Source organism: Streptomyces sp. NPDC088553 (genome assembly GCF_044752965.1).
Lineage (GTDB): Bacteria > Actinomycetota > Actinomycetes > Streptomycetales > Streptomycetaceae > Streptomyces.
Genome location: NZ_JBIVMG010000007.1, coordinates 1 through 55,904, shown reverse-complemented (window position 1 = coordinate 55,904; position 55,904 = coordinate 1). Strand labels below are relative to the sequence as shown.

Sequence of the window (55,904 nt, the reverse complement as noted above, 5' to 3'; positions counted from 1 at the left end):
CCCCGCACTCCACGAGTGCGGGGCCTTCGTCGTGCTCTCTCGGATCAGGCCTTCTTCGACTGGAGCGAGCCCACCATCTCGGTGAGCCGCTCGAACGACGCCGTGCCGGTCACCACCGTCGTCGCCCCGCCGTCCACCCGGACGAGCGCGTCGTACTTCGGGCCCTCCCAGCGCTGCCAGACCTGGCCGGCCACGGTCTCGGTCCTCCCGGTGTTCTTCGCCCGCTGGGTGACGTCCGGGACGAAGGTCTTCGGCGCCGCCGTCGACTGGTGGATCGCCACGTACTGGGTGTCCGGCGAGAGGAAACCGAGCTGCCAGGCGTTGGCGTTCTCGCGCTTGTACGAGACGACCGTCGCCTTCCAGCCCTCGCCGAGGCCCTCGGGGGCCAGCACCGGATACGGTGCCGCCCGCTGAGCCGTCAGGAGCTCGACCCGGTAGTCCTTCGCCTTGACCGGTTCGGCGCTCTCATCATGCGGAATGAAGAGATACATCACTCCCGCGGCGACCAAGATCACCCCGAGGGACTGGAACATCCCGCGTACCGTCTGCCTGCCTCGCATACCTGCCACGCGCACCATGGTCGCATCAAGGGTCCGTGCTCATACGTGGGCCCCTCTGCTCATTTTGTCGACGTACCGATAGAGTCACAGCACCCTCCCTTAACCGGCCGTCGCCGTACAGAAAGGTGCGTTCCGATGACCGAGCAGCAGAATCTGCCGCCCGAGCTCGTGGTCTCCCCCGAGGCTCCCGACCGCAACCTCGCCCTTGAGCTGGTCCGCGTCACCGAGGCCGCCGCCATGGCCGCCGGCCGCTGGGTCGGCCGCGGCGACAAGATCGGCGCCGACGGCGCGGCGGTCAACGCCATGCGCACCCTGATCTCCACCGTCTCGATGAACGGCGTGGTCGTCATCGGCGAGGGCGAGAAGGACGAAGCGCCCATGCTCTTCAACGGCGAGCGGGTCGGCGACGGCACCGGCGCCGAGGTCGACATCGCCGTCGACCCGATCGACGGCACCACGCTGAACGCCAAGGGCATGCCGAACGCGATCGCCGTCCTGGCCGCCGCCGACCGCGGCACCATGTTCGACCCGTCCGCGGTCTTCTACATGGACAAGCTGGTCACCGGCCCCGAGGCCGCCGACTTCGTCGACATCAACGCCCCCGTCTCGGTCAACATCCGCCGGGTCGCCAAGGCGAAGAACTCCTCCCCCGAGGACATCACGGTCGTCATCCTGGACCGCCCCCGTCACGAGGGCATCGTCAAGGAGATCCGCGAGACCGGCGCCCGCATCAAGTTCATCTCGGACGGCGACGTCGCCGGTTCGATCATGGCCGTCCGCGAGGGCACCGGCGTCGACATGCTCATGGGCGTCGGCGGCACCCCCGAGGGCATCATCTCCGCCTGCGCCATCAAGTGCCTCGGCGGTGTGATCCAGGGCAAGCTGTGGCCGAAGGACGAGGCCGAGCGCCAGAAGGCCCTCGACGCGGGCCACGACCTGGACCGGGTGCTCTCCACGAACGACCTGGTCGGCGGCGACAACGTGTTCTTCGTCGCGACCGGCATCACCGACGGCGAGCTGCTCCGAGGCGTGCGCTACCGCGCCGAGACGGCGACCACGCAGTCGCTCGTCATGCGCTCGAAGTCCGGCACGATCCGCCAGATCGACTCCACGCACCGGCTCTCCAAGCTGCGCGCGTACAGCAAGATCGACTTCGACCGCGCGAAGTAGCCGCGCCGCTCGAAGGAGCACCGACGCTTCGCCACGAAGCGGCACGAAGAGGGGCGCCCCCATGTGCGGTGGGGGCGCCCCTTCCCGTACGGAACGACGGCGGTGGCCGCGCTCCCGTCAGCCGCGAGGGCTGTGCGTCTCGGTCAGCCCGCCTGGGCGATGCGCTCGGCCGCGGCCGCCTTCCGCAGCTCCACCTCGCGCCGTCGGCGGCGGGCCAGGGCGACGCGGCGCTCCGCCGCGGTGAGCCCGCCCCACACCCCGTACGGCTCGGGCTGGAGGAGCGCGTGCTCCCGGCACTCGACCATCACGGGACAGCGGCCGCAGACCCGCTTGGCCGCCGCCTCACGCGCGAGCCGCGCGGCGGTCGGCTCCTTGGAGGGGGCGAAGAACAGTCCGGCCTCGTCCCGGCGGCACACCGCCTCCGCGTGCCAAGGACCGGCCTCGTCCTCCCGTGCAGGGGCGCGCTGAGGGGGTACGGCGGCGACCTGGAGGGGCTGATGCGGCAGTTGCAGCACGGTCTACTCCTGACGACGGCTTCGCGAGCGAGCGGCGATGCACCAGCCCTACCCGCTGTGCGGGCGCCTATGCACTGCGTGCCGCGCCGTTCCGCACTGCGGATACCCGAGGGCGAATTCCGGTCACCCCCGAGCCGCCGGTCGGAACGGCGTGTCGGAGCCGGCCGACGGACCCGACGCCGGACCGAGCCGCCGGAGCCGGCCGCCGGAGCCGCGCGCCCCGCACGTCACACCGCCCCGCGCGACGTCACGACCCTCGCACTACGTCACACCGCCTCGCGCGTCGCCGCGTCAGTGGCCGAGATGCTTGCGCATCCGGTCCTGGAGGTCGGTGATCCACTTGCCGCGCTTGGGTCTCGCCTCGACGTTCCCGAAGACCGAGTAGCCGTTGATGACGACGACCGGGGCCTGCGGGTCGACGCCCTCCAGGGTCACGACCTCGAAGTTGCCGAAGATCCCGCTGCCGTTGCCCCGCAGGCTGATGTTCTCCGGGACCCGGACCTCGACGTTGCCGAAGATCGACGTGGCGTTGATGGTGGTCAGCCGCTGCGCGAAGATCGCCTCGGTCAGGTCGATCTCGATGTTCCCGAAGAGCGCGAACGCGTTCGTCCGTCGGCTCACCCGCCACCGTCCCTTGCGGGTGGTGCTGGAAAAGATCGCGACGAGGTTGGCCGGGGGGCCGTCGGCTTCCTCCGGGCCGTACCCGTAGTCCGGAGCGGGCTCCTGGCGCGTCCGGGCGCCCGGCAGGTCGCGGACGATCGGCTCCAGCTCCCCGACGGTCTTCGCCCGGTACACCGAGTCGATCCGGTCCGAGTGCTCCTCGGCGTCGATCCGCCCCTCGGCCAGGGCGTCCCTGAGGATGTCCGCGATCCGGTCCCGGTCCGCGTCCGAGGCCCGCAACGAGCCCTGCGGGTCGGCGAAGACGGTCTCCGCGGGGGCGTGCTCGGCGGGTGCGGCCTGCCGCTGCGGCTCCGGCTGCTTTTCGGGTTCGGGCTTCTTTTCGAGGTCCACGTCGCCAGCCTAGCGAAACGCGATAGATCGCGACCAGGGGGCGGGGCCGTGGCCTGTGGACAAGGTCCCGAACCAGGGGCCGGAAACGGCGGGTTGACGCCACGCCCCGACCCGGCCGAGCCGAACCGGGCCCGGCCGCCCGACCCGCCGGAACACGCCACTCCGGCACGGTCCCGGTCCCAAGTGAGCCTTACCTCACAGGACCGCTCCCCGGCCCGCGTTCTACGCTGGAGGGCGCACTGCCAACGGAGGCGGTGCGCCGTCTTGCCGAGTGAGGAATGGCCCCCATGCCAGAGTTTGCGTACTCCGATCTGCTCCCCCTGGGAGAGGACACCACGCCCTACCGCCTGGTGACCTCCGAAGGTGTCTCCACCTTCGAGGCCGACGGCCGTACGTTCCTCAAGGTCGAGCCGGAGGCGCTGCGCACCCTCGCCGCCGAGGCGATCAAGGACATCCAGCACTTCCTGCGCCCGGCCCACCTGGCCCAGCTGCGCCGCATCATCGACGACCCCGAGGCCTCGTCGAACGACAAGTTCGTCGCGCTCGACCTCCTCAAGAACGCGAACATCGCCGCCGCCGGCGTCCTGCCCATGTGCCAGGACACGGGCACCGCGATCGTCATGGGCAAGCGCGGGCAGAACGTGCTGACCTCCGGCCGCGACGAGGAGGCCCTGTCCAAGGGCATCTACGACGCGTACACCAAGCTCAACCTGCGGTACTCGCAGATGGCCCCGGTCACCATGTGGGAGGAGAAGAACACCGGCTCGAACCTGCCCGCGCAGATCGAGCTGTACGCGACCGACGGCGGCGCGTACAAGTTCCTCTTCATGGCCAAGGGCGGTGGCTCCGCCAACAAGTCCTTCCTCTACCAGGAGACGAAGGCCGTCCTCAACGAGGCGAGCATGATGAAGTTCCTGGAGGAGAAGATCCGCTCGCTCGGCACGGCCGCCTGCCCGCCGTACCACCTGGCGATCGTCGTCGGCGGCACGTCCGCCGAGTTCGCGCTCAAGACCGCGAAGTACGCCTCCGCGCACTACCTGGACGAGCTGCCCGCCGAGGGCTCGGCCGAGACCGGCCACGGCTTCCGCGACAAGGAGCTGGAGGAGAAGGTCTTCGAGCTGACGCAGAAGATCGGCATCGGCGCGCAGTTCGGCGGCAAGTACTTCTGCCACGACGTCCGCGTCGTCCGCCTTCCCCGCCACGGCGCCTCGCTTCCCGTCGCGATCGCCGTCTCCTGCTCGGCCGACCGCCAGGCCGTCGCGAAGATCACCGCCGAGGGCGTCTTCCTGGAGCAGCTGGAGACCGACCCGGCGCGCTTCCTGCCGGAGACGACCGACGACCATCTCTCCGAGGAGAGCGACGTCGTCACCATCGACCTGAACCAGCCGATGGACGACATCCTCGCCGAGCTGACCAAGTACCCGGTCAAGACCCGCCTCTCCCTCAACGGCCCGCTGGTCGTGGCGCGCGACATCGCGCACGCCAAGATCAAGGAGCGCCTGGACGCGGGCGAGGAGATGCCGCAGTACCTGAAGGACCACCCGGTCTACTACGCGGGCCCGGCGAAGACCCCCGAGGGGTTCGCCTCCGGTTCCTTCGGCCCGACGACGGCCGGCCGGATGGACTCGTACGTGGAGCAGTTCCAGGCGGCGGGCGGCTCGAAGGTCATGCTGGCCAAGGGCAACCGCTCGCAGCAGGTCACGAACGCCTGCGGCAGCCACGGCGGCTTCTACCTCGGCTCGATCGGCGGCCCGGCGGCGCGGCTCGCGCAGGACTGCATCAAGAAGGTCGAGGTCGTCGAGTACGAGGAGCTCGGCATGGAGGCGGTCTGGAAGATCGAGGTCGAGGACTTCCCGGCGTTCATCGTGGTGGACGACAAGGGGAACGACTTCTTCCAGAACCCGGCCCCGGAGCCGACGTTCACGCACATCCCGGTGCGGGGCCCCGGTCTCGGCTGATCACCCGACACCCGGCGTCCGCTCCCCGGTCCTCCCGGAGCGGACGTCCGACGCCCGCCCCTCGGGCCTCCCCGACCCGACGCTCGACGTCCGCCCCTCGGTCCTCCCGGACCGGGGGGCTTCGTCGTTCGCTCAGAAAGTCGCTACCGACCGGTAGCCATCTCGTTGCCTACTGTCCAGTATTGGGCGCGAGCATGCCAAAGTCCCCGAGCCGGTCGACCAAGGAGCCCCCCATGCCCGTCACGCCCTTCCGCAGGCGCGCCGCCGCCGGAACCACCGCCACGCTCGCACTGACGGCCTTCCTCGTCGTCGGCCCCGCGCCCACCGCCTCCGCCTCCGACCCGGACGGCCACAGCACGTCGGCCGCCGCCCTCAAGGACGTCGACTACACGACCTGGCGCCGTGACGTGGCCGCCGTGGTCGCGCAGGCCCGCCCGTACATCGAGGAGCGTTCCAGGAACGCCGGCGACGAGAAGCAGGCGATCGTCCTCGACATCGACAACAGCTCGCTGGAGACGGACTTCCACCCCTTCTGGGAGCTGCCGACCCCGGCCATCGCCGAGGTGCGCACCCTCGTCCGCGAGGCCCACGACCGCGGGGTCGACATCTTCTTCGTCACCGCCCGCCCGGGCATCATCCACTCGCTCACGGACTGGAACCTGAAGCAGGCCGGCTACCCCGTCGACGGGCTGTACGTGCGCTCGCTCCCCGACCTGTTCGCCGAGGTCAGCGCGTACAAGACGGAGCAGCGCGCCAAGATCGAGGGCAAGGGCTACACGATCATCGCGAACATCGGCAACAACACCACCGATCTGGTCGGCGGTCACGCCGAGCGCACGTTCAAGCTCCCGGACTACGGCGGCAAGCTCTCCTGAACCACCGCGGTGGGCCCGGCCCGGGCCCCGTCCGGGCGGCTCACCCGGTGACGCCGGGCACGCCATTACGCTGACGCGCATGAGACACCCGATACGGACCCTGGCCCAGGTCACCGCCGGCCTGGCGGCGGGGCTGCTGCTCGCCGGCTGCGCCGACATCGAGCCGTTGCCCGAGGTCACACAGGGCGCACGGCCGACGGCGGCGCCCGCCACGGAGACGCCCGGGGCCGCCGCGGCGGCTCTGACCGTCGGCGGTCCGGGGACGGTCTGCGCGCTGCCCGTCTCGTTCGGGGTGGCGGAGAAGTGGACGCCGAAGGCGGTCGAGGACCCCGAGAACCCGGAGTTCGCGGCGCTCACCCGGCAGGGGCCGGCCACCGTGCGCTGCGAGGTCGACGCCAAGCCGGCCGGGCACGTGGGCTTCCTGCGGGTGTGGACGGCCGGGAAGGGGCCGGCCAGGGCGGCCCTCGAAGGGTTCGTGAAGGCCGAGCGGAACGCGTCCGAGGTGTCCTACAAGGAGAGCGGGTCCGGCGCGGGGCCCGTCACCGAGGTGACGTACACCGTCTTCAACAAGGTGATGGAGGAGTCGAAGGAGGAGCGCGCCTTCGCCGTCTCGACGCCGAAGGGGACGGTGATCGTGCACCTCGGCGGGATCGACACCGCGGAGCACCGGGCGATGATCCCGGCCTACGAGCTGGCCAGGACGACCCTCAAGGCGCTCTGAGCCCGCACCGGCACCGAGCACGGCCGTGGCCCCCGTCCGATCGCGGACGGGGGCCACGGCCCTGAGGGAACGCGCGCCGGCTACGCGAACCTCTGGTTCGCCGATCCGTCGCAGGTCTGGAGCCTGATCGGCTGCTTCGCCGCGCTCTGGGTGAGGCAGAGGCCGGTCGCGTCGACCGGCCGGATCGTGGCGCCGTCGCGGACGAACTTCTGGTTGGCGCCGCCGTGGCAGTTCCACAGGACGAGCGCCTCGCCCGCCTGGTAGCCGGGCGCGGGGACGTCCAGGCAGCGGTCCTGGGTCAGCTGGGTGTGGACGGTGCGGCGGGTGGAGTCGTACCACCAGCCCTGGTTGCGGCCGCCGTGGCAGTCCCAGCCGAGGACGGCGGTGCCGTTGGACGAGGCGGCCGCGTCGACGTCCAGGCAGTTTCCGGTCGCCTGGTTCTTCAGCGGCTTGTAGGCGTCGTCCCAGGCGAGCGGGAAGAGGGTCGGCGTGCCCGAGGAGTTCACGTCGGCGCAACCGGCCTCACGCGCATCCGAGTTGTAGATCTGGGTGAGGCAGGACGCGAAGGCGGCGTGCCCGCGCGCGTTGGGATGGAAGGACTGCCGCACGGAGTTCTCGTCCGGGGTCCCGGGCTTGGAGAGGTCGATGTAGAGACCGCGGGCCCAGGCGTCCTCCATGCAGACCTCGTGGCCGTGGAAGAGCCGCGAGTTGTCGAGGTAGACGGCGCCGGTGGAGGCGGCCGCCGCGCGCATCCCGCGCTCGAAGGCGGGGACGGCGGTGTTGCGGCCCCAGACGGTGTCGGAGTCGTAGCCGAGCCCGCCGCAGATCAGCTTCCCGGGGAAGTCGGGGTTGTCGCGGAAGTCGGGGCCGATGGGGCTGGGGTAGCCCATGACGACGAGCTTGTAGTCGCCGTCGGCGTAACCGGCGTCGCGCATCACGGTCCTGAGGTCGCGGACGGTCTGCTCGACCTTGGGGACGAGCGCGTCGACGCGGGCCTGCCAGCCGCCCGCGTACTTGGGCTCGCAGGCGCCCTGGAGCAGCAGGTAGCGGGTGACGCAGTCGGTCATGACGGGACCGAACTGCAGGTCGTCGTTGGCGCCGGCGACGAGGGTGATCATCTTGATCCGGGTGTTGCGCGCCTTGACGGCCAGGTTGTCGCTCTGGACGAGCTCGTCGGCGTACTGCTTCGAGCCGCCGATCCGGATGTTGCCGGTGTACGCGCCGGAGCAGGACACGTTGAACGTGAGGTCCGCGGGGATTCCGGTGCGGTGGATGGCGGCGTCGGGCGAGCGGTGGCACCAGTTGGTGGGACCGTTGGTCGGGGACTCGTAGGTGCCGACTCCCTCGCCGGAGATCTCGCTGTCGCCGAGCGAGATCAGGCCGGTCCTGCGCTGGGCGAGCGGGCGCTCCTCGGGGCTGCCGTAGATCTTGGTGGCCTCGGCGGCGCGGACGGCTTCGAGGGCGGGCGGGAGCGGTACGGCGGCGGTCACCGCGGTGGTGCCGGCGGCGCCCGTGCCGGCCGCTCCGGCGGGGGCGGCTGCGGTCATCGTGCCGAGCGCGGCGGCGGCCGCGGCGAGGACGGCGATGGGCCAGCGGTGTCTGTACCTGGTGCGCGTCATTGCGCCTCCTGGAAGTGGGGTTACCCACGGTTTTTACTGGCCGGTACGCCCGATGGGAATACATCGAACAAGACAAGTGCTCATCTTTTGCAGGAGGTTGAGGAACATGAACGACACAGACCAGGCCGACGGTTACCGGATCGAGCACGACTCCATGGGTGAGGTGCGGGTCCCCTCACACGCCAAGTGGCGGGCCCAGACCCAGCGGGCCGTGGAGAACTTCCCGGTCTCCGGGCAGCGCCTGGAGCGCGCCCACATCGAGGCCCTCGCCCGGATCAAGGCCGCCGCCGCCCAGGTCAACGCCGAGCTCGGCGTGATCGACCGGGACCGCGCCGAGGCCATCGCCTCGGCGGCGGCGGAGGTCGCCGAGGGGCGCTGGGACGAGCACTTCCCGGTGGACGTCTTCCAGACCGGATCCGGCACCTCGTCCAACATGAACACCAACGAGGTGATCGCCACCCTCGCCACCGAGCGGCTCCCCGAGGGCCGCGAGGTCCACCCCAACGACCATGTGAACGCCTCGCAGTCGTCCAACGACGTCTTCCCGTCCTCGATCCACATCGCGGCCACCGGCGCCGTCATCCGCGACCTGATCCCCGCCCTCGATCATCTGGCCGCTTCACTTGAGCGAAAATCGGCCGAATTCGCGTCGGTGGTGAAGTCCGGCCGCACCCACCTCATGGACGCCACCCCGGTCACCCTCGGCCAGGAGTTCGGCGGCTACGCGGCGCAGGTCAGGTACGGCGTCGAGCGGCTGCGCTCCGCCCTCCCCCGGCTCGCCGAACTCCCCCTCGGCGGTACGGCGGTGGGCACCGGCATCAACACCCCGGCCGGCTTCTCCGCGGCCGTCATCACGGAGGTCGCCCGCGCGACCGGCCTGCCGCTGACCGAGGCCCGCGACCACTTCGAGGCACAGGGTGCCCGGGACGCCCTGGTGGAGACGTCCGGGCAGCTCCGCACGATCGCGGTCTCCCTCACCAAGATCGCCAACGATCTGCGCTGGATGGCCAGCGGACCCCGCACGGGCCTCGCCGAGATCAACCTCCCCGACCTCCAGCCCGGCTCGTCGATCATGCCGGGCAAGGTGAACCCGGTGATCCCCGAGGCGGTCCTCATGGTCGCCGCACAGGTGACCGGAAACGACACCACGGTGGCGGTGGCGGGCGCGGCCGGGAACTTCGAGCTCAACGTGATGCTGCCGGTGATGGCCAAGAACCTCCTGGAGTCCGTACGGCTCCTCGCCAACGCGTCCAGGCTGCTCGCCGACCGCACGGTCGACGGCATCACCGCCAACGTCGAGCGGGCCCGCGAGTACGCCGAGTCCTCGCCGTCCGTGGTCACCCCGCTGAACAAGTACATCGGCTACGAGGAGGCCGCCAAGGTCGCGAAGAAGTCGCTGGCCGAGCGGAAGACCATCCGGGAGGTGGTGCTGGAGTCCGGGTACGTGGAGCGCGGCGACCTGACGGTCGAGCAGCTGGACGAGGCGCTGGACGTGCTGCGGATGACCCGCCCGTGAGGGACCCCTCGGCCCTCGTACGACCCGCCCGTGACAGAAGTACCCGGATGACTCATCCGTGATCCATGCCGCTGCGGTCGTGGGAGCGCGCCCCTAAGATCTGCGCATGACAGGATCGGGCGGCTCTCAGCATTGGGCGCCGGGGGAGCACATCCTCTGGCGCTACCGCGGCAACGGCACCGGAGACGTGCACATCTGCCGACCGGTGACGGTCGTCCAGGACACGCCGGACCTCCTCGCGGTCTGGATGGCGCCCGGCACGGAATGCGTCCGCCCGGTGCTCGCCGACGGCACGCCCGTGCACGAGGAGCCCCTCGCCACCCGCTACACCGCGCCGCGCACCACGGAACGCGCGCGGTGGTCCGGCAGCGGCGTCCTGATGCTGGCACGGCCCGGCGAACCGTGGTCGGTGTGGCTGTTCTGGGAGCGGGGCTGGCGCTTCCGCAGCTGGTACGTGAACCTGGAGGAGCCGCGGGTCCGCTGGTCCGGCGGCTTCGACTCCGAGGACCACTTCCTCGACATCTCCGTCTATCCCGACCGCAGCTGGCTGTGGCGGGACGAGGACGAGTTCGCGCAGGCGCAGCGGTCCGGTCTGATGGGTCCGGAACTGGCCGCGCGCGTGCGTGGCGCCGGGCAACTGGCGGTGGACCGCATCACGGCGTGGGGGGCGCCGTTCTCGGACGGCTGGGAGAACTGGCGGCCCGATCCGGCATGGCGCGTTCCGGAGCTGCCGGCCGACTGGGACCGCACTCCGGCGCACACGGCACCGTGAGACCCTTGATGCGCCCCCGGGGTTCAAACGTAGGATCGTCCTCCGCACGGCAGAGGCGGACCGAACGGCACGTCAGACCGACCGAGCAGCACGTCAACGACCGAACGCAGCGCAGGACCTGACCAGAAGTCATCCACGAGGGGGAGAGCAGTGCCGGACGTCTGCCCGGGTGTTCCGACCCCCGCTGGTGCCACCGCTCGCGGAGCCTTCACATCCACCGCACACAAGGGGTTTAGCCCCGCCGAAGGCGCGGCATCGGCGAGAAGAGCGAGTGCATCGCACCACCGGCCCGGACGGACGGAATCCCACGCGTGACGGAGCATCCCACCTCCCACGAAGGCCGGCAGCCCCTGGCTGCCCGGTCGCAGGAACGCGCGCGCCCTCGCCAGGAGGCAGCGGCCGGCCTGCCCTCCGAGGTGCCCGCACAGCCGGGCGGGCCGACGGGCCCGACGGCCGCCGCGACCCCGGCCGCGGACGCGCCCACTCCCCCGCCGCCCACGGCCCCCGGCGGCCCCGGAACCATGGCCGTCGCCGTGTCGGCGCAGCTCCAGGGCGGCGGCCGCGGCGGGGACACCGTCGCGCGGCGCGAGGGCGAGAAGCTGCGGTTCGTCGGGGCGGCGACGCGGCGCATCGCCCGCGGCATCGACCTGGACGAGATCGTGCTCGGTCTGTGCCGGGCGACCGTGCCGACCTTCTCCGACGAGATCCTGGTCTACCTCCGCGACCCGCTGCCGGTGGGCGACGAGCGGCCGGTCGCGCCGTTCGTGTTGCGGCTGCGCCGCACGGACCGGCTGCGGTTAAGCGATCTGGAGGGCGAGGAGCTCGTCCTCGTACCCGATCCGGATCCGACCCCCGCGGCCGAACTCTGCGAGGTGCGGTCCGGTGGGGCGCTGGCCGAGGTCCTGCGCGGGGTGCGGCCGGTGTTCGGCGACTCCGCCGCCGCCAAGACCGCGCTGACCGAGCTCCTCGGCCCCGAGCATCCGCTGCCCGGCGGGCTGCGGGCCGTCCTCGCGCCGCTGCGCGGCCGGCGCCGGGTGATCGGCGCCGCCGTGTTCCTGCGCAGGCCCGAGCGGGCCGGCTTCGAGCCGAACGACCTGCTCGTCGCCGCGCAGCTGGCCACGCACACGGCGCTCGGCATCGACAAGGCCGTGCTGTACGGCCGTGAGGCGTACATCGCGGACGAGCTGCAGCGGACGATGCTGCCGGACTCGCTGCCGCAGCCGACCGGCGTCAAGCTGGCCTCGCGCTATCTGCCGGCGGCCGAGACGGCCCGGGTGGGCGGCGACTGGTACGACGCGATCCCGCTGCCCGGCAGCCGGGTCGCGCTGGTCGTCGGCGATGTCATGGGCCACTCGATGACCTCGGCGGCGATCATGGGCCAGCTGCGCACGACCGCGCAGACCCTGGCCGGGCTCGACCTGCCGCCGCAGGAGGTCCTGCACCATCTGGACGAGCAGGCGCAGCGGCTCGGCGAGAACCGGATGGCGACCTGCATGTACGCGGTGTACGACCCGGTCTCGCACCGGATCACCGTGGCCAACGCCGGTCATCCGCCGCCGATACTCCTCCACCTGGGCGGCCGCGCCGAGGTGCTGCGGGTGCCCCCGGGCGCGCCGATCGGCGTCGGCGGCGTGGACTTCGAGGCGGTCGAGCTGGACGCCCCGGCCGGGGCCACGCTGCTGCTCTACACGGACGGTCTGGTCGAGTCCCGGCTGCGGGACGTGTGGACCGGCATCGAGCAGCTGCGGGAGCGCCTCGCGGCGACGGCGCAGCTGACCGGGCCGGACCATTCGCCGCCCCTGGAGGCGCTCTGCGACGACGTGCTGGACATGCTGGGTCCCGGTGACCGGGACGACGACATCGCGCTGCTCGCGGCGCGGTTCGACGGCATCGCGCCGAGCGACGTGGCGTACTGGTTCCTGGAGCCGGAGGACGCGGCTCCGGGCCGGGCTCGGCGGCTCGCCCGGCGGGCGCTCGCCCGCTGGGACCTGGAGGAGCTGACGGACTCGGTCGAGCTGCTGATCAGCGAGGTCGTGACCAACGCCGTGCGGTACGCGGAGCGGCCGGTGACGCTGCGGCTGCTGCGGACGGACGTGCTGCGCTGCGAGGTCGGCGACGACTCGCCGCAGCTGCCCCGGCAGCGGCGGGCGCGGGACACCGACGAGGGCGGGCGCGGCCTGTTCCTGGTGAACCGGCTGGCCCGGCGGTGGGGGGCGACCCGGCTCTCGGGCGGCAAGGTGGTCTGGTTCGAGCTGGCGACGCCGAGTCAGTCGTAGCCACGTCAGTCGTGGACCCGACGAGAAGGGCCGGACCCCGCGGGGGTCCGGCCCTTCGTGTCGCTATCGCGGCGTGCGCTCGTTGCCGCCCTGGCTGGGGTCCGGGTCCGGCGGCTCGATCGACGGCGGCGGTGACGGCTCATCGGTGACCGGCGGCGCGCTCGTGGGCTCCGGCGGCGTGGTGGCGGGGTCGCGCGTCGGCTCCGGCGGCGTGGTGGCCGTGGAGGTCGGCGGGGGCGTCGGGCCGGGGGACCGCGTGGTCGGCTCCTCGGTCGGCTCCTCGGTCGTCGGCTCCTCCGTCGGCTCGGTGCTGCCGGTGGGCGTCGGGTCCGGGTCGGTGCCGACCGGGCCGTCGGTCTCCAGGTCGAAGGAGGCGTCGGAGCCGCCGTCGAGGGCGCGGGTGGTGTAGTCGCCCCAGATCTGGGCGGGCGTACGGCCACCGTTGGCGCGGCCCCGGTTGATCGTGTCGGTGAGGGTCACCTGGTTGCCCTTGGCGTCCTCGCCGAAGAGGCCGACGGCGGTGACGAGTTCGGGGGTGTAGCCCACGAACCAGGCGGAACGGTTGTTCTCGGAGGTGCCGGTCTTGCCGGCGGCCTCGTAGTTTCCGGCGGCGCGGGTGCCGGAACCGTTCTGCACGACGCCCCTCATGGCCTGGGTGACGGTGTCGGCGGCCTCGCGGCTGATGACCTGCCCGCCGATCCCCTTGGCGGGGGAGAGCGTGCGGTCCTTGTGCACGGCGGCCTTCACGAGGGTCGGGGTGACCTTCTTGCCGTGGTTGTCGAGCGTGGCGTAGACGCCGGCCATGTCCATGGTGGAGGCGCCCATGGTGCCGAGGGACATGGCGGGGGTCTCGCCGAAGTCGGCGCCGTCCTTCATGCCGAGGGCGAGGGCGGTCTGCTTGGTCCTGGTGGTGCCGACGTCCACGATCATCTGCGCGTAGACGGAGTTGATGGAGCTGTTGGTGGCCTTCTGGACGGTGACGGGGCCGTAGTCGTCGTCGTCCTCGTTCTCCGGCGCGAAGGGGATGTCGCTGCCGACGACCTTGCGCTTGCTGGTGCCGTCGTAGATCGTGCCGAGGCCGATCTCCCGCCCGTCCTGGGTGACCGAGCGGTTCTCGAGCGCGGAGGCGAGGACGATCGGCTTGAAGGTGGAGGCGGGCTGGTAGTCGCGGCGGGTCGCGTTGGACGTCCAGTGCTCGGTGGCGCCGACGCCGCCGTACAGCGCGACGACCTCGCCGGTCTTCGGGTCGACGGAGGTGGCGCCCGCCTGGACGGTGGCGTCCTTCTTGTCGCCCTTGCGGTCGAGCTTGGCCTCCAGCTGCCGGTCGACGGCCTTGACGAGGTCCTTCTGCCGCTTCTCGTCGATGGAGAGGGTGATCGTCCAGCCGCCGGCCTTGATGTCCTCCTCGCTGACGCCCTGGCGCATCAGCTCCTGGTTGGCGGCCTCGACGATGTAGCCGGTCTGGCCCTCCATGCCGGGAAGGGGCTTGGGCTTCTGCGGGACGGGAAACTTCATGGCGGCACGCTCGGCCTGGGGGAGCCAGCCCTCGCCGACCATGTTGTCGAGGACGTAGTTCCACCGGTCCTCGACGAGCTTGCGGCCGGTGGTGCTCGCGGAGGTCCAGTCGTACTGGTTGGGCGCCTGGAGCAGCGAGGCGAGGTAGGCGCCCTGGGCGGTGGTGAGCTGGGTGGCGTCGACGCCGTAGTACGAGCGGGCGGCGGCCTGTATGCCGTAGGCGCTGCGGCCGTAGTAGCTGGTGTTCATGTACCCGGCGAGGATCTCGCTCTTGGTCGACTGCTGGTCGACCTTGATGGCGATGACCATTTCCTTGAGCTTGCGCGTCGCGGTCTGGTCCTGGCTCAGGTAGTAGTTCTTGACGTACTGCTGGGTGATGGTGGAACCACCCTGCTTGCCCTTGCCGGTGATGGTGGACCAGGCGGCGCGGGTGGTGCCCTTGATGTCGACGCCGTTGTCCTTGTAGAAGGTCTTGTTCTCGGCGGCGACGAACGCCTTCTGGACCTGCAGCGGGATCCTGTCGAGGCCGACGATCTCGCGGTTGATCCGGCCGGTACGGGCGAGGACCTTGCCGTCGGCGTACTTGTAGATGTTGCTCTGCATCGTCGCCTCGGCGTTGGCCGTCGGCACCGGGACCAGGAGGTAGACGACGTACAGGGCGCCCATGGCGAGCAGGCAGACCACGAAGAAGGTGCCCAGGAGCTTCTTCCAGGAGAAGAAGCGGCGCAGGCCGCGTTTCCTCACCTTGCTCTTGTCCGGTCGGCCCATGTGTCCTGTCGCTCCGCTCGTCGTGTGTCCCGGCGTGCCTCGGCCCGTGTCCCCGCGCCGGATCGGCTCAGCTAGTCAGCTAACACCGACGATGCAGACAAAGGACAACCGATCACGCCTTTTCCGGACGTGAGAATCAGCACCCATGCCCAGAGGAACCGACGCCCGGGCGGGGCCGATGGTTGCGTGAGGGAGTGCTTCCGCTTTGTGACCGACCCTCCCCCGGCCCGCGCCGGGGCGCTATACATCGCAGGTATACACCCCGTGTACAGTGACCGGCATGTCCATCGGTCACACCCTCCTGGGACTCCTGGAGTCCGGCCCGCGCCACGGTTACGACCTCAAGCGCGCCTTCGACGAGAAGTTCGGCCACGACCGGCCGCTGCACTACGGCCAGGTCTACTCGACCATGTCCCGGCTCCTGAAGAACGGCCTCGTCGTCGTCGACGGCATCGAGGCGGGCGGCGGCCCGGAGCGGAAGCGGTACGCCATCACCGAGGCGGGCATCACCGATGTCGCCCAGTGGCTCACCACCCCCGAGAAGCCCGAGCCGTACCTCCAGTCCACGCTCTACACCAAGGTCGTCCTGGCCCTGCTCACCGGCCGCGGCGCCGCCGAGCTCCTCGACACCCAGCGCGCCGAGCACCTGCGCCTGATGCGTGAGCTCACCCGCCGCAAGAAGGACGGCGACCTCGCAGACCAGCTCATCTGCGACCACGCCCTCTTCCACCTGGAAGCGGACCTGCGCTGGCTGGAACTGACCGCCGCCCGTCTCGACCGGCTCGCCGAGGAGATCCGCCGATGAGCTCGACCCCGCTCCTGACCGCCACCGGCCTCGACAAGGCCTACGGCCCGACCGCGGCGCTCGCCGGCGCCTCCTTCGCCCTCCGGGCCGGCGAGGTCGTCGCCATCATGGGACCCTCCGGCTCCGGCAAGTCGACCCTGCTGCACTGCCTGGCCGGCATCGTGCGCCCCGACGCGGGCACGATCACCTACGACGGACGCGAGCTCACCGCGCTGTCCGACACCGTGCTCAGCGCCCTGCGCCGTACCGACTTCGGATTCGTCTTCCAGTTCGGCCAGCTCGTCCCCGAGCTGACCTGCGTCGAGAACGTGGCCCTCCCGCTCCGCCTCAACGGCGAGAAGCGGAAGGCCGCCGAGGCCCGGGCCGCCGAGTGGATGGCCCGCCTGGAGGTCGACGACACCGCGCACAAGCGTCCCGGCGAGATATCCGGCGGCCAGGGCCAGCGCGTCGCCGTCGCCCGCGCGCTCGTCACCGCCCCGCGGGTGATCTTCGCCGACGAGCCGACCGGCGCGCTCGACTCCCTCAACGGCGAGCGGGTCATGCGGCTGCTCACCGACGCCTCACGGGACACCGGCGCCGCCGTCGTCCTCGTCACCCACGAGGCCCGCGTCGCCGCCTACTCGGACCGCGAGATCGTCGTACGCGACGGAGCCGTACGCGACGCGGAGTGGGTGGCATGACGCTCCGCACCTGGACCCGCGACCTGGCGCTCGGCGCCCGGTTCGCGGTCACCGGAGGCCGCTCGGGCCTCCTCCGCACCCTGCTGACCGCGACCGGGGTCGGCTTCGGCGTGGCCCTGCTGCTGCTCGCCTCCTCCCTGCCGAACATGCTCTTCGAGCGGGAGGTACGCGAGTCCGTCCGCGCCGTCGACGCCAGCGAGCTGGTCAACGCGCCCCGGGACGACTCCTTCCTCCATCTCGGCAGGACCACCGTCTACCGGGACGACGTCATCAGCGGCCTGCTTCTCACGCCGGAGGGCGACAGCCCGGCGCTCCCGCCGGGCGCGGCGGCGTTCCCCCAGCGCGGCGAGATGCTGGTCTCCCCCGCGCTCCGGGACCTGCTCGACTCCCCCGACGGCGCCCTCCTCAAGGAGCGCCTCCCCTACAAGGTCGCCGGGACGATCGGGCGGGACGGACTCATCGGCCCCGCCGACCTGCGGTACGTCGCCCACGTCGGCTTCCTCACCACCGACAACTTCGACGGGCGCGGCGTGCGCTACGGCTGGTCGGTGCCCGAGGAACCGATGAACGCGTTCCTGATCCTCCTCGTCGTCGTCGCCTGCGTCGTCCTGCTCCTGCCCGTGCTCGTCTTCATCGCCACCGCCGTCCGTTTCGGCGGCGAACAGCGCGACCGGCGTCTCGCGGCGCTCCGCCTCGTCGGCGCCGACACCGCCATGACCCGGCGGATCGCGGCCGGCGAGTCCCTCGCGGGCGCGCTGCTCGGACTCCTGGTGGGCCTCGGACTCTTCGCGGTGGCCCGGCAGTTCGCCGGGGCGTTCACCATCTGGGACGTCAACGCCTTCCCGTCCGACGTCGTGCCGATGCCCGCGCTCGCCGTGCTCGCCCTCGTCACCGTCCCGGTCTCCTCCGTCGTGGTCACCCTCTTCGCGTTGCGCGGTGTGGTGATCGAGCCGCTCGGGGTCGTCCGGGTCTCCACCCCCCGGCGCCGGCGGCTGTGGTGGCGCCTGCTGCTCCTCGCGGCCGGGGTGGCGCTGCTCGTCCCGCTCATGGGCGAGGTCCGGGTGACCGAGACGAGCATCGACACCGTGGGCGTGGCGACCGGCACCACCCTCGCCCTGATCGGTCTGACCACGCTGCTGCCGTGGCTCGTCGAGGCCGGGGTGAAGCGTCTGCACGCGGGCCCGGTGGCCTGGCAGCTCGCCGTCCGCCGGCTCCAGCTGAGCAGTGGCACGGCGGCCCGCGCGGTCAGCGGCATCGTCGTCGCGGCGACGGGCGCGATCGCGCTCCAGATGCTCTTCCAGGCGATGGAGCACGACTTCACCGAGGTCACCGGCCAGGACGTGTCCCGCGCCCAGATCGCCGTCGGCGTCGACGCCGGCACCGGCGCCGAGGCCCGCGCCATGATCGACCGCTTCGAGCGGACCAAGGGCGTCACCGGCGTCACCGGCGTCGTGGAGTCGCATGTGTGGCGTCCCGGCCCCCTGAAGGGGGGCGAGGAGTTCGCCCCGATGACCTCGCTCAGGGTCGGCGACTGCGCCTCCCTCGCGGAGTTCGCCACCCTGCCCTCCTGCACGGACGGCGACGTGTTCGTCTTCCTCGCGCACGGCGCGCAGGGCAACCCGGACGACTCCTTCGTCACCAGGGCGGCGCGGCCCGGCGCCATGGTCGCCCTGCGCGACCCGCATCCGCACCCGAGCGAGCCGAAGCGCGCCGAGGGCGGCCCGCTGCCGCAGTGGCGCATCCCCGCCACCGCCCGGGTCGTGGACTCCCGCCCGGACCCGACGGGCATGTACGAGTACGGCGTCCTCGCCACCCCGAAGGCGATCGACACCGCCCGGCTCGACGACCCCGACGCGCAGGCCATGGTCCGGCTCGACCCGGCCGTGCCGGACGCCGCCGACCTCGTACGGAACACGGCGGAGGCCATCTCCCCGACGTCCTGGGTCCGCACGCTCGCGGACACGGAGCGGGACGCCGCGTTCAGCAGCGTCCGCACCGGCATCCTCGTCGGCTCCACGCTGACGATGCTGCTGGTGGCGGCCTCGCTCCTGGTCGCGACCCTGGAGCAGCTCAGGGACCGCAAGCGGCTGCTCTCCTCGCTGGTCGCCTTCGGCACCCGGCGCTCCACCCTGAGCTTGTCGGTGCTGTGGCAGACGGCGGTGCCGATCGTCCTCGGTCTGGTCCTCGCCGTCGCGGGCGGGACCGGCCTGGGGGTCGTCCTGCTGAAGATGGGCGGGCAACAGGTCCAGGACTGGTGGGTCTTCCTGCCCGTCGTCGGGATCGGTCTCGGCCTGATCGTGGCCGTGACGCTGCTGAGCATGCCGGTCCTCTGGCGCCTGATGCGGGCGGACGGGCTGCGCACGGAGTAACCCTCCGGGCGCATGTACGAGGAGAGGGGCGGCGGCTCCTGACACCGGGGGGTGTCAGGAGCCGGCGCCCCTCACCCGTACCGGCGAATCCCGGGAGCGGACGCCCTGTCCCGTACCGGGAGGCCCGAGGCGCCGGGCACCCCTCAACCGTGCCGGCGGATGTCGGGAACCGGCGCCCACCGGCCGTACCGGGCGGGTCTCAGGGTCCCCCGTCGAGCACCCGTACCGGAAGGCCCCGCATCGCGCCCCGCAGCTCCGCCGCCAGTTCCTCGAACTCGGCGTGCCGGGCCGCGCCCGTCCGCATCGCGAGGGCGATCCGCCGGGCGGGCGCCGGTTCGGTGAAGAGCCCGGTCCACAGGGCGTTGTTCCGGGCGGTCTCGACCGTGACGGCGGTGCGCGGCAGCAGGGTCACCCCGAGACCGCCGGCCACCAGCTGCACCAGGGTGGAGAGCCCCGCCGCGGTGGTGGTGACCTCGGCGCCGTCCGTGCGCCCGGCCTCGCGGCAGATGTCGAGGGCCTGGTCGCGCAGGCAGTGCCCCTCGTCGAGGAGGAGCAGCCGCAGCTCCTTGAGGGCCTCGCGCGGAATGTCGTCCCGGCCGGCCAGCGGATGCCCCTGCGGGGTGACCAGGACGAAGTCCTCGTCGAAGAGGGGCAGTTCGGTGACCCCGGGCACCCCGAGCGGCACGGCGAGCAGCAGCAGGTCGAGCCGCCCGGCGGCGAGCCCCTCCAGGAGGGAGGAGGTCTGCTCCTCGTGGACCTGGAGGTCGAGGTCCGGGTAGCGCCGGTGGACGAGCCGCAGCACCGTGGGCAGCAGGTACGGGGCGACCGTCGGGATCACCCCGAGCCGCAGCACCCCGGTGAACGGCGCCTGGGCCGCCTCCGCCTCCTCCATCAGCTCCGCCACCGCGTCGAGGACCGCCCGGGCACGGACCGCGAGCCGCTCCCCCGCGGGCGAGAGCAGCACCTTTCTCGTCGTACGCTCAAGGAGCTGGACACCGAGTGCCTCTTCGAGAGCCGAAACCGCGCCCGAGAGCGCGGGCTGGCTCATGCCGATGGCGGCCGCCGCATCGCGGAAGTGGAGATGTTCGGCCACCGCCGCGAAGGCTCTGAGCTGGGACAGACTGGGCTGTTTCACACGTCGTGCCGGGATCACTGATAACCACCTTCGATCAACACGACCCACTCTAGCTATTTCACTGATCAATGCACTCCGTGCCATGCTGTGAGCCGTCCAACCCCCACGGAAGACCTCAAAAGGGACCCTTCCTGTTTGCAAGGAGAGCGCGTGCTCACTGTCGGTGACAAGTTCCCCGCCTACGACCTGACCGCCTGCGTGTCGCTGGAGAGCGGCAAGGAGTTCGAGCAGATCGACCACAAGGCCTACGAGGGCAAGTGGCGCGTGGTGTTCTTCTGGCCGAAGGACTTCACCTTCGTCTGCCCCACCGAGATCGCCGCGTTCGGCAAGCTGAACGACGAGTTCGCGGACCGCGACGCCCAGATCCTCGGCGTCTCCGGCGACTCCGAGTTCGTGCACCACGCCTGGCGCAAGGACCACGCCGACCTGCGTGACCTGCCCTTCCCGATGCTCGCCGACTCCAAGCACGAGCTCATGAGCGACTGCGGCGTGCGCGGCGAGGACGGCTTCGCGCAGCGTGCCGTCTTCATCGTGGACCCGAACAACGAGATCCAGTTCACCATGGTGACCGCCGGCTCCGTCGGCCGTAACCCCAAGGAGGTCCTGCGGGTCCTCGACGCCCTGCAGACCGACGAGCTGTGCCCCTGCAACTGGAACAAGGGCGAGGGCACCCTCGACGCCGCCGCGCTCCTGTCGGGCGAGTGATCTGACATGGCTCTCGACCAACTGAAGTCCGCCATACCGGACTTCGCCAAGGACCTGAAGCTGAACCTCGGTTCGGTCATCGGCAACAGCGAGCTGCCCCAGCAGCAGCTCTGGGGCACCGTCCTCGCCTGCGCGATCGCCTCGCGCTCGCCGAAGGTCCTCAAGGAGCTGGAGCCCGAGGCCCAGGCCAACCTGAAGCCCGAGGCGTACCAGGCGGCCAAGTCCGCCGCCGCGATCATGGCGATGAACAACGTCTTCTACCGGACCCGGCACCTGCTGTCGGACCCCGAGTACGGGACGATGCGCGCCGGTCTGCGGATGAACGTCATCGGCAACCCGGGCGTCGAGAAGGTCGACTTCGAGCTGTGGTCGCTGGCGGTGTCCGCGATCAACGGCTGCGGCCAGTGCCTCGACTCGCACGAGCAGGTCCTGCGCCAGGCCGGTGTCGACCGCGCCACGATCCAGGAGGCCGTCAAGATCGCCGCGGTGATCCAGGCGGTCGGCGTCACCCTCGACGCGGAAGCGGTCCTCGCCTCCGCCGAGTAAGGCGTCACGGTACGAGAAGGGCCCCGGGGCGTCGCGCCCCGGGGCCCTTTCGTCGCGTCCGGAGGGTGGTCACTCCCCGCGCGGGGTCACTTCTTGAGCGCGGCCATGAGGGCGAGCGCGTCCTGGGACATCGGGACCTCGATCCCGGAGAGGTCGATCGGGTCCTTCCTCTCGGTCGGGTTCCCGTCGGCGTCGGTGCTGTACTGCTCGTAGATGCTCATGGTGATCTCGACCTGTCCGTCGAGGACCCTCAGCTCTCCGCCCTCGCCGCCCCTGCCGTCGAAGAAGGCCGCCTCACCGACGCCCTCGACGGGCATGGCAAGGCCGTAGTACTTCGCCCGCGCGGCGAACTCGGGCCCCGGGTCGATCACCTTGTGGAGGGTGTAGCCGACACTGACGCTGTATCCGGACTCCGGCAGCCCGAACGTCAGCGAGCACGACGCCTCGTACACGGCCGGGTCGTCCATCTCGGGCCCCGAGCCGTCCACGCCCCGCTTTCCCAGGATGCCGGAGAGCGCCTTGAGCTGGGCCTTCTCGCAGAACTCCCCGACCTGCCGGTAGCCGCCGAGGTTCGGGCCCGGTTCGGTCCGCTGCCCGTACGCGTAGAGCGCCCCGCCCCACACCGCCGACGCCACCACCGCGCCGCCGAGCGCCCACAGCCAGGGGCGGCGGGGCCGGGGCGGGCGCGGGGCCTGCTCCTCCGTCAGCACCTCGGTGATCAGGTACGACGTGTCCCCGTCGAGCTCCGGTTCCGATATCACTTGGTCTCCCCCTTGGCGGCGGGCGTGCCGGGGGCCGGGGTCGGCGCGATCTCGTAGGCGGTCGCCCCGCGAGGTTCCTGCGCGCTGCGCAGCGCCTGCTCCCTGCTGTACGCGCGAAGGTATCCGACCACCGTGTTGACGACGGCGACCAGGGGGACCGCGACCACGGCGCCGCCGATGCCGGCGGTCAGGCCGCCGGCCGCGACCGCGAGGACGACGGCCAGCGGGTGGACCCGCACCGCGCGTCCGAGGATGAAGGGCTGGAGCACATGGCCCTCGATCTGCTGCACGGCGAGGACGACGACCAGCACCATGAGCGCGGTGAACGGCCCGTTGGTGACGAGGGCGACGACGACCGCGAGGGCGCCCGAGACGACCGCGCCGACCAGCGGGATGAAGGCGAAGAGGAAGATGAAGACGGCGAGCGGTACGGCCATCGGCACGTCGAGGAACCAGAGTCCGAGGCCGATGAAGACCGCGTCGATGAGGGCGACGAGCACCGTGCCCCGCACATAGGCGGTGAGGGTGCGCCAGGCGCGCGGGCCCGCGCCCGCGACGCCGGGCCGGGCCTGCGCGGGCACCAGCTTGAGCGTCCACTCCCAGACCTTCTTCCCGTCGTACAGCAGGAAGAGCGTCGAGAACATGGCGAGCAGGATGCCGGTCATCGTCTCGACGAAGACGGCGACGCCCTGCAGTCCGACGGAGGTGATCTGCTCGGCGTTGGCGCCGATGGTGTCGCTGAGGTTCTTCGCGATGTCGTTGATCTGGCGCTCGGTCACATGGAACGGGCTGTCCAGGGCCCAGCGCTTGAGCTCCTCGATGCCGTCCTTGACGCGGTCGGTCAGGTTGTCGATGTTGTCCATCACCTGCCAGACCACGAACCAGCCGACCAGACCCATCACGACGAAGCCGGAGACGGCGGTGACGGCGGTGGCGAGCCCCCGCGGCAGGCCCTTCCTGCGGAGCATGGTCACGGTGGGCTGGAGCAGGGCGGTGATGAGGAGCGCGGCGACGAACGCGAGGACGACCAGCTGGACGGAGCTGATCACCTTCATCAGCACCCAGACGGTGCCGGCGAAGACGAGCAGGCGCCAACTCGCCTCGGCGGCCACCCGCATGCCCCACGGGATCGCGGCGGCGGGATCGGGCCGGGCGGCGACGGCCGGCGCGTACGTGGGGGGCGCGGGCACGGAGAGGCCGGGCTCGCCCGCCGGGCCCGCGGCCGACTCCGGGAGGGGTGCGGCGGTGTCCGGGTCCACGTCGGGGCGGGCGGGCACGGCGACCGCGCCGGCCCCGGCCGCGACTCCGGTACCGGCTCCGCTTCCGGTTCCGTTCGTGTCCCCGGCGGCGGGGGCCGCGTCGGCCGGGCGCCGCTCCCGCGGGTCCTCGAACGACGGGTCGAGCGGTTCTCCGCGCTCCGCCTCGGCCCTGCGCTCGTCGAGGCGCTCACCCATGCGGCTCAGGCTCTCGCCCAGCCGTCCCAGCCACCCTGGCACTCTCGACATCGCTTTCCTCATCCCCCGCTCGCTCTTTCCCACCGTTTCCCCACTGCTACCCCCGGAAGTCGTGGACCTTCGAAACTACACGCAAGAAGCCCCTCACCGTAGGACGGTGAGGGGCTCCCCGAGGTTGAGCACGCCGTACTAGTACCAGCGGTGGGACAGCCAGAACGACCAGGCGCCACACGGGCTGCCGTAACGGTCGTTCATGTAGTTGAGGCCCCACTTGATCTGGGTGGCCGGGTTGGTCTGCCAGTCGGCGCCCGCGCTGGCCATCTTGCTGCCCGGGAGCGCCTGGACGAGACCGTAGGCGCCCGAACCCTGGTTGACGGCCTTGTAGTTCCAGGTGGACTCGTGGTCCACGATGTTGCTGAAGCACTGGAACTGCGAGGCCGGGACCATCTGGCGGGCGATCGCCTTGACCTCGGAGACGGAGTACGAGCCCTGCGCGGCGAAGGACGAGGCGTCGCGGACCGCGGAACGACTGGCGCGCTCCTCCGCCTCCTTGCGCTCCTTCTCGGCCTTCTCCTCGGCGGCGGCCTTGTCGGCCGCCTCCTTCTTCGCCTCGGCGTCCTTGGCGGCACGGAGACGAGCCGTCTCCTCCGCGGACTTCTTGGCGATGGAGTCGGCAGCGGCGGCCTGGACGTCGGCCTGCTCCGAGAGGGACGAGACCTGTACCTGGGCCTGTTCGCCCACGGGGATGTCCGCGAGCAGCGTGGTGTCGGCCGCGGTGGCCTCGAAGTTGTCGTCCGAGGACTGAGCGGCGTTACCCGACGCAACGCCCATGACGGCGCCGACGGTGGTGACCGCAGTGGCCGAAGCCACCGCGAATCCCCGGACCGAGATCCGGCTCACACGGTTTCCTTCCAGCACGCCCGCACAGGTGACCACGCGGGCGAAATCGTGCCCCTGGCGCTGGTCTCCGACGTACACGGTCACAGAAGACACGGGCCCGTGGTGCTGTGGGCGGCATACGGCGAACGGCTGTGGAGTTATGTGGTGCTTGTGCGCCTGAAGGTGCACGGGTGCCGTATGCGGGGCCTGACGGAAGCAAGACTCTGCCGGACGGCGACACCGCAAGGCAATTCTGCGTTGCGTGTGAAAGCTCACACCTGGGCGGGGCAGGTGTTTTCGAAGATAAGGCGGACATGGGGGCGCCGCCCGGCTAAGCTCCTGCGCTCTGCCGGGCGGCGCCAACTTCCGTACACGTACGGACGCGTACGAATCGGGTCAGATCTGACCGTCCTCCAGCATCTCCGTCACGAGCGCCGCGATCTGGGAGCGCTCGGAGCGGGTGAGGGTGACATGGGCGAAGAGCGGATGCCCCTTCAGTTTCTCGACCACGGCGACGACTCCGTCGTACCGGCCGACCCTGAGGTTGTCCCGCTGGGCGACGTCATGGGTCAGAACGACCCTCGAATTCGCCCCGATTCGGGACAGAACGGTCAACAGGACGTTCCGCTCCAGGGACTGGGCCTCGTCCACGATGACGAACGCGTCGTGGAGCGAACGGCCCCGGATGTGGGTGAGCGGCAGGACCTCCAGCATCCCGCGGCCGAGGACCTCCTCCACCACCTCGCGGCTCGCGACCGAGGACAGCGTGTCGAAGACGGCCTGAGCCCACGGGCTCATCTTCTCCGCCTCGCTGCCCGGCAGGTAGCCGAGCTCCTGGCCGCCGACCGCGTACAGCGGACGGAAGACCATCACCTTCTGGTGCTGACGGCGCTCCAGGACCGCCTCCAGGCCCGCGCAGAGCGCGAGCGCGGACTTGCCGGTGCCGGCCCGGCCACCCATGGAGATGATGCCGACGTCCGGGTCGAGGAGCAGGTCCAGCGCGATCCGCTGCTCGGCGCTGCGGCCGCGGAGCCCGAAGGCCTCCCGGTCGCCGCGGACCAGCCGTACGTTCCCCTCGGCGGTGATCCGGCCGAGCGCCTTGCCCCGCTCGGACTGGAGCACCAGGCCCGTGTGGACCGGAAGCTCGGCGGCCTCCGGCACGTACAGCGACTCCTGGTCGTAGAGCAGGTCCACCTGCTCGCCGGAGAGCGCCAGCTCGGACATCCCGGTCCAGCCGTTGGCGTCCGTGATGGCCAGTTCGGCGCGGTACTCCTCGGCGAGGAGCCCGACCGACGAGGCCTTGATGCGCAGCGGCAGGTCCTTGGAGACGACCGTGACGTCGTACCCCTCCGCCTGGAGGTTGCGCGCGACCGCGAGGATCCGTGAGTCGTTGTCCCCCAACCTGTAGCCGGCGGGCAGTACGCCGGGGTCGGAATGGTTGAGTTCGACACGCAGGGTGCCGCCCAGGTCCCCGATGGGGAGCGGGGCGTCCAGGCGCCCGTACCGGACCCGGAAGTCGTCCAGGAGGCGCAGGGCCTGCCGGGCGAAGTACCCGAGTTCGGGATGGTGCCGCTTGGCCTCGAGCTCCGTCACCACGACGATCGGGAGCACGACCTCGTGCTCCTCGAAGCGCGACATGGCGTTCGGGTCGGCCAGCAGGACGCTGGTGTCGAGAACATAGGTGCGCCGGTCGGAAAGGCGGCGCTTCGTGCTGGTCACCACGGAAGGACAGACCCCCTCGGAAGACCCCTGTGAGGTCGGGGTGCGACGGAACCGGTGTCGCTGCGGAATGGGACCGGGTTCGGGCCGCCGTGCACGGGCCGAACCACGGCCCTCCGCTTCTCCCGTACGTGTCCCGCACGGTCGTCGTGGTGCAAGGGGCCTCCCGGGTGGCGGTCTCCGTGCCGCTCACTTCACCAGGGATATGCCCTCGAACAGGCTCTGCCATGCCATGGCATATGACGACGTGTTCGTGAACACGAGGTGATCGGTTCCGATCGGGTCCCCGGGGTGATCCGGGGACCCCGGGGGACGCCGGGAATCAGGTTCCGTAGCGCCGGTGCCGGGCGGCGTAGTCGCGCAGCGCCCGCAGGAAGTCGACCTTGCGGAAGGCCGGCCAGTGCACTTCACAGAAGTAGTACTCGGAATGGGCGCTCTGCCACAGCATGAATCCGGACAGCCGCTGCTCGCCGCTGGTGCGGATCACCAGGTCCGGGTCGGGCTGACCGCGCGTGTAGAGGTGCTCCGAGATGTGCTCGACGTCGACGATCTCGGCGAGCTCCTCGAAGCTCGTGCCGCGCTCCGCGTGCTCCAGGAGCAGCGAGCGGACCGCGTCCGCGATCTCCTGCCGGCCGCCGTAGCCCACGGCCACGTTCACGAGTATCCCCGTGTTGTCGTGGGTGGCCTGCTCGGCCTCCTTGAGCACCGACTGCGTACGGGCGGGCAGCAGGTCCATCGTGCCGACGTGGTTGACGCGCCAGCGGCCGTCGGCGGCGAGCGCCCGCACGGCGTTCTCGATGATGCCGAGCAGCGGGACGAGCTGCTCCTCGGGCCGGTTCAGGTTGTCCGTGGAGAGCATCCAGAGCGTGACGACCTCGACGTCGGTCTCGGCGCACCAGCCGAGCAGCTCCTGGATCTTGTCCGCACCCGCCTTGTGGCCCTGCTCGGGCGTCCCGCCGGAGGCCTTGGCCCAGCGGCGGTTCCCGTCGAGGATGACCCCGATGTGCTTGGGCACCTGGGCATGGTCGAGGCGGCCTTCCACCCGGCGTGCGTAGAGCCCGTACACCAGGTCGCGCAGGTTCACTGTTCTTTACCTCTCCATGCAGCGGCAGGCCCGCCATGCCGCGGCGGTCCGCAAGCCGCCACACTACTGCGGACGGGCGACGGGCTCCCAGCCCGGGACTGTCACAAGTCCGTGATAAGCAGAGATACGTGACTGATTCCCCCCTGTACCGCGCCGCCGCGGACCGCTATGACTCCATGGAGTACCGCCGCTCGGGCCGCAGTGGCCTCAAGCTCCCCGCGATCTCCCTCGGCCTCTGGCACAACTTCGGCGACGACCGCGCGCTCGACACCCAGCGCGCGATCCTGCGCCGCGCCTTCGACCTCGGCGTCACCCACTTCGACCTGGCGAACAACTACGGGCCGCCGCCCGGCTCCGCCGAGCTGAACTTCGGCAAGCTCTTCGCCCAGGACTTCGCGCCCTACCGCGACGAGCTGATCATCTCCACCAAGGCCGGGTACGAGATGCACCCCGGTCCGTACGGCGAGTGGGGCTCCCGCAAGTACCTGCTGTCCTCGCTCGACGCCTCCCTGAACCGGATGGGCCTCGACTACGTCGACATCTTCTACTCGCACCGCTTCGACCCGCACACCCCGCTGGAGGAGACGATGGGGGCCCTGGCCTCCGCCGTCCAGCAGGGCAAGGCGCTGTACGTGGGTGTCTCCTCGTACAACAGCGAGCAGACCGCCGAGGCCGCGCGGATCCTGCGCGAGATGGGTGTCCGTCCGCTCATCCACCAGCCGTCGTACTCGATGATCAACCGCTGGACCGAGGAGGACGGTCTCCTCGACACGCTGGAGGCGGCCGGCATGGGCTGCATCGCCTTCGTGCCGCTGGCGCAGGGACTGCTCACCAACAAGTACCTGAAGGGCATCCCGGAGGGCTCGCGGGCCACGCAGGGCAAGTCCCTCGACCCGAACCTGCTCTCCGACGAGGTGCTGCGGCGGCTGCGCGGCCTCGCGGACATCGCGGGCCGGCGCGGGCAGTCGCTGGCCCAGCTGGCGCTGTCGTGGGTGCTCCGCGACGAGCGGATGACCTCGGCGCTGATCGGCGCGTCCAGCGTCGCCCAGCTGGAGGAGAACGTGGCGGCTCTCGCGGCCCCGCCGCTGACCGCCGACGAGCTGGTGGAGATCGACTCGTTCGCCGTGGACACCCAGGGCACGAACATCTGGGCCGGCCGGGGCTGACGCGTCCGGAGTGACCGGGGGCGTGCCCTGAGGGGATCCGGGGCAGGCTCCGACGGGATCCGGGAAAAGAAAAACGGGCCGGTCCGTGGGGGGGATACGGACCGGCCCGAGGGGGGGTTTCCACCATAACCCTTCGTTAGTCGTGTCGCGCGCCACGTACGCCGAACGAACCTCGGTGAATTCGCCGGATCCCAGTCGGGACAAGGGGTGCAGGGCCCTGTGGCGGGTTTGCGCCCCGGCGCGGCGGCGGAGTTCCGTCCCTCCGAAGAGGGACCGCCCGGGCTGGGCGCCGCGTTGACGGGGGCAGTCGCCCGGGACGGTTTTCCGGCAGGTCAGGACCCGGACGCGCGGGGATGCCGGCCGATGCCGTCACGGCGGGCGACGAGCCGGTGACCGGTGGGCACGGGGGTCACGGAAGCGCCGTGAACGCGCCGAGCAGAAGCCCCAGCAGTCCGCCCGCGAGCATGAACGGGCCGAAGGGGATCGCCGAGGAGCGGTCGGCGCGGCGCCGGAGGACGAGCCCGAGGCCGTACACCGCGCCGAGCAGGAAACCGGCGAAGGCCCCGGCGAAGAGCACGCCCCAGCCGTACCAGCCGAGGGCCGCGCCGAGCGGCAGTGCCAGCTTGACGTCGCCCAGACCGAGCTGGCCCGGGTTGATCAGATGGAGCACCAGATAGGCCCCGCCGAGCGCGAGCGCGCCGAGCAGCGCGTGGAGCCAGGACCCCGCGTCGTACGGGAGGAGCTCGGCGACGCCGAGGAGCAGCGGGACGGCGGCGGCCAGCGGCAGGGTGAGCGTGTCCGGGAGCCGGTGCACGCGCGCGTCGACACTGCCGAGGAGCACGGCGAAGGGCGCGCAGAGCAGCCAGACCGCCAGTTCGGGCCGGGGCCCGCCGGTGGCGGCGGCGAGCACGGCGCACGCGAGCGCGGTGAGCAGCGGTGCCGTGTGCGGGCTTCCGGTCGTCGCGCAGTCCTGCCGCCCCGGCCCGCCGAACCAGCCGCGCGCGGGCCCCACGAGGACATGCCCGGCGGGGCAGCGGTCCCGCCACGGCTCCTCGAAGGGCACGGAGAGCCGGTACGCGGCGCGCGGCACGAGCAGCCCGACGGCGGCGCCCCAGAGGGCGGCGAGGGTGATCGTCGTGACGTACACGGAGCCGACCCTAGGGGCGGCGGGCGGCTACGGTCTGGCACATGGGGAAATGGGCGGACGGGACGGGGACGCTGGCGACCGACGCGGTCCGGGGGGTGCCGCTGGAGGTGGCGGCCTCGTACCGCGCGCGGCGGCGGGGGCTGCTCGGGCGGGACGGGATCGCGGGGGCGATGCTCATCGTCCGGACGAACAGCGTGCACACCTTCGGGATGCGGTTCGCGATCGACGTGGCCTATCTGGACCGCTCGTTCACGGTCCGCTCCGTCGTCACGATGCGGCCGGGACGGCTCGGCATGATCCGGCCGCGCGGCCGGCACGTCCTGGAGGCGGAGGCGGGCGCGATGGCGGGCTGGGGGCTGCGGCCGGGGGTACGCGTGCGCGTGGAGACGGGTTCCGGGCCCGGGAGCCCGGACGGGGGCGGGACGGGGGACGCCGACGGGGCCGGGATCGTGGACGCCGGCGGGGACCTCACGGCGGGCCCGACCCCAGCAGGGTGACGGCCCCGTACACGGCGGAGGCGAGCGCGAGCCCGCCGAGGACCGGCACGAGGGTCCGGACGCGGAGCCGCGCGAGGGCCACGGCGGGCGGGAGCAGCAGCCCGAACGCCGGCATCATCAGCCGCGGCCGGGAGCCGAAGTACGCGGCGCCGACGAGCGAGACGAACACGACGCCGATCGTGAAGACGAGCACGGGCACCGGCTGCCGCTGCCGTACGCAGAGGGCGACCAGCCGGCCGAGCAGCGCGAGCGCCGCGCAGAGGCCGAGGGCGGCGGGCCACGGCAGGCCGGCGATGAACCGCGCGAGGGCGACACCGCCGTCGATGGAGTTGCCCCAGGCCGCCTGGACGTCGAAGTAGGCGGTCGCACTGTCCTGGCGGACACCGACGTACGCGATGTACGCGAGCCAGCCGAGCGGCGCGATCAGGACCCCGGCCACCGTCCGCGCGGGCAGCCGCCGGTCCCGTACGAGCGTGACGAGTGCGGTGATCCCGAGGGCGGCGATCAGGGCGACGGCCGTCGGCCGGGTGAGCCCGGCGGCCACGCACAGGGCGCCGGCCAGGATCCAGCGCCCGCGCAGGACCGCGTACAGCGACCAGGCGGCGAAGGCGGTGAACAGCGTCTCCGTGTACGCCATCGACTGGACGAACGCGGTCGGGTACACGCCCCAGAGGACGGCGAGCAGAACGCCGGCGCGGGTTCCGAAGGCGTGCGCGCCGCACCGGTACACGCCCCAGGCGGCGGCGAGGCCGGCGGTCCAGGAGATCAGCAGCCCGGCGGTGGCCGCGTCCAGCGGGAGGACGGCGGAGAGACCTCGCTCCAGGGCCGGGAGGAGCGGGAAGAAGGCCAGGTCGGGGTGGACGTCACCGTTCGGCAGGGTGGCCTGGTACCCGTAACCGTTCTCGGCGATCCGCACGTACCAGACGGAGTCCCAGCGGCCCTTGAGCCGGTGCAGCCCGTCCTCGCCGGTGACGGCCGAGGCGATCGCGAGGACCGCGAGGCCGATGAGGCGGGTCACGGCGTATCCGCCGACGGCGAGGACCGTGGGGTCGACGGGACGGAGGGTACTGAGGGGACGGATGCTGCGGGCGCGACGGCCGAGTGCGGGCGGGGACGGCGGGGACATGCGCCCGATTATCCCGGCGGCGCGCGTCGCTCGGCCCACCGGACTCGTGCGGCTCGACCCAGGAGCCTCATCCGGCTCGACCCAGGAGCCTCATGCGGCTCAGCCCAGCGGCCTTATGCGGACGAACTTCGCGGCCATGACGGGGCCGAGCTGCCGGACGATGGCGTGCCCCGGCTCGTGCGGGGAGGGCAGGTCGCCGAGGAAGGAGGTGACGATGACCTCGTCGACGCCGAGGACACCACGACAACTCTGCTCCTCCAGGAAGGCGAGGGTGCGGCGCCAGTCGGCCGCGCACGGGGTCTCGCCGAGGAAGGAGCGGACGGTGTCCTGGACGACGTCCCAGAAGAACACGTGCGGCTGCACACCGCCCTGATGGAAGACATGGTTCTCGTACACGTCCCGGAACTCGGGAATCCGGGTGACGAGGTCATTGACCAACTGCACACTCTGCGCACTCGGGGTCACGCCCGGAGTCTCGCTCGTCGTCGTCATCTGTCCAGAATGCTCCTGCCCGGCGGGCTTGTCCCCCCACCTTTGCGTTTTCCTGACGACGGCTTTCGACAGGTTTTCCACAGGGGGTGCGAAGTGTCCCTCTTCCGTGGATCGTTGGGCGTATGTACGAGTTGGCGATCCTCGCCAGGGGCGGGGTCCTCCTGACGGTCTGGGCGGTCGCGGCGGGCTGGCCGCCGGGCCGTCTGACAGGCCGTCTGCGCAGGGACGGCTGGCAGCGGATCTGCCGGGGCGCGTGGGCGGCCCCGGGGAAGGAGGTGGACTGGCGGGTGCGGGCGACGGCGCTCCAGCTCCTGCGCCCGGAGTGGGTGTGCAGCCACGGGACGGCGGCGCGACTGCACCGCATCGAGCGACTGGGGACGACGGAACGGATGGACCGCCTGGAGTTCACCGCCCCGGCCCCGGCCCGCTCGCCGGCCGGCTCGTCGTCCGGCTCGTCGTCCGGCGAGGGGACGCGGGTCCGCGTCCACGGCACCAGGTTCCTGACGGCCGGCGACGGGTCGATACGACGAGGCCTGCGGACGACGACCCCGGCGCGGACGGTCGGCGACCTGATACGGGCGGCCGGCAGCCGGGAGGAGGCCGTGGTCGTCGCCGACTCGGCACTCGCGCGGCGGGCGGTCGACGGGGTGCGGCGCGAGGCACTCGTCCGGTACGAGGACCTCACCGCCGAACTCGCGGCGCCCCGGCGGGGAGCGCCGCGCGCCCGGTCCTGGCTGCGGCTCGCCGAGCCGGCGTCGGGCTCACCGGCGGAGACGGTGGCGAGGCTGCGGATGGGGGACGCGGGCCTGTTCCCGGAGTGCCAGCCGGTCCTGCGGACGGCGGCGGGGCCTCCGCTGCGCCCGGACTTCCTGTTCCGCGCGCGGGGCCTGGCGGTGGAGGTCGAGGGCTTCGCCTTCCACGGCACCCGCCGGGCCCACGAGCGGGACGTCGCCCGCTTCAACGCGCTGCAGTCCTGCCCGGAGATCCGCCGGGTGCTGCGGTTCACGGCGGGCGAGGTATTCCGTCATCCGGACCGGATGACGGCCACGATCAGGGCGGCGCTGGCTCTGTGACGACAAGGGACAACGAGGCTCACGAGGAGGTCCGTCGGCTGCGACGAGATCACCACGGCAGCATGCCTCGTGCGCTCTCCACCAACGCCAGAGGGAAACAGGGGGTTTCGGTGTCGACGGCGCCCCCCGGGCCGGCCACCACGCCGCCCCCGACCTCGGACGCGTCCTCGACACCGCAGGTGACGGCGAGCGACACCGGCTCCCCCGACGGGTCGTCCACAGCCCGGACCCCGGCGTCCACGTACACGGCCTCCTACACCAAGCAGGCCATGGCCCTGGGGCTGCCGGACGGCCCAGGTCGGCGGTTTCACCGAGGAGAAGACGTCCGAGTGGAGACTCGCCGCCGAGACGGTGCTGTGCGTCGTGACCGACAAGGGCAACATCGCCCGGGCCGTGATCACCGGCTTCATCGGAGGAGAACCCGACGCGTACTCCAACCCTCCCAAGCAGCTCAGCCTTGAGGTCACCCTCCGGAAGCCGTGCACCTGAGCCGTCGGAGGGCTCAGAAGATGTCGGGCGTACGGTTCAGGACCCGGCCCGGCAGGGAGTACCAGCGGCCGCCCTGGGCCAGGTGCCGGGTGTAGACGCCCTCCAGGAGCAGGGCCAGGGAGAGGTCCACGGCGTCGACCTGACCCTCGGTCCTCACGTCGAGGGTCACCGGCCTGTTCCAGTCGTCGCGGGTGACCCGGACGACGATGCCCTGCCGCAGCAGCTCATGGACCCGCTTGTCCTGGCCCCGCCGGTAGCGGTACGCCCGGCCGGCGAGGCCGATGCGGAGGGCGCGGCCGTCGCGCGACAGACCGCTGCGGCGGCGGCTCAGGGTGCCGGTGTACTCACCGACCTGGAACCTGGCGCGCGCGGGCAGCGGCGCCCGCCCGAACCTGATGCCGCTGAAGACCCCCTGCGGCAGGCGCTCGCCGGCCACCGAGAACTGCGCGAAGCTGTCGCCGCGCCCGACGGCGTTGCCGTACCGCAACTCCACGAACCCGAGCCCGGGGATCGTGCCGCCCCAGGAGGGCGCGGGGGCGAGCCACCGGGAAGCGGCCTCGGGGTCGGTGTGGCGGAGAGTGAATCCGGCAGTGCTCATGACACGCCAGTATGCCCGCGGGCCGGTTCTCCGAGGCGTCGGCCTCAGGGCGTGACGGGTGGCGTGGTGCGGGGGAAGGAGATCTCGACGCGACGGTTCTTCTTGCGGCCCTCCTCGGAGCCGTTGTCGGCGATCGGATAGTCCTCGCTGTAACCGCGGATGTCGAAGGTCGTACCCGGGTCGAGACTCCGCGCGAGGACCTGCTGCACGGCGACGGCACGCTCCTTCGACAGCTTGAGCCCGTGCTCGTACGTCCCGAGGTTGTCGGTGAACCCGAAGACACGGACGCGGCCGGAGCCGAGCTTGTTGATCTCGGCGGCGATGGCGGCGATACGGGCGTTGGCGGCGGCCCCGAGCTTGGCGCTGTTCTTGGGGAACAGCACCTCGGCCTGCAGCGCGAACGTCACGTCCACGTTGGTGTCCTGACGACGCTCCTGACCGCCCTCGTCCTCGACGATCTGCTTGATGTCGAGCACCTTGGCGGCGGCGAGGGTGGCGCCGTCGGGGAGCATGAGCCCCGGGGAGTCGGCGTCGATGACGGGAGGCGGGGAGGCGCTGGCGGCGGACCCGGGGGGATCGTCGGCGTACGCGACGGGCATGGCGAGGGGCCCCAGGGCGACGGAGGCGACCAGGAGGGCGGCGAGGCGGCGTGAGTTCGTCGTCATGGCGTCGCCTCAGGAGAGTTTGAGGGTGGCGGGTTCGAAGGTGGGGAGCTGGAACGACACTTCGGTGGTGGTGGGGGGTGGGGCGGGGAATTGCATGAAGACGGCGGTGGACTTGGCGGGACCTAGGCTGTCGAGCCCGGTGGTGGTGAGCGGCCGCCCGTCGGTGTCTCTCAGGACGTAGTAGCGCTTCTTGCCGACGGCATCGACAAGGGTGGCGCCCCCCAACGAATTCCCATGCTTGACCACCTCTGTCTCATCACCGCTTGTCTGGGGGGGAACGATGCTGATGGCGCCAGAGGCGTTCCGCAGTCGCCCCTTGACGGTGAGGAACCCTCCTGCGTCGCGTTCCGCAGAGTTAATCTCCAACTCAAGTCCCTTTTGGCCCTTGAGTACGGCCACCACCTCTACGGGTTCCTCCGTGCTCTGCGGCTGTTGCCCTTCCTGTGTCTTCTGAGGTGCCGCAGTGGTCGCGGCCGGCTTGTCCGCCTTCGGCTTCTCCTCGGCTCCGCAGCCGACCGCAAGGAGTGCCAACGACGCAACCGTGAGGGAGGCCAGCCCCTTTCGTGCGTACCGAACGTTCATGAAGCGTGCTTCCTTTACTCGTCGTCGCCGGCCAGTCGGACAGTGAAGAGATCTACGGCACTAGGCAGTACAGGGTCGTCGGGGTCGATCGTCCAGGCCTCTTCACCGCAGGTGAGTCCGGTGATCGGCTCAGGTTCGGGCTCCGGCTCCTCCCCCGGTTGCGTGGAGTCGGGATCCGGCTCGGTTTCCTCCGGTTCAGGCTCCTCCGCTGCCGTGAAGCTGCATTTCGGCTCGATCAGGGCCTTCGCGGATGCGACGGCATTCCGCGCTTCGGTCCCGGGCAGACCGACACTTTCCTGCGTGTGCACGGTGACGCTGAAACCCTGTGGCTCCGTGAGAGGGACGCAATCCTCGTCCGGGAGCACACTGTCGTTCTTGGCTGCGAATACAGCTGCCTGCTGACATGCCGAGGAGCTGTGGTACTCCGTCCCCTTGACGAACCCGTCCCACCGCCCAGGATCGAGAATCACACCGAGCCACCCCTCGCGGAGCTGATTCCGGGCATCCTCTGCGGCTGCGAGTGCCGCCGCGTCGGCCGCAGTCTGGGCGCTGTTACGCGTCACCGCGGCCTGCCCCACCACGAAGTAGACGAACGCCAGGAACAGCACACCCCCGATGGCAGCGATGTACACCGGAAACGCCTGCCCTGAGTCCCGCCCCTGGCGGGCAGCGCCTACTCGCCGCCACCACCGGTCAACTCCGCGATCTTCTGGCTGATCGCACCCTTGATCGACTGCCCCAGATCCGTACCGGTGATCGCCACCACAATCGCCACCACCACCACAATGATCCCCAGATACTCCACCGCCGTCTGCCCGCGATCCCCTCGCAGCAGTCGCGCGGTCACTCCCACCTTGGCCCTCGTCAGGGCCTTCAGCATCGCGTCGTTCATCGTGGTCCCCTCCGCGTTCAGACGCCTGTGCTCGGGTACGGTTCGCCGACCGGCGGGTCGGCGGACAGGGCCCGTGGGCCGTGTGGGCCCCGGTCATCGGGTGGGCCTCCTGCCCAGCCGGGAGGCCATGGCCTCGGACCGTGTGCGGGTGGCGATGCGACGGTTCTCGAGGCTCCTCGCGAGCACGCCCATCACTCCCCTCCCTCACACTCAGTCCGCACTGTGGCACATCCTGTTGTGCGCGCGAAGGCCTTTCCCGTGAATATGTCACCGGCCGCCCCTCGGCCCCTCACTCCCCCGTCACCGACCCGAAGTCCGTCCCCGTGCCCAGGAACAGGCCCGCGCCCAGCAGGATCATCGTGGCCGGGACCATCAGCGTCGTGATGACCATCGTCGCCTTCGGGACCGCCTTCGCCGCCTTCCTGCGCGCGTTCTGCGCGTCCGTGCGCCGCATGTCGTTGGCGATCTGGATCAGCGTGTCCACGATCGGCGCCCCCAGCTCCTCGCCCTGCTGCAGCGCCGTCACGAACTGCGCCACCTGCTCCGAGTCGTTCCGGCGGCGCAGTTCGTCGAAGGCCTGGCGGCGGCTCACGCCCATGTCCATCTGCCGGAGGGTGATGCGGAGTTCGTCCGCCCACGGGCCCTCGTACTTCTCCGCCACCCGTTCCAGCGCCTGCCGGAAGCCCAGGCCCGCCGACACCACGACGGCCAGCACGTCCAGGAAGTCCGGCAGCGTGCGTTCGATCTGGTCCTTGCGGATGCGGACCGCCGACCAGATGCCGACCTCCGTCCAGAACGCGCCGAACGCGAAGAGGAGGACCGCCACCAGGAAGGACCCCCTGCTCAGCATCAGCAGGCCGCCCAGGACGCCCAGGAAGCCGTAGACCGCCCGCCTCGCCCCGTACCGGTCGATCGTCAGGCCGCCGGGGTTTCCGGCCAGGTCGATCCGGCGCCGGACCGCGTTGACCCGCTTGGGGCCCATCAGGCGGAGCACGGTCGGCGACCAGCGCATGCCCAGGCGGTCGACGGCCGAGTCGACGGCGCCGGTGCGGGTGGCGCCGACCTCCAGGGCGAGCCGGAGGTCGTCGGGGAGCTTGGCGTCCGCGCGGTAGAGGCGGATGCCGTACGCGGCCCCGGCCACGGCGAGGCCCGCGAGGAGGGCGAGGAGGAGGTCCACGGCGGCAGTCCGTCCCTACACGTCGATCTTCGAGAAGCGGCGGATGGCGATGAAGCCCACCACGTACAGGGCGAACGCGGCGACGACGGCGAACTGCCCGAGACCCGATCCGGTCATCCGGTCCAGCGCGCCGGGCTGCATGTTGTCGATGAGCAGCAGCGAACCGACGCCGATGACGGGGACCGAGTACGCGGTCATGCTCACCTGCGACAGCTGGGTACGGACCTCGCGCCGGGTCTCCTTGCGTTCCTCCAGGGTCTCGGTGAGGTTCCGCAGGGACGAGACGACGGTGCCGCCGGCCCTGTTGGCGAGGACCAGGGTGGTGACGAGGACGACGAGTTCGCGGGACGGCAGGCGTTCGGCGAGTTCCCCCAGGGCGTCGTCGAGCGACGTGCCGACGGACAACTGCTGTGCCACCTTCTCCAGTTCGTCCCCGGCCGGCGCCTCCATCTCGTCGGCGGCCAGACTGAGGGCCATCCGGAGCGCGAGCCCGGCCTGGGTGGCGTTGGCCAGGATCCGGGAGAGTTCCGGGAGCTGGTTGATGAACTTCTCGATCCGCTTCTGTCGCTGCCAGCCGAGATAGCCCATGGCCACCCAGACGCCGAGCAGTCCGCAGATCGGGCCGAAGAACGGCGAGAGCGCGGCCTGGCCGACGACCCACAGGGCGGCCACCGTCGCCGCCAGGGCCACCGTGAACTCGCCCGGCGTGATGTCCAGGCCGGTGGCCGCGATCCGCAGCTCCAGTTTCCGGCCGAGGACCGTCCGCCGGACCCGCCGGTCGACGCCCTGGAAGCGGCGCCTGCGACGGCCGCTCGCCTCGGGCGCGCCCGACTCGTCGAGCCGCGCGACGAGCGCCGCGTGCCGGCGTGCCCCGCTCGCGTACAGCTGGATCCCGGTGATGCCCAGGACGCAGCAGAGCAGCGCGACGCCGATCGTCAGCCAGAAGGGGTCGGTCATGGGCCTTGCTCCTCGTCGGCTCTCGTCGGCATCAGTCGGCTTCCCGGGTGGTGAGATGGGCTTCCGTCACGGCCACGCCGAAGGCCTGCGGAATGGGCTGGCCCGCCAGATAGAGCCGTTCGGCGACCCGCCGCGGCAGCGGATGGTAGGTGAACCGCCCGTACACCCGACCGTCCGCGGCCACCGGCTGCGCCTGGAAGCGGCACACCGTGGCGAGCAGGAAGCGCTCGCGCCCGTGGGAGGCGAGGACGGAGATCTCGGTGATCCGGCGGGTGCCGTCGGGGTGCCGGGTGAGCTGGACGAGGACGTCCACGGCGCTGTTGATCTGGTCCCGGAGCGCCTCGAACGGCACCTTGACCTCGGACATCGACGCCAGCGTCTGGAGCCGCATCAGCGCGTCCTCGGCCGAGTTGGCGTGGACGGTGGCGAGCGAGCCGTCGTGGCCGGTGGACATCGCCTGGAGCATGTCGAGGGTCTCGCCGCCGCGGACCTCACCGACGATGATCCGGTCGGGCCGCATGCGGAGCGAGTTGCGGACGAGATCGCGGATGGAGATGGCCCCGCGGCCCTCGATGTTCGGCGGGCGGGCCTCAAGACGGATCACATGGGACTGCTGGAGCTGGAGTTCGGCCGAGTCCTCGATGGTGATGATCCGCTCGCCGTCGGGGACGAGACCGGAGAGGGCGTTGAGGAGAGTGGTCTTCCCGGTGCCGGTGGCGCCCGAGACGATCAGGTTGAACTTGGCCTGAACCAGTCCCGACAGCAGGAGCAGCATCTGCTCGTCGAGGGAGCCGAGGCCGATCATCTCGTGGAGCGTGTACGCCCGGGGGAAGCGGCGGATGGTGAGGGTGGCCCCGGTGAGCGAGAGCGGCGGGATGATGACGTTGACGCGCTCGCCGGACGGCAGCCGGGCGTCGACCATCGGGTTCGACTCGTCGACCCGCCGGTTGACGGTGGAGACGATCCGCTCGATGGTCTGCATCAGCTGGTCGTGGGAGGCGAAGCGGAGCGGCAGCAGTTCGACGCGGCCGGCCCGCTCGATGAAGATCTGGTCGGGTCCGTTGACCATGATCTCGGTGATCGAGGCGTCTTCGAGGAGCGGTTCGAGTACGCCGAGACCGAGGGCCTCGTCGACCACCCGCCGGATCAGCTGGGCCCGCTCGGCGGTGGAGAGGACGGGCCCCTCGCGGCTGATGATGTGCCCGAGGACGCGCTCCAGACGGGCGCGCCGCTCGGCGGCCGCGAGCGCGGACATCTCGGTGAGGTCGATCTCCTCCAGGAGTTTGGCGCGGAAGGCGGCGACCAGATGGCCGTCCTCCCTGGCCGCAGCGCCGCCCCCGTGGTCCTCGGGGGCGTTGATCCGGGCCCGCAGACTCATGATTCGTGGTCCCTTCTCACTCGTCCTCCTCGTCGGTCCGGGGCATGGTGGCGGTCTTCCTCACTTCGCCGAAGTGCTTCACGAAGGGCACGACGGACGGGATCGTCACGGTCACCGTGACGGTGACCTCGTCACCCCCCGGGAAGGTGGAGGCGACGGGATCGACCCAGCCGCTCACGGCGGCGGTGGCGGCCGTCTGGGCGTCGGGCCCGTCCTCCGCGTCGCTGCTCGCCGCCCGTGCGGCCGCGCGGGCCGCCGTGCCCGCCTGCTGCGCGGCGTACGCGGCGATGCCGAGCTGGAGCCCGGCGAGGCCGACGATCAGCAGGATCGGGAGGAAGCCGAGGTACTCGATGGCGGCCTGACCGCGGTCGCGCCGCCTTGTGCGCGGGTGCCTCGTCATCGCGTGAGGCCCTTCTCGTCCACGGCCCCCGCCTCGCCCACCACCGGGAAGAGCCCGCCGAGCCCGGGGACGAGGACCGGAACCTCGACGGAGACCCGGACGCGGACCATGCCGCCGCTCACGTCTCCGCAGTGCCCGCCGGAGGCGCTCCAGGCGCCGCCGATGTGCCGGCCGGCGGCGGCCGGTCCGTCTTCGCCGACGGCGCATGCCCGCGCCGCCTCGTCCGCCGCGTTCCCCGCGAGCGTGAACGTGTACCCGACCAGGACGATCTGCCAGAGCAGCGCGAGGGTGAGCAGGATCAGCGGCACCATGCCGAGGAACTCGACCGCCACCTGCCCCCTGTCGTCGTTGCCCGAGCCCTGGTGGATGCGCATGGTTCAGCGCCCTCCGGCGCGGCGCCGCAGCCCGAGCGAGCCCCGGTCGCCCGCTCGGGCGAGCTGTTTGCCGGGCTGGCCGGCCGTCGGCGCGGCGGCCGGGGCCTGGACCAGGCCCAGTTCGCCGGCGAGGGCCCACAGCGCCTGTTTGACCGTCGACTTGGCGTCGAGCTCGTGCAGCCGGCCCGCGTCGACGACCGCCTGGAGCTCCTTGAAGTGGGCGGGGACGGCGACGCCCGCGACGCGGGTGCCGGTGATCTTCTGGACGAGGGGCGGCTGGATCTCGGTGGAGCGGTGGTGGCGGTTGACCAGGGTCACGGTCTCCTCGGCCTTGCGGACCTGGAGCCGTTCCCACATGCGTACGGTCCGCTTGGCCGCCCGGACGGCGACGACGTCCGGCGTGGCGACGAGGACGGCGGTGTCGGCCATCTCGATCGCGGCGGCGTTGGCGCTGTTGAGCTGGGAGCCGCAGTCGACGACGACGACCTCGTGCCGGCCGCGCAGCGCGCTGACGATCTGGCGGGCGGCGCGGTCGGTGACCTCCTCGCCGCGCTCGCCCTCCGCCGGGGCGAGGAGCAGGGAGAGGCCGGTCTCGTGGACGTACACGGCGTCCTGGAGGACGCGCGGCGAGATGTCGGCGATGGAGGCGAGGTCGGCCACGGAACGCCGGAACTGGACGTCCAGGTACGAGGCGATGTCGCCGCTCTGCAGGTCCATGTCGACGAGCGCGACGGTACGCCCGGAGGCGCGGGCCGCGAGGGCGAGGTGGACGGCGGTGACGGTGGCGCCGACCCCGCCCTTGGCGCCGCTGACGGTGACGACGGTGCCGCCGGGGCCGGTGACCTGCTCGGCTCCAGCGCCGAGGTGGCGGCGGACGCCGACGGACCACTGGGCGGCGGCCTGGACGCGGCTGGCGAGTTCCTCGTAGCCGAGGGGCAGGGTGACGAGTCCCCGCGCGCCGGAGTCCATGGCGGCGGAGAAGAGGACGGGGCTCGCGTCGGCGGTGATGAGCACGACGCCGACGGCGGGGAAGCGGAGGGCGACCTCGCGGACGAGTTCGAGCGCGGGAACGGGGCCGATCCGCTCGTGCACCAGGACGACCTCGGGGAGTTCGTCGAGCGAGGCGGCGGCGAGCCGCGCGAGGGTGTCGACGAGCTGGGTGGAGTCGGTGACCGGAAGGGCGGGCTCGGCGTCGGGAAGCTGCCCGATGAGCGTGGTGACGGACCGGGCCGCGTCGGGGTCGCCGACGGCCGGCAGGATCCTGGTGGTCATACCGGCCTCACTTGTCCTTTTCGAGCGTGTAGGTGCGGTCGCGCTGGTCGGCGGGGGCGCCGCCGGTGGTGGGGGCGACCAGGGCGAGGCGTACGTGCTCGGCGAAGGACTCGGCGTACGCGACGCGCTGGGCGTCGAGGGTGGAGAGGGCGAAGGAGATCGGCACGGCCGCGTCGGCGCGTGCGGAGCTCTGGGAGCTGTCCCTGATCGGGGTGAGCTTGCCGACGTCGAGGACGCGGGCGCCGGCGACGATCATGCGGGACTGGGAGGCCTCGCCCTTCTTGTCGCCCGCGAAGGTGGCGTAGATGTTGACGGTGGCGCCCGCGGTGATCTTGCCCGCGACGCCGGTGGCGGCGTCGATCATGATCGCGATCTCCTGCTGGCCCGGCTGGAGTTCGGGCTGCTCGACGATCATGTCGGACTGGAGGAGCGAGCCGGCCTTGAGCTGGGTGACGGCGATCCGGCCCTCGATCTGTCGGAGGTCGGTGACGGCGGTCTCCGAGAGCCAGCGCTTCGGCATGGTGATCTTCTCGAACTGGTCCGCGCGCAGGGGCGCGTACGGGGCCACGTTCCGCTTGATCCGGTACGCGGTGGTCTCCGGGCCGACCTTGGAGTTCACGTCGCTGATGACGGCGAGCACACCGGCGAAGGCGCCGATCGCGCACAGGACGGACAGCAGCAGCAGGATCACGCCGCGGCGCTGGCGGGAGTTCATGGCCGTACTACCTCGATCGGAGACGTAAGTGCGGGGCGGACGGGAGCGGGTGGTCGGGGGCGGGAGGAGGGGGCGCGGACGGGGGTCGCGGAGGGGGCGGGGAGCTGCTCACGGCAGGGCACGGGTGGGGTTCCCCTGCACGTTCACGGGAGTGAGCTCGGTGTACGAGGAGGCCGGGTGGCCCGGGTGGGTCGCGTGCGGGCCCTGGTACGGAGCCGGGTGCGCGCCGCCCTGGTGCGGGTCCGCGTGCGCGCCGCCCTGGTGCGGGTCCGCCTGTTGGGTCGCTTGGGCTCCGGGCCCGAGCGCGCGGGTGCCGCCGTCGCTCCGGCCTCCGCCCTGGCCGCCGTTCAGCGCGCGGCCGCCCTGCTCCGGCACCGCTCCGACCTGGAGGGGTGCCCCGCAGAAGCCGCAGCGGTCGCCGATGAGGTCCATCGCGCACCAGTGGCAGGTCTCGCGCCGTACGGAGGAGACGAGCTGGTAGAGGACGGGCAGGTCGGGCAGGTACGCGGCGAACTCGACGAGCTTTCCCGTCCCCCACCAGCGCGGCGAGGCCTCGGGCAGCGGGGTCTCCAGGACGGCGCCGTGGATCCGCCACCCGGGCACGAGAGTGGTCGTGGGCCAGTCGGTCTGGAGCTGGCCGCGGGCGAGCAGGAGTTCGGTGGTGAACTCCGGTCCCGGGAGGGTCACCTCGCCGCTGCCGACGCGGGTGATCTGCGCGGTGGGTCCGGCGAGTACGGCGAAGTGGGCGCCGGGCAGCCATCCCTTGAGGTGGGAGCCGAGGCTGACGGGGACGCGGTCGAGCCGGGAGACGGAGCCGAGGACGGCACCGGCGTAGATGTAGTGGGCGAGCAGCCGGGCGGCGGAGGCGAGGACGCCGGGGCTGAAGTCGCAGCCCGCCAACTGCCGGAGCTGGCGGACGAGTACGGCCGCGCCGAGGGGTGGCAGGTCGGTCCTGACCAGGGCGATCCGGTCGCTTTCGAGCAGGGCGCGGACGGCGCGCAGTCGTTGCTCGACGGCGGCCGGGGCGGAGGTGGGGCAGACGACGACCACGTGTCCGTACCGCGCGAGGAGCTGCTGCATGTCGGCGATCGACGCGTCGAGCGACTGGGTGTCGGGGGCCGGGAGGACGGTGGCGTGCGGGGTCCCGGGGTCGGTCGGCGGCAGCGCCAGGTCGGCACTGGTGACCGCGATCGCTGTCGGCACGTCGGACCCCCCGTCCCCTCCGGCCTCCGGTGTCCCGGGGGCCGCGGATCACTTACCGCGTTCACGGCATCACCGCAGGGTGCCGCCGCCTCTGCACCTTATCCACGTCCCCCGGGGTGGTGAACACACAATCCGCCAAGCTGTCCCCCTTTCTTGGGGTCCCGGAGCCGGGACCCGTCGGCCCGTCCCGGGCCATCGGCACCCGCTCCGAACAGGGCTTGCTGCCAGAGGTCTTGACAACACGATTGGTCTGGACCAACTTGTCCCCACAGCGGTGGCCACCGTCCGCACTCCCCGTACCGCCCGCACCTCAGGCACCCCCAGTGCCCCATACCCCCCGTACCGCCTCGTACCCCCGTACGAGCCCCTCCGTACGACGACGTACGGCACCTCCACATCCCCCACATCCCCAACTCCCCTCCGGAGGATGCACGTGGACCGCACCACCACCCGCCCGCACGGACGCCGCTGGCTCGGCGGAGCGCTGGCGCTCGCCGTCGGCTCCGGGCTCGTCCTCGTCGGCGGAGCCGGCACCGCGCAGGCGGCCGACGTCAACGTCGCCAAGAACGCCGGTTTCGAGAACGGTCTGACCAACTGGTCCTGTTCCGCCGGGAGCGGCGCCGCCGTCTCCTCCCCCGTCCGCACCGGGGCCGGCGCGCTCCGGGCGACGCCCGCCGGGCTCGACAACGCCAAGTGCGCGCAGACCGTGGCCGTGAAGCCCAACTCGACGTACACGCTGAGCGCCTGGGTCCAGGGCGGCTACGCCTACCTCGGCGTGAACAACACCGGGACCGGCTCCGGCAGCGTCTCCACCTGGACGCCCGACAGCGCCGCCTGGAAGCAGCTCACCACCACGTTCACCACCGGGGCGAGCACCACCTCGGTCGAGGTCTACACCCACGGCTGGTACGGGACCTCCCCGTACTCCGTCGACGACGTCAGCGTCTTCGGCCCCGACGGGGGCGGCGGCCAGGACCCCGACCCGGTGGTCCCGTCCACCCCGGCCGGTCTCGCCGCGGGCACCGTCACCGCCTCCTCGGTCGACCTGAGCTGGGGCGCGGTCTCCGGCGCCACGGGCTACAAGGTGTACCGGGACGGCGGCAACCCGCAGACGGTGAGCGGCACCTCGGCCACGATCACCGGACTCACGGCCGACACGGCGTACCAGTTCCAGGTCGCCGCGACGAACTCCGCGGGCGAGTCCGCGAAGTCCGGCGCCGTCTCGGCCAGGACCGCCAAGGTCACCGACCCGGGCCCCGGCCCGGCCGTGCCGAAGCACGCCCTCACCGGCTACTGGCAGAACTTCAACAACGGCGCCACCGTGCAGAAGCTGCGGGACGTGCAGTCGCAGTACGACATCATCGCCGTCTCGTTCGCCGACTCGACGACCACGGCCGGCCAGATCGTCTTCAACCTCGACCCGGCCGTCGGCTACGCCTCGGTCGCCGACTTCAAGGCGGACATCGCCGCGAAGAAGGCCGCCGGCAAGTCCGTCATCATCTCGGTCGGCGGCGAGAAGGGGAACGTCACGATCAACAGTGACGCCTCCGCGACCGCCTTCGCGAACAGCGCGTACGCCCTCATGCAGGAGTACGGCTTCAGCGGCGTCGACATCGACCTCGAGCACGGCATCAACGCGACGTACCTGACCAAGGCGCTGCGCCAGCTGTCCGCCAAGGCCGGTTCGTCGCTGGTCCTGACGATGGCCCCGCAGACCATCGACATGCAGAACACGGGCACGGAGTACTTCAAGACCGCGCTCGCCGTGAAGGACATCCTCACGGTCGTCAACATGCAGTACTACAACAGCGGTTCGATGCTCGGCTGCGACGGCAAGGTCTACAGCCAGGGCTCGGTGGACTTCCTCACCGCGCTCGCCTGCATCCAGATCCAGGGCGGTCTCTCCCCGTCGCAGGTCGGTCTGGGCGTCCCCGCCTCCACGCGGGGCGCGGGCAGCGGCTACGTCGACCCGCAGATCGTGAAGAACGCGCTCGACTGCCTGACCAAGCTCACGAGCTGCGGCACCTTCAAGCCGGCCCAGGCCTGGCCGTCGCTGCGCGGCGCCATGACCTGGTCGACCAACTGGGACGCGACGGCCGGCAACGCCTGGTCGAACGCGGTGGGCCCGCACGTCCACAACCTGCCGTAGCGGAACGATCCCGTACCACCCGCATCACCCGTGGCGCCGCCGGTCTCCCGGCGGCGCCGCGTCGTTCCCTCGGGCCGGTGGATCGGACCTCACGTGGGCAGGAACCGGACCAGGACCCTGTCGAGCCCGGTGACCCACTCCTCGACCCTGGCCGCCCGGCGGCCGTCGATCTCACAGAGGTAGCTGGTGCCGTCGTAGAGGTCGACGGCGATGCGCAGCCACCGGCCGCGCCGGGTCCGCTCGTACCGTACGGCTCCGATCTCGGCCCAGGTGAACTCCGCTTCGTCGTCGAGCAGCTGGAGGCAGATTCCGGCACCGTCCACGACGATCCCGTACACGCTGTCGGCGGCCACGAAATCCGGCACGGGCTGCGGGGGCGCGACGGGCGGCGGCGGGACGAAGAAGGTGGGGGTGGGCGGACCGAACCCCGCCGGGACCGAGTCGCGCGGAGGCGGGGACGGGGTCGCGTACGGCGACGGGACCGCGGCCTGCGGCGGGACCACGGCCTGAGGCGGGACCACGGCCTGTGACGGAACCGCGGCCTGTGACGGAACCACGGCCTGTGACGGAACCGCGGCCTGAGGCGGCACGGGCGTCGACGGGACGACGCCTCCGACCGCCGGTCCGTACGGCGACGGGACCGCGTCCTGCGGCGGCCCGAACCCCGGCGGGACCGGATGGCGCGGCGTCGCGGGCGCGTCGGCGGCCGTCGGCGGCGGCACCGTGCCCGCCCGGTCCCGCGCCCCCTCCGCCAGTACGTCCAGGATCTCCTCCGGCGTCGGCCGTCCGGCCGGGTCCTTCGCGAGGCAGCGGCCCACGAGTCCGCGCAGGGGCTCCGGTACGGAGGCGAGGTCCGGGTCCTCGTGCACCGCGCGGTACATGAGGCCCATCGGCGTCCCGTCCCCGAAGGGACGGCCGCCCGCCGCGGCGACCAGCACCGCGCCCAGCGCGAAGACGTCCGCCGCGCCCGTGACCTCCTCGCCGAGGGCCTGTTCGGGGGCGAGGTAGCCGGGGGTGCCGAAGGCGGAGCCCGTGGCGGTGAGCCGGGTCGACTCCAGCGCGCGGGCGATGCCGAAGTCGAGGACGCGGGGTCCGTCGGGGGCCATGACGATGTTGCCGGGCTTGAGGTCGCGGTGGACGAGCCCGCAGGCGTGGATGGCCTCCAGGGCCTCGGCGAGCGCGGCGCCGAGCGAGCGCAGGCGTCCCTCGTCCATCGGGCCCTCGGCGGTGACGAGCGCCGCGAGGGTGGGGCCGGGGATGTAGGCGGTGGCGAGCCAGGGCGCCTCGGCGTCGGGGTCGGCGTCGACGACCTGGGCGGTGTGGAAGCCGCCGACCTGCCGGGCCGCGGCGACCTCGGCGCGGAAGCGCGCGCGGAAGGACGGATCGGAGGCGAGTTCCGGCCGCGCCACCTTGACGGCCACGGCACGCCCGCCGCGCGATCGGGCCAAATAGACGGTGCCCATGCCGCCTTCGCCTAGCTTGTGCTCGATGACGTATCTACCGATGAGGGTCCCCACCGGGACAGTATGGCTGAACTCCCCATCTTGACCGGTCCATGACACGGGCTCACCATGTGGCCGAACACAGAGAACGCCGAACACCGGGCGACTGCCCACCGAACCACCGCGTCACCGCATCACCGGACACCCGCGTCACCGCATCACCGAACACCCGCACGCGCTTGTCGCACCCCCCACCCTCCCCACCCAGGAGACAGCATGCGACGTCCTCTCCGCGGCAGAAGGTCCGCCACGCTCGCCGCCCTCGTGGCGCTCGCCCTCGCGGCGCCCCTGTCCGCTCTCACGACACCCGCCGGGGCCGACCCGTCGTCGGCCGCCGCCCGGATCGCCGTCGGCGCCGACGAGGTGATCCGGCAGTACGAGGTCGCCGGACCCTCCACCCCGGCCGCCCGGAGCGCGCTGACCGCCACCGGCGTCTCGATCGACGAGGTCGACGCCCGTTCGGTCGTGGTCAGCGCCAACGCCGAACAGCTGAGGAACCTCAAGGCGCTCGGCTACAAGCCGGTCGCCCTGCCCGGCCCGCCGAACCGGACCGCCGAGGGCGACGCGGCGGCCGGCCCGCTCGACTTCCCCTCCGCCGACGCGAAGTACCACAACTACGCGGAGATGAACGCGGAGATCGACCAGCGGCTCGCCGCCCACCCCTCGATCATGCGCAAGCAGGTGATCGGGAAGTCGTACCAGGGCCGGGACATCGTCGCCATCAAGATCAGCGACAACGTCGCCACCGACGAGGCCGAGCCCGAGGTCCTCTTCACCCACCACCAGCACGCCCGTGAGCACCTCACCGTCGAGATGGCGCTGTACCTCCTCCGCGAGCTCGGCGCGGGGTACGGCAGCGACTCCAGGATCACCAACGCCGTGAACGGCCGGGAGATCTGGATCGTCCCGGACCTCAACCCTGACGGCGGCGAGTACGACATCGCGAGCGGCTCCTACCGCAGCTGGCGCAAGAACCGTCAGCCCAACTCCGGTTCCTCGTACATCGGTACGGACATGAACCGGAACTGGGACTACAAGTGGGGCTGCTGCGGCGGCTCCTCCGGTTCCAAGAGCTCCGAGACGTACCGGGGCGCCGCTCCCGAGTCCGCCCCCGAGGTCAAGGTCGTCGCCGACTTCGTCCGCTCCCGGGTGGTCGCCGGCAAGCAGCAGATCACCGCGGCCATCGACTTCCACACGTACAGCGAGCTCGTGCTCTGGCCCTTCGGCTGGACCACGGCCAACACCGCGCCGGGCATGACGCTCGACGACCGCAACGCCTTCGCGGCGGTCGGCGGCAAGATGGCGGCCAGCAACGGCTACACGCCCGAGCAGTCCAGCGACCTCTACATCACGGACGGGTCGATCGACGACTATCTGTGGGGCTCGCAGCGGATCTTCGCGTACACCTTCGAGATGTACCCGTCCTCGTCCGGCGGCGGCGGTTTCTACCCGCCCGACGAGGTCATCGAGCGTGAGACGAGCCGCAACCGCGACGCCGTCCTCCAGCTCCTGGAGAACGCCGACTGCATGTACCGCTCGATCGGCAAGCAGGCGCAGTACTGCGCGGCCTGACGGCCCGTACGTGACAGGGGCGCCCCGGCGGGACCACCGCCGGGGCGCCCTCGCGTGTCAGGGGCCGCACGCCGGGCGCCCCCGCGCTCAGACGAACAGGCTCAGCACGGCCGCCGCCGCGAAACCCGCCAGCGAGAGCACCGACTCCAACACCGTCCAGGACTTGAGGGTGTCCCGTTCGGTGATGCCGAAGTACTTGGAGACGATCCAGAAGCCGCCGTCGTTGACGTGCGAGGCGAAGATCGAGCCGGCCGAGATCGCCATGATGACGAGGGCGAGGAAGGCCTGCGAGTGGTCGCCGCCCTCGACCAGGGGCAGCACGATGCCGGCCGTGGTGACGATGGCGACCGTCGCGGAGCCCTGGGCGACGCGCAGCACCAGGGAGATGAGGTAGGCGAGCACGATGACGGGCAGACCGACGTCGTGGAAGGTGTCGGAGAGCGCCTGCGCGACACCGCTCACCTTGAGGACCGCGCCGAACACCCCGCCCGCGCCGACGACGAGCAGGATGTTGCCGACCGGCTTGAGGGAGGAGGTGGACACCTGCTCCAGGGACTTCCGGGACCAGCCGCGCCGGATGCCGAGCAGCCAGTACGCGAGGAAGAGCGCGAGCGTCAGCGCGACGAAAGGGCTGCCGAAGAACTCGATGACGGAGCGGAGGGTGGACTCGTCCAGGGCGATGGAGGAGAAGGTCGCGGCGAGGATGAGGACCAGCGGCGTGCCGATGATGAGGAGCACGGTGGAGAGCGCCACGGGCGCCTCGGTGCCGCCGGACCGCTCGGCGGCGACCTTGGCCCTGGCCTCCTCGGCGGCCTCGACCATGTCCTGCGGGACGGCGACGAAGAGCCTGCGGCCGATCCAGCCGGCGTACGCCCAGGCCGCGAGCACGGCGGGGACGCCGACGAGGACGCCCATCAGGATGACCCAGCCGAGCGAGACGTGCAGAAGGCCGGCGGCGGCGACCGGGCCGGGGTGCGGCGGCAGGAAGGCGTGGGTCATGGAGAGGCCCGCGAGCAGCGGCATGGCGTAGAGCAGGATCGATCCGCCGGACCGCTTGGCGGCGGCGTAGACGATCGGCGCCAGGACGAAGATGCCGACGTCGAAGAAGACCGGGATGCCGAAGATGAGTCCGGTGAGGCCCATGGCGAGGGGGGCGCGCTTCTCGCCGAAGAGGCCGAGGAGACGGCTGCTCAGCACCTCGGCGCCGCCGGAGACCTCCAGGATCGCGCCGAGCATGGTGCCGAGGCCGATGATGATCGCGACATGGCCGAGGATGCCGCCCATGCCGGTCTCGATGACGGAGGTGGCGGCGGACTTCTGGACGGTGCCGAAGAGTTCGGTGACGGAGAGGCCGGCGGCGAGCCCGACGGCGATGGAGACGGCGAGCAGCGCGACGAAGGGCTGGAGCCGGACCTTGATGATCAGCAGGAGCAGGACGGCTATGCCGAGGGCGGCGACGGTGAGCAGTCCGGCGGTGCCGGGTATCAGGTGGAGCAGTCCACCGGTGTGGGGTGGCGCCTCGGCGGCGGGGGCTGCGGCGGCGAACGGCATGGCGGAGGCCTCGTTCTTGGGTAGGGGGGAGCGCGGCACGGCGTCCGGGGGACGGACGCCGTGCCGTGGAGCGGCATGTTCAGCAGAATCAGCTCAGCCGAGGACGGCGAGGGCGTCGATCTCGATGAGGAGGCCCTGGGGCAGACCGACGTAGACGGTGGTGCGGGCGGAGGCGGGGGCCTTGAGGCCCTGCTCCTCGAAGTACTGGTTGTAGATGGCGTTCATCTCGGCGAAGTGGTCCACGTCCGTCAGGTAGACGCGCATCATCATCACGTCGTCCCAGCTCGCGCCGCCCTCCTCCAGGATCGCCTTGACGTTGGCGAAGGTCTGGAGGGTCTGCTCGCGCAGGGTCGGTCCCGCCACGGTGGGGGCCTGGCCCTCGACGGCGGGCAGGAAGCCGACCTGGCCCGCGACCTGGAGGATGTTGCCCTTCCTCACGCCGTGCGAGAACTTCGCGGGCGGGGCGGTGTGGGTGGCGGGGGTGAGGGCGGTCTTCTCGGTCGACTGCTCGAGGTTCTGGTCGGTCATGCGCTGTCCTTGCTCGGGGAGGTGGGGGAGGTGCCGGAGTACTCCCGGCTGATGACGTCCGCGGTGCGGCGCACCTGCGGGAGGAGGGTGAGGAGTTCCTCGGCCGTGACGACCACGTTGGGCGCCGAGACCGACATCGCGGCGATGACTCGCCCGTCGGCGCCGCGGATGGGCGCGCCGACGCAGTTGATGGACTCCTCGTGGCCGCCGAGGTCGGTGGCCCAGCCCTGTTCGCGTACGGTCGCCAGCTCCTTGAGGAAGGCGGCGGCGTTCGGCGTCGAACGGGGCGTGTACGGGGGGTAGTCGAGCTTGCCGGCGAGGGCGCGGCGCTCGGGTTCGGGCAGGTCGGCGAGGAGCAGTTTGGCGACGGCGGCGACGGTGATCGCGACGGGCTTGCCGATGCGCGAGTACATGCGGACCGGGTAGCGGCTCTCGACCTTGTCGATGTAGAGGACCTCGCCCTCCTCGTAGACGGCGAGGTGGATGGTGTGGCCGATCCGTTCGTTGAGCGCGGCGAGGTGGGGGTGCGCGATCTCCCGGATGTCGAGGTTCTCGACGGCCTCCTGCGCGAGCGCGAAGAGGCGGGCGCCGAGCCGGTACCGCTGGTCCTGCTGGCGGTAGACGAGACCGTGCTCGTGCAGGGTGCGCAGCAGCCGGAGGGCGGTGGACTTGTGGACGCCGAGCCGGTCGGCGACCTGTCCGAGGTCGGCGGGACCCTGCGCGAGCAAGGGCAGGATGCTGAGAGCCCGGTCGACGGTCTGGCTCATGGTGTACGTCCCTCCTGGTCGTCCCCCGTCCAGCCGGGGCCGAGCTGAAGTGTGCCCCAGGCGGTCGGGGCGAGTGCGGCGAGTCGGTCGGCGTGGGCGCGGCGGGGAGGTGCGGCCAGGTCGCCGGGAACGGTGAGGGCGGCGGCGGCGAGCAGATGGCCGTGCCGGAGGCGGGCGGTGGCGTCGAGCCCGCGGAGGGTGGCGGAGAGGAATCCCGCGGCGAAGGCGTCTCCGGCGCCGACGGCGGCGACGACCTCGACGCGGGGGGCGGGCACGTGCACGACGGTGTCGGTTCCGGGGCCGGTGCGTTCGTGAACGGTGGCGCCGTCGGCGCCCCGTTTCACGACGAGGACGGCGGGCTCGGGGAGGGCGGCGCGGATCGTGGCGGGGTCGCCGAGGCCCCAGGCCTGTTCGGCCTCGTCGGCGCCGACGAAGACGAGGTCGGCCCGGCGGGCGAGTTCCAGGAGGACGGGGCCGGCGGTGGCGGCGCCGTCGCGCCAGAGTCCGGGGCGGCAGTTGACGTCGAAGGAGACGAGGGGGCGGCCCGCCCGGGGCGCGGTGAGGGTGCGCATGAGGGCGAGGCAGTCGTCGGAGAGGGCGGCGGTGATGCCGGTGAGGTGGAGGACGCGGGCGTCGGCGACGGTCTCGTACGGCACGGTCGCGGGTGACATCGCGGAGGCGGCCGATCCGGCGCGGTAGTAGACGACCTCGTGGGCGTCGGTGGCGCGGTCGGCGGCGGTGCGGAAGTAGACGCCGGTGGGCCGTCGCGGGTCGCGGTCGACGGCGGTGACGTCGACGCCGTAGGCGCCGATGGTCTCGACGAGGTGGTCGCCGAATCCGTCACGGCCGACCCGGCCGACCCAGCGGGCGCGGTGGCCGGCGGCGGCGAGGGCGCAGGCGACGTTGGACTCGGCGCCGCCGATCGCGCGCTCGAAGGCCGGTACGTCGGCGAGGCGGCCCGGTCGGGAGGGGAGGAAGGTGACCATGGACTCGCCGAGGCACACGACATCCACGGGCGGTTCTCCGGCCACTCTGGCGCTCCCTTGCGACTCTCGCGGGGTCCATTGACCCGGCCTTGGCCCGGATGCTAGACAGCATCGAGCGACATACGCAATGACTGTTGCACCCTTCGCAACGCTTCGATGAGGAGGCCTCATGCCCGACCTGGCGAACGAGCGCGTCGACCACCGCTTCAAGGCCCTGCCCCCGGACGCCGAGGGCCTGACCGTCGGCGAGCTCGCCGCCCAGCGGCGCAACCTCTTCACCGGGGGCTTCACCACCCCCGTCCTCGCCCTCTCCGCCGAGTCCGTCGAGCACAACCTCCGCCTCCTGGAGACGTACGCCGAGCGCCACGGCCTGGCCTTCGCCCCGCACGGCAAGACCTCCATGGCCCCCCAGCTCTTCGACCGGCAACTGGCGCACGGCGCCTGGGGCATCACCGCCGCCGTGCCCCACCAGGCCCGCGTCTACCGGGCGCACGGCATCGCCCGGATCTTCCTCGCGAACGAGGTCGTCGACCCGGTCGCCCTCCGCTGGGTCGCCGGCGAGCTCGACGCCGACCCGGACTTCCGCTTCCTCTGTTACGTCGACTCCGTGCGCGGCGTCGAGCTGATGGACGGGGCGCTGCGCGCCGCGGGCGCCACCCGCCCCGTGGACGTCGTCGTCGAGCTGGCGGCCGGCGCGACGGGACGTACGGGCGTACGGACCGAGGCGGAGTGCGCGGCCGTCGCCGACGCGGTCGCGGCCGCCCCCACCCTGCGGCTCGTCGGCGTCGCCGGCTACGAGGGCACGATGCCCGGGGCCGACGGCGAGCGGGTCAGGGAGTGGCTGCACCGGCTGGTCGGGCTCGCGGCCGACTTCGACAAGGCCGGCCGCTTCGACCCCGCCATCGGCGAGATCGTGGTCAGCGCGGGCGGCAGCGAGTGGTTCGACGCGGTCGCGGACGTGTTCGCGGAGATCCCCGGGCTCACCCTGCCCGTCCTGAAGCTGCTGCGCTCCGGCGCGTACGTCTCGCACGACGACGGGCAGTACCGCGAGCGGACCCCCTTCAACCGGGTCCCGGAGGAGGGCGCCCTGGAGCCCGCGTTCCGCCTCTGGTCGCAGGTCGTCTCCCGCCCCACCCCGGAGCAGGCGTTCACCAACGCCGGCAAGCGCGACGCCGCCCACGACCTGCACCTCCCCGAGGCGCAGGTGGTCCGCGACGCCCGCACCGGCGAGATCCGCCCCGCCGACGGCCTGACCGTCACCGGACTCTCCGACCAGCACGCCTGGGTGCGGACGGAGGAGGGCGCCGGTCTGGAGGTCGGCGACTGGCTGGGCATGGGCCTGTCCCACCCGTGCACGATCTTCGACAAGTGGCAGCTGATCCCGCTGGTCGAGGCGGACGGCACGGTCGTCGACTACATCCGCACGTTCTTCTAGAAGGAGTCGGCATGGACCTCGTCTTCCGCGACGCGGAGGTCGTCGACGGCACCGGCGGCGCCTCCTACCGCGCCGACGTGGCGATCGACGGCGGCCGGATCGCCGCGATCGTGAAGGAGGGCGCGGCGGCCGGCTGCCAGCGCCCCACCGCCCGCCGCGTCGTGGACGCCGAGGGCCTCGCCCTCTCCCCCGGCTTCATCGACATGCACGCCCACAGCGACCTCGCGCTGCTCCGCGACCCGGACCACAGCGCGAAGGCCGCGCAGGGCGTGACCCTGGAGGTCCTGGGCCAGGACGGTCTGTCGTACGCCCCGGTCGACGACCGCACGCTCGCCGAGGTACGGAGGGCGATCACCGGCTGGAACGGATCCGGCGACGACATCGACTTCGACTGGCGCACGGTCGGCGGGTACCTGGACCGGCTGGACCGGGGCATCGCCGTCAACGCCGCGTATCTGATCCCCCAGGGCACGGTCCGGATGTACGCCGTCGGCTGGGACGACCGCCCGGCGACGGAGTCCGAACTGGGCCACATGCGCCGGCTCGTCGCGGAGGGCATGGAGCAGGGCGCGGTCGGCATGTCCTCCGGCCTGACCTACACGCCCGGGATGTACGCGAAGGACGCCGAGCTCACGGAGCTCTGCCGGGTCGTGGCGGGGTACGGCGGCTACTACTGCCCGCACCACCGCTCGTACGGGGCCGGGGCCCTGGAGGCGTACGAGGAGATGGTGCGGCTCACCCGGGACGCGGGCTGCGCCCTCCACCTCGCCCACGCCACGATGAACTTCGGCGTGAACGAGGGCAGGGCCCCCGAACTCCTCGCCCTCCTGGACGAGGCCCTGGACGCGGGCGCGGACATCAGCCTCGACACGTACCCGTACACACCCGGCTGCACGACCCTGGTGGCCGTGCTGCCGAGCTGGGCGAGCGAGGGCGGCCCGGAGGCGGTGCTCGCCCGCCTCCGCGACGACGCGACGGCGGAACGCATCCGGCACCACCTGGAGGTCATCGGCTCGGACGGCTGCCACGGCGTGCCGATGGACTGGGACACGATCGAGATCTCGGGAGTGTCGGAGGCGACGCTCACGGACTGGGTGGGCCGCCGGGTGGACGGCTGGGCGACGGCCCGCCGGCTCCTCCTGGAGGACCGGCTCGGGACGACGATCCTCCAGCACGTGGGCCACGAGGAGAACGTCCGGACGATCATGCGCCACCGGGTGCACACGGGCGGCTCGGACGGCATCCTCCAGGGCCTTAAGCCGCACCCGCGCGCGTACGGCACGTTTCCGCAGTACCTCGGACGGTACGTACGGGATCTCGGCGTCCTCACCCTGGAGGACTGCGTGGCCCACCTGACCTCCCGCCCGGCGGCCCGCCTCGGCCTGACCGACCGGGGTCTGATCCGCGAGGGCCACCGCGCGGACCTGGTCCTGTTCGACCCGGAGACGGTAGGAGCGGGAGCGACGTACGAGTCCCCCCGCACCCTCCCGACGGGAATCCCCCACGTCCTGATCAACGGCGAGTTCGTGATGGAGGACGGCAAGCGCACGTCGGCCCTGGCGGGCAGATCGGTCCGCCGCACGCGCTAGCTGTATTGATCACGAGCGTTGTTGACACTGGCCTGGTCTTGAACATGGCGAAGACCTCCGGTGTGGTGGGAGCTGTCTAGGAACTCACCGCACGGAGGTCTTCGTGCCCCACCATAATGCCCGGCTGACTGTCTTCGGTAGGAGACTGCTGGTCGAACGTGTCTGCTCAGGCCGTCCGGTCGCCCATGTGGCCGCCGAGATGGGCATCT

At 71.6% G+C, this 55,904-nt stretch carries 52 protein-coding genes and 2 pseudogenes; 21 read left to right on the top strand and 33 right to left on the bottom strand.

From position 1 onward, the window contains the following. Positions 1 to 44 precede the first annotated feature (44 nt). Positions 45 to 578, bottom strand: coding sequence for a DUF4245 domain-containing protein (locus tag ACIP8Z_RS24105; RefSeq protein ID WP_402086678.1), 534 nt, complete (start codon positions 576 to 578; stop codon positions 45 to 47). A 117-nt stretch (positions 579 to 695) separates the two neighbouring features. Here ACIP8Z_RS24105 and glpX point away from each other — a divergent pair, with 117 nt between their 5' ends. Next, positions 696 to 1,730 carry a class II fructose-bisphosphatase gene (glpX, locus tag ACIP8Z_RS24100; RefSeq protein WP_030320583.1) on the top strand — a complete coding sequence of 345 codons (1,035 nt, stop codon included), beginning with the start codon at positions 696 to 698 and terminating at the stop codon, positions 1,728 to 1,730. Between the two features lie 143 nt (positions 1,731 to 1,873). Here glpX and ACIP8Z_RS24095 read toward each other — a convergent pair whose 3' ends face one another. Together ACIP8Z_RS24095 and ACIP8Z_RS24090 are read right to left on the bottom strand one after the other, a co-directional pair. Next, entirely contained in the window at positions 1,874 to 2,245 is a 372-nt protein-coding gene (locus tag ACIP8Z_RS24095; protein ID WP_402086675.1) for a WhiB family transcriptional regulator, read from the bottom strand. Between the two features lie 291 nt (positions 2,246 to 2,536). Then, positions 2,537 to 3,256 carry a DUF1707 domain-containing protein gene (locus tag ACIP8Z_RS24090; protein ID WP_402086673.1) on the bottom strand — a complete coding sequence of 240 codons (720 nt, stop codon included), beginning with the start codon at positions 3,254 to 3,256 and terminating at the stop codon, positions 2,537 to 2,539. Positions 3,257 to 3,543: 287 nt separating this feature from the next. Here ACIP8Z_RS24090 and ACIP8Z_RS24085 point away from each other — a divergent pair, with 287 nt between their 5' ends. From ACIP8Z_RS24085 to ACIP8Z_RS24075, 3 genes are all read left to right on the top strand, one after another. Next, positions 3,544 to 5,214 (top strand): fumarate hydratase, encoded by a 1,671-nt coding sequence (locus ACIP8Z_RS24085; protein WP_402086670.1) that lies wholly within the window; start codon positions 3,544 to 3,546, stop codon positions 5,212 to 5,214. A gap of 233 nt (positions 5,215 to 5,447) precedes the next feature. Then, complete coding sequence (locus ACIP8Z_RS24080) at positions 5,448 to 6,089, top strand: HAD family acid phosphatase (protein ID WP_402086667.1); 642 nt, start codon at positions 5,448 to 5,450, stop codon at positions 6,087 to 6,089. A 79-nt stretch (positions 6,090 to 6,168) separates the two neighbouring features. After that, the gene (locus ACIP8Z_RS24075; RefSeq protein WP_402086665.1) at positions 6,169 to 6,810 is read left to right on the top strand and encodes a lipoprotein; all 642 of its coding nucleotides are present in this window, start codon (positions 6,169 to 6,171) and stop codon (positions 6,808 to 6,810) included. Between the two features lie 80 nt (positions 6,811 to 6,890). Here the strand turns inward: ACIP8Z_RS24075 and ACIP8Z_RS24070 are convergent, their stop codons facing one another. Continuing rightward, positions 6,891 to 8,429: a ricin-type beta-trefoil lectin domain protein gene (locus ACIP8Z_RS24070; RefSeq protein ID WP_402086663.1), complete on the bottom strand. Its 1,539-nt coding sequence runs from the start codon at positions 8,427 to 8,429 to the stop codon at positions 6,891 to 6,893. A 106-nt stretch (positions 8,430 to 8,535) separates the two neighbouring features. On the opposite strand from ACIP8Z_RS24070, the gene ACIP8Z_RS24065 reads away from it, so the two are divergent. From ACIP8Z_RS24065 to ACIP8Z_RS24055, 3 genes are all read left to right on the top strand, one after another. Next, positions 8,536 to 9,945, top strand: a complete 1,410-nt coding sequence (locus ACIP8Z_RS24065; RefSeq protein ID WP_402086660.1) for a class II fumarate hydratase — start codon at positions 8,536 to 8,538, stop codon at positions 9,943 to 9,945. Between the two features lie 106 nt (positions 9,946 to 10,051). Further along, positions 10,052 to 10,717 (top strand): DUF402 domain-containing protein, encoded by a 666-nt coding sequence (locus ACIP8Z_RS24060; protein ID WP_402086657.1) that lies wholly within the window; start codon positions 10,052 to 10,054, stop codon positions 10,715 to 10,717. Between the two features lie 311 nt (positions 10,718 to 11,028). Continuing rightward, entirely contained in the window at positions 11,029 to 12,993 is a 1,965-nt protein-coding gene (locus tag ACIP8Z_RS24055) for a SpoIIE family protein phosphatase (protein WP_402086654.1), read from the top strand. A gap of 63 nt (positions 12,994 to 13,056) precedes the next feature. On the opposite strand, the gene ACIP8Z_RS24050 is transcribed toward ACIP8Z_RS24055, so the two are convergent. Further along, a complete protein-coding gene (locus ACIP8Z_RS24050) occupies positions 13,057 to 15,276 on the bottom strand; it encodes a transglycosylase domain-containing protein (RefSeq protein WP_402086651.1) in 2,220 nt (739 codons plus the stop codon). A 280-nt stretch (positions 15,277 to 15,556) separates the two neighbouring features. Between ACIP8Z_RS24050 and ACIP8Z_RS24045 the strand changes: the two genes are divergently transcribed. The 3 genes from ACIP8Z_RS24045 to ACIP8Z_RS24035 are packed head-to-tail and all read left to right on the top strand — an operon-like array spanning position 15,557 to position 19,130. Continuing rightward, positions 15,557 to 16,081, top strand: a complete 525-nt coding sequence (locus ACIP8Z_RS24045) for a PadR family transcriptional regulator (protein WP_017239865.1) — start codon at positions 15,557 to 15,559, stop codon at positions 16,079 to 16,081. Then, positions 16,078 to 16,761, top strand: coding sequence for an ABC transporter ATP-binding protein (locus tag ACIP8Z_RS24040; protein ID WP_402086648.1), 684 nt, complete (start codon positions 16,078 to 16,080; stop codon positions 16,759 to 16,761). Before ACIP8Z_RS24045 ends, ACIP8Z_RS24040 begins: the two co-directional genes overlap by 4 nt. Beyond that, positions 16,758 to 19,130, top strand: a complete 2,373-nt coding sequence (locus ACIP8Z_RS24035; protein WP_402086646.1) for an FtsX-like permease family protein — start codon at positions 16,758 to 16,760, stop codon at positions 19,128 to 19,130. Before ACIP8Z_RS24040 ends, ACIP8Z_RS24035 begins: the two co-directional genes overlap by 4 nt. A 199-nt stretch (positions 19,131 to 19,329) precedes the next feature. Here ACIP8Z_RS24035 and ACIP8Z_RS24030 read toward each other — a convergent pair whose 3' ends face one another. Further along, a complete protein-coding gene (locus tag ACIP8Z_RS24030) occupies positions 19,330 to 20,283 on the bottom strand; it encodes a hydrogen peroxide-inducible genes activator (RefSeq protein ID WP_402086643.1) in 954 nt (317 codons plus the stop codon). Between the two features lie 132 nt (positions 20,284 to 20,415). Between ACIP8Z_RS24030 and ACIP8Z_RS24025 the strand changes: the two genes are divergently transcribed. Together ACIP8Z_RS24025 and ACIP8Z_RS24020 are read left to right on the top strand one after the other, a co-directional pair. Next, positions 20,416 to 20,970, top strand: coding sequence for a peroxiredoxin (locus ACIP8Z_RS24025; RefSeq protein ID WP_073809243.1), 555 nt, complete (start codon positions 20,416 to 20,418; stop codon positions 20,968 to 20,970). Between the two features lie 6 nt (positions 20,971 to 20,976). Continuing rightward, positions 20,977 to 21,516: an alkyl hydroperoxide reductase gene (locus tag ACIP8Z_RS24020; protein ID WP_402086641.1), complete on the top strand. Its 540-nt coding sequence runs from the start codon at positions 20,977 to 20,979 to the stop codon at positions 21,514 to 21,516. 86 nt (positions 21,517 to 21,602) lie between these two features. Here the strand turns inward: ACIP8Z_RS24020 and ACIP8Z_RS24015 are convergent, their stop codons facing one another. The 5 genes from ACIP8Z_RS24015 to ACIP8Z_RS23995 all read right to left on the bottom strand — a co-directional run bounded on the left by ACIP8Z_RS24015 (position 21,603) and on the right by ACIP8Z_RS23995 (position 27,413). After that, entirely contained in the window at positions 21,603 to 22,277 is a 675-nt protein-coding gene (locus tag ACIP8Z_RS24015; RefSeq protein WP_402086638.1) for a hypothetical protein, read from the bottom strand. Continuing rightward, entirely contained in the window at positions 22,274 to 23,782 is a 1,509-nt protein-coding gene (locus ACIP8Z_RS24010; protein WP_402086635.1) for an AI-2E family transporter, read from the bottom strand. The genes ACIP8Z_RS24015 and ACIP8Z_RS24010 overlap by 4 nt, the downstream gene beginning before the upstream one ends. 138 nt (positions 23,783 to 23,920) lie before the next feature. Further along, on the bottom strand, positions 23,921 to 24,631 hold the full coding sequence (locus ACIP8Z_RS24005) for a transglycosylase SLT domain-containing protein (RefSeq protein ID WP_402086632.1): 711 nt from the start codon (positions 24,629 to 24,631) through the stop codon (positions 23,921 to 23,923). A 375-nt stretch (positions 24,632 to 25,006) separates the two neighbouring features. Then, entirely contained in the window at positions 25,007 to 26,332 is a 1,326-nt protein-coding gene (locus ACIP8Z_RS24000; RefSeq protein WP_402086630.1) for a PhoH family protein, read from the bottom strand. A gap of 319 nt (positions 26,333 to 26,651) precedes the next feature. Next, positions 26,652 to 27,413: an isoprenyl transferase gene (locus tag ACIP8Z_RS23995; protein ID WP_030320536.1), complete on the bottom strand. Its 762-nt coding sequence runs from the start codon at positions 27,411 to 27,413 to the stop codon at positions 26,652 to 26,654. 128 nt (positions 27,414 to 27,541) lie between these two features. Between ACIP8Z_RS23995 and mgrA the strand changes: the two genes are divergently transcribed. Further along, positions 27,542 to 28,579 carry an L-glyceraldehyde 3-phosphate reductase gene (gene mgrA, locus ACIP8Z_RS23990; RefSeq protein ID WP_402086627.1) on the top strand — a complete coding sequence of 346 codons (1,038 nt, stop codon included), beginning with the start codon at positions 27,542 to 27,544 and terminating at the stop codon, positions 28,577 to 28,579. Between the two features lie 409 nt (positions 28,580 to 28,988). Here the strand turns inward: mgrA and ACIP8Z_RS23985 are convergent, their stop codons facing one another. Continuing rightward, positions 28,989 to 29,726 carry a prepilin peptidase gene (locus ACIP8Z_RS23985; RefSeq protein ID WP_402086625.1) on the bottom strand — a complete coding sequence of 246 codons (738 nt, stop codon included), beginning with the start codon at positions 29,724 to 29,726 and terminating at the stop codon, positions 28,989 to 28,991. Positions 29,727 to 29,767: 41 nt separating this feature from the next. On the opposite strand from ACIP8Z_RS23985, the gene ACIP8Z_RS23980 reads away from it, so the two are divergent. Further along, complete coding sequence (locus ACIP8Z_RS23980) at positions 29,768 to 30,223, top strand: DUF192 domain-containing protein (RefSeq protein ID WP_402086623.1); 456 nt, start codon at positions 29,768 to 29,770, stop codon at positions 30,221 to 30,223. Here the strand turns inward: ACIP8Z_RS23980 and ACIP8Z_RS23975 are convergent. Then, on the bottom strand, positions 30,195 to 31,349 hold the full coding sequence (locus ACIP8Z_RS23975) for a hypothetical protein (RefSeq protein WP_402086621.1): 1,155 nt from the start codon (positions 31,347 to 31,349) through the stop codon (positions 30,195 to 30,197). The two genes, ACIP8Z_RS23980 and ACIP8Z_RS23975, sit on opposite strands and share 29 nt — an antisense overlap. Before the next feature lie 99 nt (positions 31,350 to 31,448). Further along, positions 31,449 to 31,841 carry a hypothetical protein gene (locus ACIP8Z_RS23970; RefSeq protein ID WP_402086618.1) on the bottom strand — a complete coding sequence of 131 codons (393 nt, stop codon included), beginning with the start codon at positions 31,839 to 31,841 and terminating at the stop codon, positions 31,449 to 31,451. A gap of 122 nt (positions 31,842 to 31,963) precedes the next feature. Between ACIP8Z_RS23970 and ACIP8Z_RS23965 the strand changes: the two genes are divergently transcribed. Beyond that, a complete protein-coding gene (locus ACIP8Z_RS23965) occupies positions 31,964 to 32,914 on the top strand; it encodes a hypothetical protein (RefSeq protein WP_402086616.1) in 951 nt (316 codons plus the stop codon). Positions 32,915 to 32,963: 49 nt separating this feature from the next. Here the strand turns inward: ACIP8Z_RS23965 and ACIP8Z_RS23960 are convergent, their stop codons facing one another. Then, the gene (locus ACIP8Z_RS23960) at positions 32,964 to 33,155 is read right to left on the bottom strand and encodes a hypothetical protein (protein WP_402086613.1); all 192 of its coding nucleotides are present in this window, start codon (positions 33,153 to 33,155) and stop codon (positions 32,964 to 32,966) included. A 122-nt stretch (positions 33,156 to 33,277) separates the two neighbouring features. Between ACIP8Z_RS23960 and ACIP8Z_RS23955 the strand changes: the two genes are divergently transcribed. Next, positions 33,278 to 33,403 (top strand): hypothetical protein, encoded by a 126-nt coding sequence (locus tag ACIP8Z_RS23955; protein WP_402086610.1) that lies wholly within the window; start codon positions 33,278 to 33,280, stop codon positions 33,401 to 33,403. A 13-nt stretch (positions 33,404 to 33,416) separates the two neighbouring features. Here ACIP8Z_RS23955 and ACIP8Z_RS23950 read toward each other — a convergent pair whose 3' ends face one another. From ACIP8Z_RS23950 to ACIP8Z_RS23890, 13 genes and pseudogenes are all read right to left on the bottom strand, one after another. After that, the gene (locus ACIP8Z_RS23950) at positions 33,417 to 34,001 is read right to left on the bottom strand and encodes a hypothetical protein (protein ID WP_402086607.1); all 585 of its coding nucleotides are present in this window, start codon (positions 33,999 to 34,001) and stop codon (positions 33,417 to 33,419) included. Positions 34,002 to 34,045: 44 nt separating this feature from the next. Continuing rightward, positions 34,046 to 34,666: an OmpA family protein gene (locus tag ACIP8Z_RS23945; RefSeq protein ID WP_319310190.1), complete on the bottom strand. Its 621-nt coding sequence runs from the start codon at positions 34,664 to 34,666 to the stop codon at positions 34,046 to 34,048. 9 nt (positions 34,667 to 34,675) lie between these two features. After that, entirely contained in the window at positions 34,676 to 35,248 is a 573-nt protein-coding gene (locus tag ACIP8Z_RS23940) for a hypothetical protein (RefSeq protein ID WP_402086604.1), read from the bottom strand. Positions 35,249 to 35,262: 14 nt separating this feature from the next. Continuing rightward, positions 35,263 to 35,883 (bottom strand): annotated as a pseudogene (locus ACIP8Z_RS23935) (pilus assembly protein TadG-related protein); the annotation flags it as partial. Positions 35,884 to 35,921: 38 nt separating this feature from the next. Continuing rightward, positions 35,922 to 36,140, bottom strand: a complete 219-nt coding sequence (locus tag ACIP8Z_RS23930; RefSeq protein ID WP_187622277.1) for a Flp family type IVb pilin — start codon at positions 36,138 to 36,140, stop codon at positions 35,922 to 35,924. A gap of 289 nt (positions 36,141 to 36,429) precedes the next feature. Beyond that, a complete protein-coding gene (locus ACIP8Z_RS23925; protein ID WP_383864892.1) occupies positions 36,430 to 37,317 on the bottom strand; it encodes a DUF5936 domain-containing protein in 888 nt (295 codons plus the stop codon). A 15-nt stretch (positions 37,318 to 37,332) separates the two neighbouring features. Further along, the gene (locus ACIP8Z_RS23920; protein WP_402086601.1) at positions 37,333 to 38,274 is read right to left on the bottom strand and encodes a type II secretion system F family protein; all 942 of its coding nucleotides are present in this window, start codon (positions 38,272 to 38,274) and stop codon (positions 37,333 to 37,335) included. A 31-nt stretch (positions 38,275 to 38,305) separates the two neighbouring features. Next, the gene (locus ACIP8Z_RS23915) at positions 38,306 to 39,652 is read right to left on the bottom strand and encodes a CpaF family protein (RefSeq protein WP_319310200.1); all 1,347 of its coding nucleotides are present in this window, start codon (positions 39,650 to 39,652) and stop codon (positions 38,306 to 38,308) included. Positions 39,653 to 39,668: 16 nt separating this feature from the next. Then, positions 39,669 to 40,052, bottom strand: a complete 384-nt coding sequence (locus ACIP8Z_RS23910; RefSeq protein WP_402086599.1) for a TadE/TadG family type IV pilus assembly protein — start codon at positions 40,050 to 40,052, stop codon at positions 39,669 to 39,671. Next, positions 40,049 to 40,426, bottom strand: coding sequence for a TadE/TadG family type IV pilus assembly protein (locus ACIP8Z_RS23905; RefSeq protein WP_402086596.1), 378 nt, complete (start codon positions 40,424 to 40,426; stop codon positions 40,049 to 40,051). Before ACIP8Z_RS23905 ends, ACIP8Z_RS23910 begins: the two co-directional genes overlap by 4 nt. A 3-nt stretch (positions 40,427 to 40,429) precedes the next feature. Beyond that, positions 40,430 to 41,698 (bottom strand): CpaE family protein, encoded by a 1,269-nt coding sequence (locus ACIP8Z_RS23900; RefSeq protein ID WP_402086595.1) that lies wholly within the window; start codon positions 41,696 to 41,698, stop codon positions 40,430 to 40,432. Between the two features lie 7 nt (positions 41,699 to 41,705). Then, positions 41,706 to 42,413, bottom strand: a complete 708-nt coding sequence (cpaB, locus tag ACIP8Z_RS23895; protein WP_402086592.1) for a Flp pilus assembly protein CpaB — start codon at positions 42,411 to 42,413, stop codon at positions 41,706 to 41,708. Positions 42,414 to 42,521: 108 nt separating this feature from the next. Next, positions 42,522 to 43,616, bottom strand: a complete 1,095-nt coding sequence (locus ACIP8Z_RS23890; protein ID WP_402086590.1) for a hypothetical protein — start codon at positions 43,614 to 43,616, stop codon at positions 42,522 to 42,524. 433 nt (positions 43,617 to 44,049) lie between these two features. On the opposite strand from ACIP8Z_RS23890, the gene ACIP8Z_RS23885 reads away from it, so the two are divergent. Further along, positions 44,050 to 45,765, top strand: a complete 1,716-nt coding sequence (locus ACIP8Z_RS23885; RefSeq protein ID WP_402086588.1) for a chitinase — start codon at positions 44,050 to 44,052, stop codon at positions 45,763 to 45,765. Between the two features lie 89 nt (positions 45,766 to 45,854). On the opposite strand, the gene ACIP8Z_RS23880 is transcribed toward ACIP8Z_RS23885, so the two are convergent. Further along, positions 45,855 to 47,270 (bottom strand): serine/threonine-protein kinase, encoded by a 1,416-nt coding sequence (locus ACIP8Z_RS23880; RefSeq protein WP_402087483.1) that lies wholly within the window; start codon positions 47,268 to 47,270, stop codon positions 45,855 to 45,857. A gap of 213 nt (positions 47,271 to 47,483) precedes the next feature. Between ACIP8Z_RS23880 and ACIP8Z_RS23875 the strand changes: the two genes are divergently transcribed. Next, positions 47,484 to 48,839: a M14 family metallopeptidase gene (locus tag ACIP8Z_RS23875; protein ID WP_402086586.1), complete on the top strand. Its 1,356-nt coding sequence runs from the start codon at positions 47,484 to 47,486 to the stop codon at positions 48,837 to 48,839. A gap of 87 nt (positions 48,840 to 48,926) precedes the next feature. Here the strand turns inward: ACIP8Z_RS23875 and ACIP8Z_RS23870 are convergent, their stop codons facing one another. From ACIP8Z_RS23870 to ACIP8Z_RS23855, 4 genes are all read right to left on the bottom strand, one after another. Beyond that, the gene (locus ACIP8Z_RS23870; protein WP_402086583.1) at positions 48,927 to 50,390 is read right to left on the bottom strand and encodes a GntP family permease; all 1,464 of its coding nucleotides are present in this window, start codon (positions 50,388 to 50,390) and stop codon (positions 48,927 to 48,929) included. Positions 50,391 to 50,483: 93 nt separating this feature from the next. Further along, on the bottom strand, positions 50,484 to 50,918 hold the full coding sequence (locus tag ACIP8Z_RS23865) for a RidA family protein (protein WP_402086581.1): 435 nt from the start codon (positions 50,916 to 50,918) through the stop codon (positions 50,484 to 50,486). Continuing rightward, positions 50,915 to 51,685 carry an IclR family transcriptional regulator gene (locus tag ACIP8Z_RS23860; protein ID WP_402086578.1) on the bottom strand — a complete coding sequence of 257 codons (771 nt, stop codon included), beginning with the start codon at positions 51,683 to 51,685 and terminating at the stop codon, positions 50,915 to 50,917. Before ACIP8Z_RS23860 ends, ACIP8Z_RS23865 begins: the two co-directional genes overlap by 4 nt. Continuing rightward, the gene (locus tag ACIP8Z_RS23855; protein ID WP_402086576.1) at positions 51,682 to 52,716 is read right to left on the bottom strand and encodes a sugar kinase; all 1,035 of its coding nucleotides are present in this window, start codon (positions 52,714 to 52,716) and stop codon (positions 51,682 to 51,684) included. Before ACIP8Z_RS23855 ends, ACIP8Z_RS23860 begins: the two co-directional genes overlap by 4 nt. Before the next feature lie 124 nt (positions 52,717 to 52,840). On the opposite strand from ACIP8Z_RS23855, the gene ACIP8Z_RS23850 reads away from it, so the two are divergent. The 3 genes and pseudogenes from ACIP8Z_RS23850 to ACIP8Z_RS23840 all read left to right on the top strand — a co-directional run. Beyond that, a complete protein-coding gene (locus ACIP8Z_RS23850) occupies positions 52,841 to 54,106 on the top strand; it encodes an alanine racemase (RefSeq protein WP_402086574.1) in 1,266 nt (421 codons plus the stop codon). Positions 54,107 to 54,117: 11 nt separating this feature from the next. After that, positions 54,118 to 55,695, top strand: a complete 1,578-nt coding sequence (locus tag ACIP8Z_RS23845; protein ID WP_402086572.1) for an amidohydrolase family protein — start codon at positions 54,118 to 54,120, stop codon at positions 55,693 to 55,695. A gap of 103 nt (positions 55,696 to 55,798) precedes the next feature. After that, positions 55,799 to 55,904 (top strand): annotated as a pseudogene (locus ACIP8Z_RS23840) (IS481 family transposase); the annotation flags it as partial.

Excerpts from the sequence above, each read along its gene's own strand:
- ACIP8Z_RS24105 (WP_402086678.1), bottom strand. The coding sequence starts at position 578 with ATGGTGCGCGTGGCAGGTATGCGAGGCAGGCAGACGGTACGCGGGATG.
- glpX (WP_030320583.1), top strand. The coding sequence starts at position 696 with ATGACCGAGCAGCAGAATCTGCCGCCCGAGCTCGTGGTCTCCCCCGAG.
- ACIP8Z_RS24085 (WP_402086670.1), top strand. The coding sequence starts at position 3,544 with ATGCCAGAGTTTGCGTACTCCGATCTGCTCCCCCTGGGAGAGGACACC.
- ACIP8Z_RS24080 (WP_402086667.1), top strand. The coding sequence starts at position 5,448 with ATGCCCGTCACGCCCTTCCGCAGGCGCGCCGCCGCCGGAACCACCGCC.
- ACIP8Z_RS24075 (WP_402086665.1), top strand. The coding sequence starts at position 6,169 with ATGAGACACCCGATACGGACCCTGGCCCAGGTCACCGCCGGCCTGGCG.
- ACIP8Z_RS24070 (WP_402086663.1), bottom strand. The coding sequence starts at position 8,429 with ATGACGCGCACCAGGTACAGACACCGCTGGCCCATCGCCGTCCTCGCC.
- ACIP8Z_RS24065 (WP_402086660.1), top strand. The coding sequence starts at position 8,536 with ATGAACGACACAGACCAGGCCGACGGTTACCGGATCGAGCACGACTCC.
- ACIP8Z_RS24060 (WP_402086657.1), top strand. The coding sequence starts at position 10,052 with ATGACAGGATCGGGCGGCTCTCAGCATTGGGCGCCGGGGGAGCACATC.
- ACIP8Z_RS24050 (WP_402086651.1), bottom strand. The coding sequence starts at position 15,276 with ATGGGCCGACCGGACAAGAGCAAGGTGAGGAAACGCGGCCTGCGCCGC.
- ACIP8Z_RS24045 (WP_017239865.1), top strand. The coding sequence starts at position 15,557 with ATGTCCATCGGTCACACCCTCCTGGGACTCCTGGAGTCCGGCCCGCGC.
- ACIP8Z_RS24040 (WP_402086648.1), top strand. The coding sequence starts at position 16,078 with ATGAGCTCGACCCCGCTCCTGACCGCCACCGGCCTCGACAAGGCCTAC.
- ACIP8Z_RS24035 (WP_402086646.1), top strand. The coding sequence starts at position 16,758 with ATGACGCTCCGCACCTGGACCCGCGACCTGGCGCTCGGCGCCCGGTTC.
- ACIP8Z_RS24020 (WP_402086641.1), top strand. The coding sequence starts at position 20,977 with ATGGCTCTCGACCAACTGAAGTCCGCCATACCGGACTTCGCCAAGGAC.
- ACIP8Z_RS24010 (WP_402086635.1), bottom strand. The coding sequence starts at position 23,782 with ATGTCGAGAGTGCCAGGGTGGCTGGGACGGCTGGGCGAGAGCCTGAGC.
- ACIP8Z_RS23980 (WP_402086623.1), top strand. The coding sequence starts at position 29,768 with ATGGGGAAATGGGCGGACGGGACGGGGACGCTGGCGACCGACGCGGTC.
- ACIP8Z_RS23975 (WP_402086621.1), bottom strand. The coding sequence starts at position 31,349 with ATGTCCCCGCCGTCCCCGCCCGCACTCGGCCGTCGCGCCCGCAGCATC.
- ACIP8Z_RS23970 (WP_402086618.1), bottom strand. The coding sequence starts at position 31,841 with ATGACGACGACGAGCGAGACTCCGGGCGTGACCCCGAGTGCGCAGAGT.
- ACIP8Z_RS23965 (WP_402086616.1), top strand. The coding sequence starts at position 31,964 with ATGTACGAGTTGGCGATCCTCGCCAGGGGCGGGGTCCTCCTGACGGTC.
- ACIP8Z_RS23950 (WP_402086607.1), bottom strand. The coding sequence starts at position 34,001 with ATGAGCACTGCCGGATTCACTCTCCGCCACACCGACCCCGAGGCCGCT.
- ACIP8Z_RS23945 (WP_319310190.1), bottom strand. The coding sequence starts at position 34,666 with ATGACGACGAACTCACGCCGCCTCGCCGCCCTCCTGGTCGCCTCCGTC.
- ACIP8Z_RS23940 (WP_402086604.1), bottom strand. The coding sequence starts at position 35,248 with ATGAACGTTCGGTACGCACGAAAGGGGCTGGCCTCCCTCACGGTTGCG.
- ACIP8Z_RS23930 (WP_187622277.1), bottom strand. The coding sequence starts at position 36,140 with ATGAACGACGCGATGCTGAAGGCCCTGACGAGGGCCAAGGTGGGAGTG.
- ACIP8Z_RS23920 (WP_402086601.1), bottom strand. The coding sequence starts at position 38,274 with ATGACCGACCCCTTCTGGCTGACGATCGGCGTCGCGCTGCTCTGCTGC.
- ACIP8Z_RS23915 (WP_319310200.1), bottom strand. The coding sequence starts at position 39,652 with ATGAGTCTGCGGGCCCGGATCAACGCCCCCGAGGACCACGGGGGCGGC.
- ACIP8Z_RS23910 (WP_402086599.1), bottom strand. The coding sequence starts at position 40,052 with ATGACGAGGCACCCGCGCACAAGGCGGCGCGACCGCGGTCAGGCCGCC.
- ACIP8Z_RS23905 (WP_402086596.1), bottom strand. The coding sequence starts at position 40,426 with ATGCGCATCCACCAGGGCTCGGGCAACGACGACAGGGGGCAGGTGGCG.
- ACIP8Z_RS23900 (WP_402086595.1), bottom strand. The coding sequence starts at position 41,698 with ATGACCACCAGGATCCTGCCGGCCGTCGGCGACCCCGACGCGGCCCGG.
- cpaB (WP_402086592.1), bottom strand. The coding sequence starts at position 42,413 with ATGAACTCCCGCCAGCGCCGCGGCGTGATCCTGCTGCTGCTGTCCGTC.
- ACIP8Z_RS23875 (WP_402086586.1), top strand. The coding sequence starts at position 47,484 with ATGCGACGTCCTCTCCGCGGCAGAAGGTCCGCCACGCTCGCCGCCCTC.
- ACIP8Z_RS23870 (WP_402086583.1), bottom strand. The coding sequence starts at position 50,390 with ATGCCGTTCGCCGCCGCAGCCCCCGCCGCCGAGGCGCCACCCCACACC.
- ACIP8Z_RS23865 (WP_402086581.1), bottom strand. The coding sequence starts at position 50,918 with ATGACCGACCAGAACCTCGAGCAGTCGACCGAGAAGACCGCCCTCACC.
- ACIP8Z_RS23860 (WP_402086578.1), bottom strand. The coding sequence starts at position 51,685 with ATGAGCCAGACCGTCGACCGGGCTCTCAGCATCCTGCCCTTGCTCGCG.
- ACIP8Z_RS23850 (WP_402086574.1), top strand. The coding sequence starts at position 52,841 with ATGCCCGACCTGGCGAACGAGCGCGTCGACCACCGCTTCAAGGCCCTG.
- ACIP8Z_RS23845 (WP_402086572.1), top strand. The coding sequence starts at position 54,118 with ATGGACCTCGTCTTCCGCGACGCGGAGGTCGTCGACGGCACCGGCGGC.